The following is a 57,671-nucleotide window of genomic DNA, read 5'->3' on the forward strand; positions in this document are numbered from 1 at the left end:
GCGCAGATTCAACCATTCCCAGCGGCGTATCTCCATATCGACTCATGATGCGATCAGAAAGAGAACCGTGGTTGGTACCTATCCGCATGGCGGTGCCATTCGCTTTGCAAATCTTAACCAACGGTAGAAAGCGCTCCCTGATGCGCTCCAATTCTGCCTGGTAAGAAGCATCCGTATATTCCAACACTTCAAATTTCTTCTTATCGGCATAGTTTCCAGGATTAACCCGTACTTTTTCTACAATTCTGGCTGCGACCTCTGCTGCGTTGGGCGTGAAATGAATATCTGCAACCAGGGGTGTATCATAACCCCTTTTTCTGAGGCCTTCTTTTATTTTCCTTAGATTTTCTGCTTCCTTGATACTTGGCGCAGTGATCCTGACCAACTGGCAACCACTTTCAATCATCCGTATCGACTGCTCTATGGAGCCTTCGGTATCCATGGTGTCTACTGTAGTCATGGATTGTACGACTATGGGGTTATCACCTCCTATGAGCAGGTCCCCCACCCTTACAGGGATGGTCTTTCTCCTCGAATAGTTGGTCAGGCTATTGCAATAGCGGTAGTTTTCTGAGACAGTTTTTAGCTCCATAATTTATAAATCACCAAGTTGTGGTCGGATCACTATTTCTTCAACAACAGAAGAGGGAGAAAGGTTGTAGGCAGACCACACTGATTCGGCTACATCAGTAGCTTTCATGAATCTGGATTCCGGCATATCCACCCCTTCCCAGCTAGCTGTATAGGTGGCTCCCGGTAGTACGGAAGTAACCTTCACCCCGTAGGGCATCATTTCCTGCCGCAGGCATTTGGTAAACCCAAGCATGGCCCATTTGGACACCGCATAACTCCCCCCATTGGCATAAGCGGTCAGGCCTGCAATGCTTCCCATAGAAAAAATATGTCCACTTCTGCGTTTCATAAATTCAGAAGTAAATGCCCTTGTCAGATAGTATGCACTGAATAAATTGGTTTGCATGATCAATTCAAAATTCTCCTCGGGTTCTTCATGCAGGCTTCCTGGAATAAAAATACCCGTATTATTTATCAATACATCCGGAATACTGGTTTTTTTTACGAAAGCAGCAAAAGCCTTTGTATCCTCCTTTTTTGATAAATCTGCTGCCATCGCATGCATGCGGACAGTAGGATGGAGCGCAGCAATTTCCTCTTTTAAGGCACTTAAATCTGCCTCAGTCCTGCTGCAGGTAAAGATATCAAATCCGGCGGCGGCAAATTTTTGAATGATGGCCTTACCTATACCTTTGGTACCCCCTGTTACCAAAATACTCTTTGACATTAGTTTGTGTTTTAATTATTAGTATGACAACCAAATATCCGGAACAAAGTTACATTTTTTACCCGGTTATGCCTAATCAGAACAATGCCGAGACCTGCATGCGACCGGTATGGACCAAACGATCCAGTCCCTGGGAATTTCTGCCCTCGTACACCATGTTCAACTGAAGTCCCTCCCCGATTTTCTGTAGCCAGTTCATACTCCAGATGGTATTGTTGCCCGGTGTGAGTGCCTGTAGCATTTCATATCCGGTGGGGCTGTTTACCTGCCCGTTATAGTCTATGTACGTATATTTTATCTGAGCATTGATGGTGGTCTGTAAGGCTTTGGAGATTCGCAGACTCAGCAAGGCTTCGTGAAGCCTTGCCTTTTCGTCAAATTCCAGATTGGCCAGGTTTTTCTTTTGAGTGATCCGGTACTGAAAAGTACCTCTGAGAGAGGGAGAAGGCTGCAGGTTTATCTCGGGTCCCAGAGTATTTTGCTGTATGGTATAGCTGCGGTTGTCGAGAAAGTCCGAATCTGAATACCTCGACCCACTGTTCCAGAAAAGCAACATGTTCCACTTACTATCAATTGAATAACGGGCATTTAGACGCCAATCGTCCTGGTATAGTTCTTCAAAGCCAGCGGTAAGCAACTGCTTCTGGTGACTATTGAAAAAGGACAGGTCCAGACCATATTCGGAGGAGGAACGGTTAAAAAAGAAAGAGGACCGGAAGGTCTGCCTCAGGGAAAGCAGGGATTCGTCTCCTGTTCCGGCGAGCAACGGACTAATGCGCTGGAAAAAATCTCTGGCGGTGATTTTCTTTTCTACATTCCAGTTCGTATTGTTAGAGAATTTGGACAGCCAGCGTTTCAGTCCGCCCTCATCCCGCCAGGAGGAGGGAAATTTCCCATTCAAGCGATAATTGAAAAGCGTGGTATAGGCTTGTACATACGTGTCTGTTGGCACAAAAACCTTGATAAAGGATTTTTCCTCCGGGTTTATTGCCAGGTAAAACTCATTGAGCTGCTGAACCCCGTCTTCATTGTCATCCCTCCAGGTATGCGTGCCTTCCCCGGTAGGTACCGGCAGAAATACAAATTCCCTGCGCAGCTCCCTGCCGTTTCCCAGGGCATAGCTGAGTTCGCTATTCAGATTGTTGTCAAACAAGGCACTCCGGTAATCCAGTTTTCCCATCACAGTTGTCTCTTCCTGCAGGTCCCTGTTCAGAAAGGTCAATTCCCGGTAGGTGAAGGACCCATTTAGAATATGCGGGCCGAATTCCCCTTTAAGCCGGTAATTGATCGAAAAGGCCTCGGTATCCGGCACCAACTGCCCATTGTCTACCGCCCGATCCTCCCTTAAGCTGACAGAAGCAAACAATTGGTATTTCAGGCTATCGCTGCTCTGAAGGGAGAAAAGGTGTTCATCAAAATTCATGGCTGTGCTGACTGCATTTTCGGTGTTTGGCAGACTCACGACATTCCTGTCCAGTTGATAGCTGTATCCCGGAATCAGGAATCGGTTCAGGTAACTGAGCTCGCCATTGTACCGTATCCACGAAGAGCGCAGCGGATACAAATTGCTTTCCAGGTGAAAAAAATCATTTCTGACCAGCAGCCGCTTTCCGAATTTTTGGTTGATCTTTCCTTTTTGTTGTATGCCGGAGACCACCCCAGACCGGTCTCTCAGATCCAGGCTGTAGGAAATGATGTTGTTCTGATCTTTTTGCAGTTGCGCTCCGGCATGAAAAATTTTTTCTGTCGCATTCTCCGGTTCAGCCGAAGGGTTCAGTCCCCAATCCCTGTCAAACTCAATAAAGCGAAGCCGGTCAATAAAAGAAAAATTGGCTGCATTGTATTCCATTGTGGAAAGTGCATTGAAGCGATATCCACTAATCGCTTTGAAAGTCCTCCCTGAAGACCTGATCCCGGCTTTTATGGCCTGCCCCTTATTGTCTTCATTATCCAGAGGAGAAAATAAGTTATCATCTGTATCGGAAACGGCCCACTCACTGAATACCTTTTCGTAAGCCCCAAGCTCGATCTCGGTACCTGCAGTGATCATTTGCTTCTTATTGGGGGCAGGCAATGGCGACCGTATCGAAAAATCCCCCTGGGGAAGACCCTGTATCGGGGGTACATACTCATAGACCGAACCATTGGCCAATTGCCGCTGCCTGCGGTAATTCCCCATTCCTGGACCTACTTCCGTAAAACCAATGACAAAATGGGCCAGGTCGGGATCGGTACTGTATGTATAATAGGTTTCAGCCTCTCCCTTTTCATTTGTTTCAGTCACCCTACGGTACATGATCCTATTGGCATCGAAGGGGATGCTGTCTATCCGGGGCACTGCTGCGGCACCAAGGTTGTCTCCCGCACCAGCGAGCAGACGCTTGTCCTTCTCTGAAAGCTCTGTAAATAAAGGCCGGTTTCTGTCATCCTTTTCCTGGTAAAAGTTCACATAAAATTTCACCTTACCATTTTGCTGAATATGGTTTGCGGTGAGTACGGACCTGGAGAAGTTTCTCTCTGCATATTCAAAATCTACCCTTACCCTGGAGTATTGGGTGATCAGCACCGTGGGTGTGAAGGTGATTTCCCCCTGGTTGTAATCGATGATATAATCCTGATTAAAGCCTCGCTTGAGTTGTTTTCCATCCAGAAAAACCCTTTCTGAATTGGCCATGATAATCACAAACCGCTCATTTCCTGGACCTCTGATCCGGTAAGGCCCGGAGACCCCTTCGAGCACATCCAGCATCACAGACGCAAATTTGCCCTTGGCTATTGCAGCGCCGGCCTGGGAGGAGGCAGTCCAGTTTTCGTTGACCTCATACTCAGAGGTAAACTGCAAACCCTGTACATTTTTATAATAGCGCAGAAATTCGGATTGTCGCTGCTGCAGTACCACATCTCCGGCAGCCAGGTTGAACTTTTCATTATACAGTTCTATCAGTACATTGTCGAAATCCTGAATTTGCTGGGTATTGCCCTCTGGCTGAAAGGGCACCTGCTGGTCGGTAATGCTGGCGCGGATATTCAGGTTTTCAGCCAGCTCCCCATCCATTTGGAGATTCAGTGCAGAATTGACAAATACATTCTGGGTATTGCCGAAAGAAATGCCCCTTGTCAGGTTTCCGGACTGATTGAGTTTGTCTGAGGTGAAAAGCTCCTCTCTGAAATCGATGGCGGGAATTTTTTCCGGTGGACTGTCTTTAAAAAATGCCAGGGAATCATAGTCGCCTGCCAGCGATCGCCTGCGATACACTTTGTGGAGAGAAAAGGAAAGTGCGTCGTAACAAATCAATAAAGAATCGGGTAGGGGATTCTCATCGATAATGGAAATTTCTCCGGTATTGATTTCATACTGATGCGCAAAGGATCGTCCGTCTGCTGCAGCGATCTTTATGGTGGATTCCACGACGGTCATGGAATCCAAAATGAAAACTCTTCCATCCTCACTGACCTGTGTCCACCGACAATTGTCTTCCTGAGAAAAGGCCATAAAAACTACCCCCAAAGACACCAACAGAAAAGTAAAAAAATACTTCACCAGCCACATAACGCATACAATTACAGGCCACTAAAGTAAGCATTTCTCCGGTAAAAAATTACTGGTTAGCCTACCAGGGGGAAAAGCAGGTAAAATACTGTGCCTGTATCCGCAGAGGTATGAAACCAGATCTTTCCTCCGGCAGTTTCCACTCCCCTTTTGGCAATGGCCAGTCCCAGTCCCGAACCATCTGATTTGGTACTGAAATTTGGAAGAAATACTTTATCTTTCAGCTTGTCGTCTATGCCCTTACCATTATCCCGGATGGCAAGCTTCACGTGCGTTTCATTTTCTATGGCAAGCTGGATCTGAATATGGGGTTTTCTCTCTTCAGGTACTGCCTGAATGCCATTGATGATCAGATTTGAGATCACCCGACCATAGAGTTTCCTGTCTCCCATGATAATGATAGCCTGCTCATGGGAAACAAGATCATCAAAATCTATGGTGGTATCCTCCCTGTTACAATACAGGGAGACTGTCTCCACGACCACCTCCCGGAAGTCCAGCTCCTTGTTTTGCGGCAAGGGCATTTTGGCAAAAGTGGAAAAAGAGCTGGCAATATCGCTTAGGGTATCCACCTGATGGATGATCGACATGATCGGCTTTTGCAGGGCCTCTGCATCATTCAGTTTATTTTCCCCCTGTAGTCTCAACAGGTGCTGTAGCGTAAGCTTCATGGGGGTCAGGGGATTTTTGATCTCATGGGCTACCTGCTTGGCCATCTCCCGCCAGGCAGATTCCTTCTCGTTGGAGGCCAAAACTTTTTTGCTGTTTTCCAATTTGAACAACATGTTGTTGTACTCGTTTACGAGCAAGCCAATTTCGTCTTTTGAAGGCCATACCATATATTCGTTGTTTTCCAGATTTGTTTCCTTTAGCTTCTGGGTGAGCAACCTGAAGGGCTGGGTGAGGTGCTTGGAGACAAAATAGGATATCACCAGGAATATGAGAAACATGACCACAAAAATGATCAGAATATTGCTAAACACTTCGGTAATCATTAGGTTCAGTTCCTCCTCGGCTTCAAAAAAAGGAATGGCAATAATGGCCTGAAGATTCTGGCTTTCGGCGTGCTTCAGTGCCAGGTAAACCGTCTTGAACAGCATGCTGCCTACCTGCTCGGTTTGCAGCAACCTGTTTTCTCTGGATTCAATGATGGCTGCATAGGCACTGGGGTGAAGAAATTGAGAAAGGATATTCTTGTCGAAAATGGCAGGTTGATTGGTAGCCAGCAAGCGACCTTCCGGCAGGTATAGATTAATGTCTGTATCGGTTGCACTGGCCAGCGCATAGAGCTCGTCGTTTAGCTCCTCCCTGTTTAGTCTGTTGAATTGATTTCCGGCCACCGTCCTTCCCAGATTGTCTCGGATGATACCTGCTTTTTGAAAATACTGCCGGTTGAGATCTTCCGTGTATGAATGACTTAAAAACCCGACCGAAATAACACTGATGATCAGCATGGGAAAGAAGAAGGCGAAATTCAGGTACAATTGGAGTTTCGTGGCATAGTTGTACCGCAGTTGGTTGATGCCCGACAAAAGGAGAAAAATACTGATGGAAAGTAAGGTAAAGATCAGGTAACAGACAAAAAAGAATGCGATATCGGCAAGGATATAATTGTTGGGGTATTGGGAGGAGGTGATGACAACGACCTTATCGTTAAACCTGACACCAAAATGGTGGTATCCTTCGTCGTGCAGTCCATATTTGTACAGGGCCTGATCGTCGAGGGTCTCGGCCATGTATTCGCCCCGATAGCTATATATCCCTGCACTGTATTCCAAAATACCCTCATCAAAAATGGCAAAATCGAAATCATTTTCTATGTAATTGGAAGCATATTTGTTATCCATCAGCAATTTTGGGAATGCCTTTCCTGATTCCATTTGCTGCTGATTAAGTTCGATGACAATGGTACCCAAAAAAGCATCGCCCCTTTGAAGTTTAATGAAAGCAACAAACCTGTTCCCCATGTTTGTCTCTGTGGATCGGACGTAATATAAATTATGCACCTGCGTGGCATAATCGCTGTTCATGTACGTGATTTTGTACTCTTCCAGGTCAGGTTCTTCACCTTTGTTAGAGATGTTTTGGCCGGAGGCATTGTACAATACGATTTCCTGGCTGTACTGGTCAAAGTAACCGCTGAGATATATTTTCTTAATCTTTCTCTCGATAGGGCCCTTCGATAGCAGGGGATCGCTGATTCTGTTTTTTATAAAAAGGTCAGATGCAATCCTGTCCATAATTTCCTCCAGCAGAAACTCCCCCATCACATCCCGGTCAAGCATGATATTATTTGCAAACTTGAGTTTGGATCTCACCACCTCATTCCTTTGGTGGTGGAAAGATGCAGCACCCGTGATTACTGCTCCTACAAGGCATGCAAAAAAGAATGTCAGGAAGGTATTGAACTCCAGCTTGAAGAGATTGTCATACAATCGAAAGCTGATAATTGCTACCAGGAGTATCAAATGAGCAATAAAAGAAATAAGCAGTATCAGGTTCCAGAAAACCAAAATCGCTATGATCGGCAAGGAAAAGAGAAGCAGAACTTTCAGGGGGTACAAAATGTCTTCTTCCTTCTTGTAAAGGACCATATTCAGCGTGATGATCGTGAACAACAGATAGCCTGCTCCGCCCAGGAAAACGACAAACAGACTTATTGCCCGAAGGTAATTGAAACCTGGAATGGATTCAATATTCAGGTTCCATTGCGCGTTTTCCACGATATTCATATAGAGGAAAAAGAATAGGAACATCAGCAGCGTAGAGATCAGAAATGCAGCAGTAAGGTGTACCCATTCGGCGTACTTCTTGCGAAACTGTATAAAACTAAACAACAGCCGCTTTTGTCCAAGAATAGCAATCACCATACTCAAAACGATCAGGTAACAGATCACATTAAGCAACAAATCTCCAAGGCTGGGGTTGATTCTGGAAGAGGCATATAGCGCCGGATCAAATATACCGGCCTTAAAAAAATCATTGGGAAAGTTAAAAGCGAGCATCAATGAACGGATACAGCCCAGGATCAGAAAGGTATAAAAAGTAGCCAGCGTCTTCTTTCCTCTTGTCCATAATGTAAATACAAAATCACTCCCGATAATCAGGGCGAGCCCCAGCAGGGAAAAGAAAAATACCAGCACGGTAGAATTGATAGAATAACCCGGAGAACTATACCCTACACGGAAAAGTATCGAAAACAAATATTCCTGCTCGAAATAAACATCCCGGTAGCCCTCCTTTTTCTCCGCTGACAGGACAAAACGATCATTTCCAAAGGTGTCCTTGTTGATACCGTTGATCAGGTATTCGTTTTCTATATCCAGCTTGCTGATAAAGGGGTGTACCTGAAACAACCAAAAATGTCCTGAATTACGGGTGATTTTTTTGAGTTTGGCAAAATATACCCCCCGGCTATTTTCTACCAGCTGGTATTTTTTACTGACCGAAAAACTTTCAAATTCCGGTACCATCTCGATATCTGACCAGTATACCAGGTCACCCTCTTCGGAATAAAGGAAAAATGGAAACTGATGGCTGACATTTAAATCCGAAAACGCCACCTCGCTGTTTGATCCGCTCTGCATCACGATGCGGATATAATCAGCATCGAAGCCCTTGATAACTTCTGTCAGCCTTTCCTCTAAATTAGACAAATGGACTTCCGGCTCGTACGCATCGCCGCTATCCAGAAAAAAATTCAATGACAATACCAATCCCAAAAGGAAAATGGATATCATCAAAAACAACCTTCGTTTCTTAAGCATATAGGACTAGCGACACTCTACACAGCAGCTTTCAAGCAAAATCCGTTCTAATCTGCCCCGAGAATATGAAATCATTTCGAAAATTTTAATCGAAAGCCAATACGGATTGCCGGTACCAGGGAAACTATTTAAAGGAAAGTTTTCTTTTCTTTCTGGCGTGCCTGTACCAAAGGTATCCCAGAATGGAAAGCAGAATGTACGGGGCTACAAACAAGTACAATATGCCCAGGTTCAGTCCGGCGCCCACTGTGGTATCGCCATTGCTGACATTGTTTTCAATGGTAGCCCGACACATGGCACATTGGGCCAGAGCGGCCTGCAGCGTAAAAATAGAAATCAGAATCAATCCGAAAAGAAATCGTAACAGCTTTTTCATTGTTTGATTATTCGTTCTTTGGGCCCATACACCGGCTCTGATTTTTTTTGGGATCACCCGGACAGGGTAAATATATCCCGGCCGCATTATTCCCTGAATTACCTTTTTTATAACGTGGTGAGACCCATTTAAGTTCTTTTGCCTAAGGTGATTAATGGTTGTAATAGGGGCTGATCATCAGGTACACGACTACCCCTGTAACAGTCACGTATAACCATACCGGAAAAGCAAATCTGACCACTGCCCGGTGCTTGCTGTACTTTCCTGTGTAGCCATAATAATAGGCCCACAATATAGGAAACAGGGCAACAGCAGCAAGGATGATATGGGTAATCAGGAGAAAGTAGTACACCCCTCTTACCCAGCCCTCCCCTCCAAACGAAGTACTTTCCGCTGAAGCGTGATAAATCACATAGCTGACAAGAAACACAGCGCCAAGGCCAAAAGCCGTGGTCATGGAGGCCTTGTGCCAGATGATTTTACCTTGCTTGATAAAATAAACCCCTGACAATAGCGCAATGGTGGCAGCCGAATTGATCACTGCATTGAGGTGCGGTAGAAAATAAACCCATTCTTTGCCTATATCTACCTTCGAAGGCATGAACAAGAGTAGGGCTACCAGGATAGGTACCAATACAGAAATGAAGGTAATCCATCCGGAAATGGTCTTATCCTGTGACTCAGTTTCATTTATCATAAAGCAATATTTTTGTTTCCAGTATCAATTGATCGACCCCTTCGCGCTGGGTGCCACTGTAGTATCCCCGGATCCGGCCCAATTCATCTATCAGGACGAATTTATCACTATGAATAAAGTCTTCCGGAACCCCTTCACCGTCAATAGTCGGCAATACAAATCCACAGCGGGCCAGATCATATATCCTGTCTTTATTGCCGGTGAGAAAATACCACTTGTCCTTTTCCGCCAGATGGCGTTCGGCATATGCTGCAAGGACCTCAGGGGAATCATACTCAGGGTCAATACTGATCGAAAAAATCTGCACTTCCTGCTCGTCTCTGAAAGCATCCTGTACCCGCTCCATTTCCGAAGACATTACCGGACAGATGCTCGGGCAACTTGTAAAGAAAAAGTCCACGATGGTAATTTTTCCCTGCATGTCTTCCCTGCCTACAGGTCTGTTATATTGATCTGTAAAGGTAAAATCCGGGATGAAATGTTGCCCGGTATTTTCGCCATAGTCACACTCCTGGTAGGGATCTTCCACACCTTGTTCGTAAAGCACGGGAATATCGTATTCATTAGATGTAAACCCCCTCAAAAACAGGATGATCAACACAGGGATCATCAGCACACAGACCAAAACCAGGATCTGAATAAACCGCAGCATTTTCATATTAATGATAACAAAAAAAATGGTTGAAGATTCCACTCCAACCATTCATATATTGACAAATATTCACTGCTATTACCAACGCATCAAAAAGATTTCAGCACCTTCTTTGAAAAGGGCAATGATCAACCAAATCAAAAAGATCAGCGGAACGATAATGGAATAAAACAATGGCTTCACCTCATCTCCCAGGTGCATAAATTCCATCATGATGTACTTGGCTTTAACGATGGTAAGTACGATAAAAATGATGTAAAGTAACATCCCCCGCTCCATGGTGAAAGCCAGTAGGAATTCCACCGCCGTAACCACCAGCAGGATCAGGGCTGTCATCCAGATCTTTTTAATTTTAGCGGAATCTCTTGGAATGACTTCCAGTCCGTTTTTATTTTCTTGTGCCATAGGTCAAATATATTTTTTTATTGCTAGATCAGATAGAAGAAGGTAAACACAAATACCCAAACCAGGTCTACAAAGTGCCAGTATAATCCAATCTTCTCGATCATCTCATAATGTCCCCGCTTCTCATACACCCCGACCGCTGCCTGATAAAAGGCAAGAAACAATAGGAATACACCGATGGTCACGTGGAAACCGTGAAAACCAGTAATAAAGAAAAACAACTGCGCAAAAGGAGCAGGTCCGTATTCATTCACAATCAGGTTGGCCCCATAGACGGTTTCAGTGACTACGTTGCCCAGAGAATTGACATAGGTAAGCATGGACCCTTCATCGGTACCATGGATAAAGTGTGTCCATTCCCATGCCTGGCAGCTCAGAAAGGTCATGCCTCCCAAAAGGGTCCACAGCATCCATTTGACGACGTCCTTCTTGTCATTCCTGTGACCAGCCTCCACCGCCAAAACCATGGTAACCGAGCTCAGAATAAGTATAAAGGTCATCAAACCGACAAAAACCAAGGGAAAGTGTCCTCCATGCACCAAAGGAATGGCATCAAAAATCATTTCCGGAATAGGCCAATATTCATTGGAGCTCACAAAATCAGCCGCTTCACCCCCGTAGGCCGGATAGCTGACGCGAATGGCACCGTAGGTGATCAGGAAGGCCGTAAAAGTAAAAATATCTGAGAGCAGAAAAAACCACATCATCAGCTTCCCGTAACTGGCCTTTAGCGGTTCATTTCCGCCGCCCCAGACACCTCTTTTAGATTGGATTTCAATAGCAGTCGAAGACATAGGATATAAATTAACTTATATTTTAATGATTTAACAGCAAAAACATGAACAAATAAAGCCAGAGTCCTCCCAGAAAATGCCAATAGGTAACACACATTTCCATCTGAGGCAAATTTTGAGAATGAATCTTATTTCTCAGGGACGAAATTAATACAATAATTAGAAAAATCACACCGCTGATAAGATGTATTGCGTGCAGACCGGTAAATACGTACATAAATGAGCCTGCCGGATTGCCTACAAAATACACATCCTGAGCCACGAGAGCAACCCAACTGTACCATTGCCCCACCAGAAAGCCAATACCAAGTACCGTAGTTATGATCAAACTTATTTTAAGCGTGTTAAAATCATCTTTCTTCGCAGCCAAATAGGCCCGATGCATACTGATACTGCTCAGAATGATGATGGCCGAAGTGTACCAAAAGATATCCGGCAGATCAAATTCAAGCCAATTGCCTTCAGACTGCCGGACGATATAAGCGCTGGTCATGCCGGCAAAAATCATTACCACACTAACGATGAAAAGCCAAAGCGCAAATTTTTTCGGATGCATGGACAGGGGCTGCTCCGCCCCTTCCACAAATGCCAATTTCTCTTCCATTCCTTCCTACATTTTATCTAATAAATATGCGATTTGTACGATTGGCAGATACAGGAAAGACCCAAACATGATCTTTAAGGCTGATTTTCGGGAACAATCCTTCATCAGCGAAAAAGTCTGCGCCAGGAACAAGACACCGCATATAGTGGCTACCACGCCAGAATTAAGACCAGTAAACCCAAAGTAGGTAGGCAATAATCCAAGGGGCAACAAGAATAAGGTATATATCATGATCTGGATTGCCGTATTCAGGTCCTTTTGTCCGCCAGAAGGCAATAGTTTGAAACCTGCCTTTTTATAATCTTCATCGCTTACCCAGGCAATGGCCCAGAAATGAGGAAACTGCCAGATAAACTGGATACCGAATATGATCAGTGCTTCATAGGAAATCCCACCGGTAGCCGCAGTCCAGCCCAATAGCGGAGGCATGGCACCGGGAATGGCGCCTACCAACACAGCAATTGGTCCCACTCTTTTCAGCGGCGTGTATACAAATACATACAGGACCATGCTCAGGATACCCAAGCCAGTCGTCAACCAATTGGTAAAAAATCCCAGTAGAAAAATTCCTATAGTGGCCGATATAATCGTAAACACATAGGCTTCTCTCACGGAAATAACCTGCATCGGCAGGGGCCTGTTGCGGGTTCTCTTCATCAGCTTGTCAAACTCCCTTTCCTTTATTTCATTGGCAGCGCCAGAAGCACCACTTATCAAAAAACCACCTACGATGAGGGCAACAAAGGTGGTCCAGGAAAAAACCTGTCCGGAATGACCCAGAATAAAACCAAAAACAGCGGAAAAGGTAACCAATGCCGACAGCCTAACTTTGAGCAAATCCATGTAGGCACGTACCCTCACCACCAGGGAATCCAAAACAAACTTCTCAGATAAATCAATTGTACTCATACCAAAGCAAAATTTTTATTGGTCCTAACCTGGGAACAACCCAGCTTGAGCCAGACATAATACTGGATACCTACTATTAATGACCCCAGCAGCAAGTGCAGCGGTTGAATAAATGCAGGTATCCCGAAATAAGCCATCAAAATTCCAGTCAATATAACAATAAGCAGCAATCCCAGAAGCAAGGCCAGTTGCCTGAAGACATCTGGCAGACGATCTCTTTCCTGGTACGCCCGGAAGACCAGGTACCCATGAAGGGCCAATAACACCAAAGAAAATGATCTGTGCACGTAAAATACGGTACCCAACTCTGCTATCCAGGCATACCGGTCACTGTAATCAAACCTGGAAGCGATCAGATCAATGTGCTCCCTCACTTGTGTACCGAGAATCACCTGCGCCAACATCAGCAAAATACCAACTCCAAGTAACCAACGATACCTGACCTGCCGACGAACCCTGGGTATACTACCTTGGCCTGACGCTTCGATCAATGTCCCGGACCTGAAATAGATATACAGCAACAAACAAACAAGCAGCAGGGCGACAATCATGTGAACGCTTATCATCCACTGCAACAGGTTGGTGGAAACTACTATTGATCCCAGCCATCCCTGAAATACCACTACAACCAGGGCCAGAAATGCCAGTAAGGTACTGTATGGATCAATCTTCCACAACCTCAGCGAATAGACGAAGGTAAGGATGATCAACAACCCGATGACTGCTCCGAGCAGCCGGTTGACGTATTCTATCCAGGTTTTGGTAGCATTGAATGGCTCATGGTCCAGGATACTTTCATCCTGTTCAATCTGCGCAGCGAGAACAGAAAACCCCAGATTATCCAATAGAGATGCAAAACGCTCGTTTTTCTCTACACGCTGGGCAACGTAGATTTCTGCATAATTTTTTGGGAGCTGATCCACCGATGTGGGTGGAACCCAGCTCCCAAAACATTTTGGCCAATCGGGGCAGCCCATGCCAGCACCAGTGCTGCGGACAATACCTCCGACCAGTATAAGAAAGAAGACAGCTACCGTAGTGATGAGACTCACCCTGCGAAAACTGAATATAAGTTTACGACTCTTTTGATTCATTCGCTACCAATACATCCCCTTCCTCAGCCATGATCTCTTTTTCAAGCTGGACAAGTTTGTTCTCATGAGGAAGATTGGACTCAGGCGTTGCAGATAAAGGCACCGTTTGAGGTATAAAATCTTCCTTAGCTCCGGGCTTACTGTAATCGTAAGGCCACCTGTATACAGCAGGTATTTCACCGGGCCAGTTGCCATGCCCTGGATTGATAGGTGTAGTCCATTCCAGCGTATTGGACCTCCATGGGTTGGGCGAGGCCTTTCTTCCCTTGTACATGCTGTAGAAGAAGTTGAATACGAAGATAAACTGAGCAACAAAGGTTACAATGGCAGCCACTGATACAAACATATTCAAATCGGTGTACATGTCCGAAAAGGAAAAGTTGGTCCAACTGTAATACCTTCTGGGGAAGCCGGCAATACCGATGTAATGCATGGGGAAGAAAACCATGTACACACCAACGAAGGTAAGCCAGAAATGTACATGCCCGAGCTTCTCGTCCATCATCCTGCCAAACATTTTTGGGAACCAGTGATACACACCTGCCATCATTCCAAAGAAGGAAGCAGAACCCATTACCAGGTGAAAATGCGCCACCACGAAATAGGTGTCGTGCAATTGGATGTCAATGGCTGAATTACCGAGGAAAATACCCGTCAATCCACCTGAAATAAAGAACGATACCAGGCCGATGGAAAACAACATCCCCGGGGTAAATCTCAGGTTACCTCTCCAAAGTGTAGTAAGGTAGTTAAATACCTTGACCGCAGAGGGCACTGCGATGATCAGTGTAAGGAACATGAAAATGGAACCCAGGAAAGGATTCAATCCGGACACAAACATATGGTGTGCCCACACCACAAAAGACAGTATGGTAATACCCAGCATGGATATGATCATGGCCTTATATCCAAAAATCGGTTTCCTGGAATTGGTGGCAATGATCTCTGAAGTAATCCCCAATGCCGGCAAAAGTACGATATACACCTCCGGATGTCCCAGGAACCAGAACAAGTGCTGGTACAATACGGCACTACCTCCGGTGTTTGGTAGGGCTTCACCACCTATATAGATGTCAGAGAGGTAAAAACTGGTACCAAAGCTCCTGTCAAATACCAATAGTAAAGCTGCTGAAAATAAAACGGGAAAGGACAATAAACCAATTACCGCCGTTAAGAAAAAGGCCCAGATGGTCAATGGTAGTCGGGAAAACGACATGCCTTTGGTACGCAGGTTAATGACTGTAGTGATGTAATTTATCCCCCCAAGCAAAGACGATGCAATGAAGAAAGTCATGGCAATCAGCCATAGCGTCATCCCCATTCCCGATCCTGGAATGGCTTGCTCCAAGGCTGAAAGAGGCGGATACACTACCCATCCACCGGCTGCAGGACCCTTTTCAAGAAAAAGAGAAGCAAACATGATCACACCGGATACAAAGAAAAACCAGTAAGAAAGCATGTTCATGAAACCGGATGCCATATCCCTTGCGCCAATCTGTAGCGGAATCAGGAAATTGGAAAAGGTACCACTCAAGCCTGCCGTCAAAACAAAGAACACCATAATGGTGCCGTGCATGGTAACCAACGCCAGGTAAAAGTTAGGGTCAAGTTTTCCCGAAGCATCTATCCATCCACCCAGGAGAGGTCTCAGGAAAGAAAGATCCATATCTGGAAAACCCAATTGTAGCCTGAATAGCACAGAAAGCAAACCACCAATGAATGCCCAGAACATACCCGATACCAGGTACTGCTTGGCTATCATCTTATGGTCAGTGGAGAATATATACTTCGTGATGAAGTTATCTTTGTGTTCATGGTCATGATGGTCATGATTGGAAACATCGTGAGCCGATACGTTTGCTACTGCCATGTTATTTTATTTTTAATCAATGATATTATTCCTCGTTAATATAAATATCCGCCAATTCCTTCAAATCAGCTGGTAAATCAGCTACCAGATCGGGATTACTTTTGATAAAAGGCGTTTGCTCTGCCACCCATGCCCTGTATTCATCAGGCTCCACAACCCGGATCACTCTACGCATAGAGAAATGTCCATTGCCACAAACCTCCGTACAGGCGATTTCGTATTCAAATTCCTCATCGGCCAGCTCAGCCCTCATTTCTTCAGTAGTTTTATTGGCCACAAACCAGAACCTTGTAGGCATCCCGGGCACTGCATCCATTTTCAGGCGCATGTGGGGCGCAAATACAGAATGCAATACATCCCTGGCCCGAATTTTAAACAAAACAGGCTCTCCTTTGGGTATTACCACATTCTGAGATGGAAAGTCATCGAAGGAATTTTTATCTGTAAAATCAATTCCACGGGAGTTAGTTGCACTGGTGAGGCGGTAATCGTAATCTCCCAGGGTGTTGTCCATACCACCATAGCGAATATCCCAGGCAAACTGGTACCCCATGATTTCTACCACATGGGCATCTTCAGGTGCGGGGGCGGTGATATCAGACCAGGCTTTCCAGCCTGAAACTACCAGAATGGTCAATACTACTGCCGGAACCAGGGTCCAGATGATCTCCAGTTTGTTATTGTCAGGATAGTAGGAAGCTTTTCGTTTCTCGCTGTACTGATAATGGTAGCTAAACCAAAACAGTAAAATATGGGTAAGGATAAAGATAAATCCGGTAACAGCCATGGTGATCCAAAACAGCCGATCGGTGATGATACCGTGTTCGGAGGCAATGGGCAACTGGTAGTTATCAAACTCTTTGATCGAATACCAAAACATCAGCACGCCACAACCGATCAGGAAGGCCATGAACAAAAAGGCATTTACTTTATTACTGGTAGTAGCAATTTTTTTATCAGAACCCTTGGCTACCGAAATCAAGGTTTGAATCCTATATACCATCCAGATCACCAGGATCAGGAGTATTACGCCTATAGAAATAAGAAGTCCGTACATAATTTATTACTGTTTCGGTATTGTTTAAATGTGATGATGATAACTTTCCTCCAACATAGGGTGGTTTTTAGGTATCAAAGGTTTTTTGGCCAGATTGCTCAGCGCGACAAATGCGAAGGCAGCCCCGTACACCAGCAACATACCCAATTCCATCAGTCCAAGGCCTCCGTTGTGACCGAGTGTTCCGGGCTGTACCATCAGGAAGAAATCTACCCAGTGGCCGAAAATAATCAGGGTACAAACCAATTTCAGGAATATATTGTGCCTTTTTGCATCTCTTGTCATAAGAACAAGGAAGGGTAAAACAAAGTTTAGTACAATATTTACAAATATATACGGTCCATACACGTCACTGGAAAGCCTTTCCAGAAAGTATACTGACTCCTCCGGAATATTGGCGTAATAGATCAAAAGGAACTGAGAAAACCAGATATAGGTCCAGAAAATTGAGAAAGCAAAGACAAATTTTCCCAGATCGTGGATGTGATTCTGATTGACCATTTCCAGGTATCCCTGATCCTTCAGGAAAATGGTCACCAGGGTAATGGCGGAAAGGCCTGCTACAAACCAGGATGCAAATACATACCAGCCGAATAGGGTGGAAAACCAGTGAGTGTCGATTGACAACACCCAATCCCAGGCACTTACTGAAGAGGAAACAGCAAAGAAAACCAGAAAAATGGCAGACCATTTTCTGGTCGTGTACCAGTAGGAGGTGCCTCCTTTGATATCCTCTTCAAAAGAGAGGTTCTTCAATTTATTGAAGAAGAAAATCCAGAATCCAAAAAACAAGACCATCCTCAGGATGTAGAATATGGGGAAACTACCTTTCTCCATGGGCCAGTAAAAAAAGTTGCCTTTACCGTCAATGATCCGGTCATATTGAGGATCTGTAATATCAAAAATATAGCTGTGTGTCCAGTGGAAAAGATCATGACTGGCGATAAAGAAAGTTGCCAGCATCAATACTGCAGCTATCGGCAGCCAATTACCAAAGGAGATCATGATCCTCAGCAAAGCTGTGGACCAGCCTGCCTGGGCCGCATACTGAATGGCAAAGAAAAACACCCCGATAATGGCGATACCCGTGAAATACACATTGTTGATCCACAGATTAGCAAATAACCGCTTGCTCCAGTGAAACGCATGGCCTGCTTCCTCACCGGCTTCGTGATGTCCTCCCATAGCAGCGGCAATAATACCAATCAGCAAAAGTAGGGCACCCAGACCACCCAGGAAAAAGATAACTTTTTTTACCGCTGCGGTAAAATCAAATTTTTGATCCAAATTATAGTTGCTTGCCTGTGCCATTATTGTGCTTGAATTTCTTGTTTAACATAGTGAACAATTTTCCAACGCCTGTCTGCCGGAATCTGAGATCCATGAGCACCCATCCTGCCTTTACCATGGGTGATGACGTGGAAAATATGCCCATCAGGCAAACCCAAATAGGCTCCACCTTTCAGGTTGGCAACCCCGCCAATAACTTCACCGACTTTACCATCGCCTTCTCCACCGGCCCCGTGGCAGGCAGAACAATACTGGATGTACAATTGCTGTCCTTCTGCAAGCACCTGATCATTGAGCTCTATGGGGTTTTCCACAAGCGCAGCACCTTCCAGATCCGCTACCCGTAACCTGTAGGGAAGCATACCATCCTCGTTTCTGGGTACCGTGTTGGCCACGGGCTCGCGCATGTTCATTCCATTTGGATTGTGCGGATTACTGTTGTAAAACTCTCCCTTTTCATCTTCCCGGTTAGAAAGCCACATGCCTTCTTCCTCATCTCTGATTTGGGTCAATGGCTCGTAAGGGACAGAATGGTACATCTGCGGGGCATATTCCGTGCCCGGATAGTCTCCATCAGCTTTACAGGAAACCAATCCCAGCATGATGCTGCCAACAGCTACTGAATATATAGATACTACTCTTTTCATTTGCTCCTGATTACTTATTCAAAACTTTTACTGTTTACTTCGGTAGCACCAGAGGCTTTCAGGGCACTCTTGATCTGCTCCAGGTCAACTGAACCATTGCTGGCAATATCTATGGCCATGACATGCTTGTCATCCGTACTTCTCAAATCAAAAATTCGGGGCTGCCCCCATGGCTTGAGATTACTACTGATCATGAACACTCCCACCATACCAAAGGCTGCCAGTAAGACGGTGAGTTCGAAAGTTACCGGTATAAAATCGGGAAATGCGGCATGGTCTTTACCACCGATGATCATTGGCCAGTCAAACTTCATCATGTAAAACTGCATGGTAAGCGCCAGGGTGGTTCCCAGCAGGCCAAACAAAAACGCAGCAATGGGAAGCCGGCTTCTTGTATATCCTAATTCTTCATCCAGGCCATGGACCGGATAAGGAGAAAATACTTCATGAATTTTTACGCCTGCAGCCCGTACTTCCCTGACAGCGGACAATAGGATATCCTCATCGTCAAAAATGCCCAGGATAAAATGCTTGTCTCTTTCCATGATTATTTGATTGTTTTTTCAGATGAAGATTTCAAAACAGACTTTACTTCCGCCATGTTGATCACCGGGAAAAACTTGGCAAACAGCAGGAAGGCAGTAAAGAAAAAGCCAAAGGTAAACAGGTACACGCCCACATCCGTAATGGTAGGATAAAACATCACCCAGGAAGAAGGCAGGAAATCACGGTGCAATGAAGTAACGATGATCACAAACCTTTCAAACCACATACCGATGTTTACCACAAGGGAGAGGATGAAAGTAGCCGCAATAGATGTCCTTATCTTTTTGAACCAGAAAAGCTGCGGGGAGATCACATTGCAGGTCATCATGGACCAGTATGCCCACCAATAAGGGCCAAACATTCTGTTGACAAAGGCATATTGCTCCGCAGCAACGCCCGAGTACCAGGCCATGAAAAATTCTGTGATATACGCTATACCAACGATCGACCCGGTAATGATGATCACGATATTCATCAACTCAATGTGCCCTATCGTGATATAATCCTCCAACTTAAATACTTTCCGGGTTACGATCATCAGGGTCAATACCATGGCGAAACCGGAGAAAATCGCCCCGGCAACAAAGTAGGGAGGGAAAATCGTGGTGTGCCATCCGGGGATCACGGAAGTAGCAAAGTCAAAGGATACAATAGTGTGTACAGAAAGTACAAGAGGAGTAGCCAGACCAGCGAGGATCAGGGAAACACTTTCGTACCGCATCCAGGTCCTGGCTGCTCCGTCCCAGCCAAAGCTCAAGGCCCCGTAAATGACTTTTCTTAAGCCCGTAGCCCTGTCCCTGATGGTGGCAAAATCAGGAATCAATCCTATATACCAAAAAACCAGTGAAACTGAGAAATAAGTAGATATGGCAAAAACGTCCCAGAGCAGGGGAGAATTGAAGTTTACCCATAGGGACCCGTAGGTATTGGGTAAGGGAAGTGCCCAGATGGCTCCGATCCAGGGTCTTCCCATGTGGATCAGCGGAAACAGGGCCGCGCATATTACCGCAAAAATGGTCATAGCTTCAGCAGCACGGTTGATGGAAGTTCTCCATTTTTGCCTGAAAAGCAGCAATACAGCGGAGATCAGGGTACCGGCATGGCCGATACCTACCCACCACACAAAGTTGGTAATGTCCCAGGCCCAGCCAACGGTCTTATTAAGACCCCACATGCCTATACCCTCCCAGAGAGTGGCTACCAGGGCAAGACTGCCTATCAAAAGTGTTCCAAGTGCTACCGCCAGTCCAAGCAGCCATCCTACAGTCGGCTTGCCCTCTACCTGCCTGGCAATATCATTGGTAACGTCCTTGTATGTCTTACCGCCGGTAACCAGCGGCTCGCGTACGGGTGAAGTAACCTGCATATCTATCTGATTTATTATTAAGCTTCGTTTTTATCCTTATTTCTGATTTTGGTAAAGTACCAAACATTGGGGCTTACATTGATCTCCTCCAGCACGTGATAGGCCCGCTCTTCATTCACCTCCTTGATGGCCTCAGTAGAATTCTCCTCAATCTTCAGCATTTTGGAAACTCTTGATTCCGGATCGTTCATATCTCCGAATACCAACGCCTCAGTAGGACAAGCCACGGCACAGGCTACGTTGATATCTCCGTCTTTGACCTTCCTTTTCTCTCGCTTGGCAGCCAGTTTACCGGCCTGAATACGTTGCACACACATGGAGCATTTTTCCATCACTCCTCTGGCCCGTACTGTCACATCCGGATTTAATACCATCTTACCCAGGTCATCGTTCTGAGCGGTGTTCACGCCGGCAAAGTCCTTATTGTCGTGGTACTTGAACCAGTTAAAACGTCTTACTTTATATGGGCAGTTATTGGCACAATAACGGGTACCAATACACCTGTTGTAGGTCATCTGGTTCAGACCCTCAGAACTGTGGGTAGTGGCTACTACCGGACACACCGTCTCGCAGGGAGCGTTGTTACAGTGCTGACACATCATAGGTTGGAAGGTAACCTCCGGATTATCGGCTGCCTGTTCCAATTCCTTGTTGGAAGTAGCTTCCTCAGGAGAACTGTAATACCGGTCTATCCTGATCCAGGCCATTTCCCTTCTGTTGAGCACTTCCTGTTTGCCTACTACTGCCACGTTATTTTCTACCTGGCAAGCTACGGTACAGGCGGCACAGCCTATACAAGAGTTCATGTCTATGGCCAAACCCCAGTGGTGCTGACTGTACTTATGTCCGGACCAGAGGGATATTTTGCTGGGTTTATAAAATTCTCCGTCTTTATATATTTCCGGATGATACCTGCCAGCGCTGGCATCCTCTTTATATTCACCCAAAGTAGCTTCCTGTATCACAAAATCCCTACCCATGTAGGTCTGATGGGTCTGGGTCTGAGCGATACGGTAGGCTTCGCCAGTGAGGCTGATCTCTACTCCTTCTGTAATATCATAGCTGACATATCCTTTACCCGCATTCAATAGTGCATAAGCATTGACACCAAGGCCATCGGCTACCCTGCCAGCCGAAGTACGACCATATCCGAGGGCAAGCCCAAAGGTGCCTTCTGCCTGACCAGGCTGTATCAGCACCGGTACAGCAAAAGATACCCCATTTGCGGTAACAGTGGCCATCTGTGTGGCCCCCTCCTTCATGCTTAAACCATTGTCATTGGCCCACTTCTGAGACACCGTCAGGTAGTTGTCCCAGGTGGCTTTGGAGATCGGGTCTGGCATTTCATGCAGCCAGGGGTTATTGGCATAAGTACCGGAGCCGATACCCACCTTGGTATATACTACCAATTCGGGACCTGAGGCCTGGGCTTTATAGCTACTGCCAATCGCTGACGCTGCAGCGCTGATATCGCCGGCCGGGCTTAGCGCCTCCGTGGCTTCTTCCTCCATAGCTGTAGTCTGGTAGACTCCGTCATGCAGACAGGAATCCCAGAAGGACTGGAAGTCGGCCATTTCCTGTTGACCTGCAAACATGGGTTGCCACCCTTCGCGGATGAAATCGTAGTAGCTGCTGCTGTTGCCTGCCCATTTTAAAAAGCTTTCCTGCGCCTGTCTGGTATTGAAAAGCGGAGAAATTGTAGGCTGGGACAAACTGTACATCCCTTTTTTGGGATTGAAATCATTCCAGGATTCCAGGTAATGGTGATCCGGAGCCAGGTATTGCACCAAAGCTGCCGTTTCATTTTTTACTTCTGAAGTGGACACGGAGACCTTTGCTTTGGAGATGGCCTCTGCCAATGCCTGCCCGCCTCCAAAATCATATACCGGATTGCAGTTGTAAAAGATCACTGCACCCACGCGACCTGCATTGAGCTCGCTCACGAACTGACTCATCCGGCTATCATCCCCTTTCCGGTAATGAACAGGGTTTTCAAAATCAACTGTATTGCCTACATTGCCTAACAGCTCATTGATGGCATGTACCACCACCTGCACGTTGGGATCATTAGAGCCGGATACCACCAAAGTATTTCCCCTGTTGGCCCAAAGCTCATCTGCGGCCTTTTTCAGGTGGGCCAGATCCAGGTTGTTGGCACCTGCAGTACTGGCACCGGCCTTCTGGGCGATCAGGTTGTATAAGGTCAGGACCGCAAGACCATTTTGTGAGGCTGTAATGGGCGTACGGTAATCTGCATTTGCACCAGTAAGCGACAGGTTGGATTCAAACTGGAAATGCCGGGACATGTTGGGATTCTCTTTAGAGATCTTTCTGCCTTTACTGTACTGTCTCGCAAAGACAATAGGTGAAATCCAACTGCCCAAAAAGTCTGCACCAAAGCTGACAATCACTTTGGCATTTTCAAATTGATAGGAAGGCAAAACCTTTGTACCATAATACATTTCGCTGGCCCTGGTGATCCCGTAATTGGATACCGGGTCATAGGTAATCTGCTCCACATCGCCGAAACGCTCTGCCATCTGATTGATGGCCCGCTCGGTAGAGGGTGATAAAACCGTATTGGTGACTACCTTGATAGACCCGGCGGCCGCCAGCTTGCTGCTCAACTCTGCATCCAGACTGGCCCAGTCTGCCGCCTGACCATTGATCTGAGGTCCGGTAAGCCTGGCCTTATCGTACAGGGAAAGTACCGAAGCTTCTACAATAGCATTGGTGCCTCCCTGGGTGATGGGGGAAAGCTTGTTACCATCTATTTTGATGGGGCGACCTTCCCGGGTTTTGACCACCACTGAGGCATAGTCTCCGCCATTTGAAAAAGTAGATGCATAATAATTAGGTATGGAAGGGTTGACGTCGACCGGCTTGTTCACATAGGGAATAGCCTTTCTGACAGGAGCTTCACAAGCTGCCAGAGAAGCGGCTGCCACGCTGAAGCCCATCATTTTAAGAAAGTCTCTTCGGGAGGAAGCCCCGTCTTCTGATTGATTTTTCTTAGCGGTAAAGCCCGGAAATTCCTGATCGGCATTTTTTACAAACTCGGGATCGTTTGTCAACTGCTCTAACCCTTTCCAATATGTCTTTTTATTTTCTTTCATTGTATATTAAAGAAAAGAATGTTCGTAAAGATTTAATAGTGACACTTCGCACATTCCAGGCCGCCGATATCCTTGACCTTCAAGGCATCTTTGGATTCAGAATGCAATTGCACGAGTTTATCGTAGTATTCATTTCCCTGAGTCGTGATCTCAGTATTTCTGTGACAATCAATACACCATCCCATGGTCAGGGCGCTGTGCTGATACACCACTTCCATCTCCTCGATAGGACCATGACAGGTCTGGCACTCCACTCCACCCACAGCGACGTGCTGGGAATGGTTGAAGTAGGCCAGGTCGGGCAGATTGTGCACCCGCACCCATTCTATAGGTTGGTTGTTATCTACGGCATCATAAATTTTAGCAATCTCAGGGGAAATACCTTCTTTGCCACCCACGTTCTGAATGTGCATGTGGCAGTTCATACAGATATTTGCCGAGGGAATATTGGCAGACTTGCCGATTTCAACACCGGTATGGCAGTACTGACACTGGATTTCATATTCGCCGGCATGCAATTCATGTGAGTAAGCTATCGGCTGGGCCGGCGCATAGCCTTGTTGGATACCTACGGTGTATAACCCGTCAATGGCAGTTTTGACCACAAAGGCCAGAACGATAGTGGTGACGATGAGGATAAAACCATCACTTTTTAAAATACCCAGGTAATCCGTTTTCTGGTTGATAAACTCCTTGTCTTCCGCATCCAGCTTGTCGCTGTTGTTCATGTATTTGGTGAGGACAGAGACAATCAACCCCAAAACCACCAATACCAGGATCAGGACGACCACCAATACCACCAGGATGATGGTCAGGTATTCACTGGGGATGCCCCCGCCTGAACCTCCACTTTCACCGGCAGCTGCCCCACCTTCAGCAGCAGCAGCCTCTGCTTCCGCCTGGCCACCATATTCAATGTAAGCCAGCAGGTTCATCAGGTCACCATCGCTCAGGAAATCCATAGCAGGCATTACCGTATTGTTATACTCTTTAAAAAGAGCTACAGCAGTGGCATCACCACTCTGGATGACAGCCTGAGAATTCAGAATAAACTTCTTGGCCCAGTCCAATTCCCTGCGGTCGGTAACCCCACGCAGGGCAGGGCCGATTAGCTTTTGATCCAACCTGTGACAGGTTTTACAGTTGGCGTTAAAAATAGACTCCCCGGCAGAGATAGCATCTTCGCTATCCGGGACTTCAGGGTCTGCTGCGAAGCCTTGCGCTCCCAGAAACAGGAAAAACAAAACCAGCAAGTGATGTAAGCGAATTGAAACCCCTTTTAATGAGCGCTTGATCGACATAGTTATATATACTTTTTTCAGATTACCTCGGTGCAATTCAAATTCCCCACAAATGTACTACCCAAGTTCTATTTTTCAAACTTGCATATAGGCGCTCCTGACCATTGGATAAAATTTGTAGAATGATTGTATTAACCTCATTTACAATATTTTATGATAAAACTTCAAGATTATTAATTAATTTAGAACGGTTATAAATAACCGCAATATGTCAATATTTGCCAGATAAAATTTACGCCCAATAGCAGCTCTATTCGGTTTCCGAAATTAAAAGCCAAAAAACAGCGCAGTTTTGAAAATTATATTTTTAACAGCTGGTATTTGAATTCGGAAGTATTTATACCTAAATTTGCGCTTCGATTACAAAAAGGTCGAGTGGCCGAGTGGCTAGGCAGAGGTCTGCAAAACCTTGTACAGCGGTTCGAATCCGCTCTCGACCTCCGGAAAGCATCCTCAAAAGGGATGCTTTTATTTTTTGAGCTTTTGCCTCCCCGTAACCCTGCCATCGATTTCTCGTTTAGACGGGTACCAACATCAACCTTTCAAAACCGCATGCTATGAATGTTTTTTTTATCCATTTGGCATTCCTTTTTTTATGGGGCCCTGCTGCCAAAGAAAATATTGCTCCTGAGCCGGAATTTAAAATCATTTCGTTTGAAGAATTTGAGGTGCTCACCGCCGCTGACTCAGATAAGCTGCGGATCTACAACTTCTGGGCTACCTGGTGTGCTCCCTGTATCCGGGAAATGCCGCACTTTGAAGCAGCCAGTGCTCAGGATCCTGATCTGGAACTGGTATTCATCTCTATGGATGACGGGCGAAGACCGGAGCGGGTAACTTCCTTTATCAAACGCAAAGAGATTCAATCACCGGTATACCTGCTCGATGACGTAGACTTCAACTCCTGGATAGACAAGGTAGATCAGAGCTGGACCGGAGCCATCCCCGCTACCCTTTTCATTTTGCCCGATGGTGAGCGGATTTTTCACGAAGGAGAGCTGGAAGCAGACGAATTACAAAAGCTCATCGACCAATTCAAACCATAAAACCATGAACAAGAAAAGCACTTTTGCCCTGACCCTACTGGCGATGTTTTGCCTTTCCCTAACCGCCCATGCCCAGGATTCGGGATATCAGATAGGAGATGAAGCCATGGACTTCACACTGACCAACGTGGACGGCTCTCAGGTATCACTAAGCGGGATGGAAAACGCCCGGGGCGCCTTTGTGATATTTTCCTGCAACACCTGCCCTTACGTAAAAGCCTACGAGGATCGGATGATCCAGTTGCACGAAAAATACGCTCCGCAGGGATACCCCGTGATTGCGATCAATCCCAATGATGCGCAGCTCAGTCCGGGAGACAGTTTTGAGGCCATGAAAAAACGGGCTGAGGAAAAGGATTTCCCTTTTCCTTATCTGCATGACCAGACCCAGGAGGTCATCAAAGCTTATGGAGGCAGCAGAACTCCCCACGTATACCTGGTCAATAAGGAGAGCGGAAAATACATTGTGCGGTATATCGGTGCCATTGACAACAATTACCAGGACGCTTCGGCCGTGACCAAACATTATGCTGAAGATGCGGTGGAAGCGGTACTGAAAGGGCAAAACGTCCCTGAGACAACCACCAAAGCCATTGGCTGCAGCATCAAGTGGACCCGAAATTCGGAGTAATAGCCGTGAAACGCTGCGCATTTCTGGAATCGTTTTTATTTGTAACTGAAAGCTTTTGCCAATGGTCAGCAAACAGATTTTACTACTGAAATAATACCGAAATGACGCTGCAGGACTGTTCCTCCGAGTGTACCTATACTAAAGAATTCAGTAGTTAGATTTGAAATCATTTTCATTTTTTTCCATATTGTGGGCTAATTAGCAATCGTTCAGCAGAATGAACAGCCCAGAAGACAGGAATTTTAAATCGAATAACAGTCAGCCAGAGGACCGCATCCTCTGGCAAGCCTTCAAAAGTGGAAACCGGCTGGCATTTTCTACGCTTTACGATTTGCACGTTGATAGCCTATACAGATATGGCTGCAGCATAACGCAGGACAGCCAAATGGTCGAAGATGCCATTCAGGATTTATTTGTCTATTTGTGGGATAACAGGCAAAATACCACTGAAGTTGACAATATTAAATTCTATCTTTTCAAGGCACTGCGAAACAACCTGACGAGGATGATTATGAAAAACTCAGCTTCGTCTGGTCCGGTGATCCGGCAAGGTGAGTATGCAACCAAAGAGAGTTGTATTTTATCTCATATGGAGGAACTCGCCCATATTGAAGACACGGAAACGATTGAAATGAGAGTGCGGGAGCTGGTTAACCTATTGAGCGGCAGACAGCGAGAGGTACTCTACCTCCGATTTTTCCAGGACATGAACTATGAGCAAATTTCCTCGCTGCTGGAAATAGACCTGAAATACACCTATAATATTTATTCCAAAGCAATTTTACAGCTAAAAAGATACCTGGCTGAAGGGTTCAATCTTTTCGTAGATTAGCATTATCATTACATAATCTCATTTTTTTGACTATTTATTAACTTGTACAATCCTTTTTTAAAAAATAAATAATTTTTATCTCGAATTTCCGCTGATGTAGTGGAAAATCTCCTCGACGCTACTCTTAATACATATATAAGCTGGTGTTAATGAAATACAAGAATTACAAAGTTGAAGATTTTGTGCGGGACCCCTGGTTCAGGGCATGGGTCAATGAAACGAATGCGGAGGCAATTTCATTCTGGGAAAAGTGGATAATGAATAACCCGAGGGCACAGGACAAAGTCCGGCAAGCCCGCCATATAATACTGGCGTTTTCTGAAATGGAAACTCCCATGCCTGAAGAGCGAAAGGCAGTTATTTGGAAAGCAATCGAAGCCAGAACTGGCCAGGCTCAAAAACCTGCAAAAGTCAAGGCTCCTATTGAAAAAGGCGATCCTTGGAAAGCCTGGTTGAAGGTAGCGTTGAGATTAGCCGCCAGCCTACTGATCATCCTTGGATCCTTCTATGTGTTTACTCATGTAAGAAATTCGGTAAACGAAATTCGGTCATCAGAAAACATTGGTACGACTGTTTTTAACAAGGAAACCGGAGAGAGGGAACGAAAGAAGTTCAAACTTCCGGATGGAAGCCTGGTCTTTTTAAACGCGAGCAGCAAGTTGACGTACAGACCCGGACCCGATGATAGCACAAGGGAAGTATTTTTATACGGAGAAGCATATTTTGATGTAGAAACAGATGAAGCACGTCCTTTTAAAGTGTTTGCGAATGGTACAGAAATTACCGCACTAGGCACCGAATTCAATGTTAAAGTGGGTCAATCGGATAGTGCTACGATCGTTTCCCTGGTAGAGGGAAAAGTCGAAGTGGTCAATCTCGGCTCCGGGAGGACAGAATCGGTATACCTAAGCAGAGGAGAGCGGGCTTTCATTGACCCTGCAGGCCATTCCATGAAAAAATCCAACTTCGATATAGAAATGGAATCCATCTGGAAAAGCGGATTGATCAAGTTTCAGGATACGCCCATGCCCACGGTTAAAGCCGTCTTGGAAGAATGGTATGGCGTAGAAATCACTTTTCAAAACAAGCATAAACCAAACCTCAAAGTCACCGGCCAGTTTGACAATGAATCGCTGAATAATGTATTGCACAGCCTGGGTTATACGGCCAGATTCGATTACCAACTGAAAGACGACGAAGTTTACATAAAATTCAAACCCTAAACCGCCAGATGCCAATGAAATAGACCAAAAAAACCAATACCGGCAATGCTTGCACATTGCCGGGTTTTAAACTCTCCCCTGAAACGTAAATCGACCAAAATTCTGATTTCAGGGATCAATTAGCATTATGTTTTACCATAACTTATCAAAAGTATGAAAAATAAACTTTTACACCAATTGTGGATGTTTACGAAAAATTTTCTGTTTGGATTTCTTATCCAATGCATTGCCTTTACGACTTTAATGGCGAACGATGGCAATGCTCAATTGAAAGGTATCAACGAGGTTTACGTTGAAGTAGGATTTGAAAAAGCGGCTCTGCGCCAGGTTTTCCGGGTATTGGAAAGTGAAACAGGTTTTAATTTTGTTTACAGCAACCAGGAATTTGATCAGCAATTGAAGGTAACTGTACCCCCGCAGACACGCAGCCTTTCGGATTTGCTCACTGCGATAGCCAGACAGACAGGACTTAGCTTCAGGCAGGTAAACAACAATATAAATGTAAAGAAATCTGGCCTTCTCGGGACCCACCCAAAACAGTCCGGTCCAGAAAAAGACAGATTCGATGTAGTAATTTCCGGAACGGTAAGTTCAGCAGATGACGGCACTACACTACCTGGAGTCAACGTAACGATTAAGGGTACCACCACTGGTACCGTCACTGACGTAGATGGAAATTTTATGATACAGGTACCGGAGGGGGATGTGGTGTTGGTATTTAGCTTTGTGGGCTTCGAAAAGCAGGAAGTGATTGTCGGCAGCCAATCCACTATCAACGTGACCCTGGAGCCAGATGTAACGGCACTAAATGAAGTGATTGTGGTGGGATTTGGAGAGCGTAGGGTAAAAGACCTGACCGGATCTATCAGCACCGTAGGTGCCTCTACCATAGAAAAAACGAATATGGTTTCGCCCCAATTTGCTTTGCAGGGTAATGCGACGGGCGTACGGGTCGTTAATGCCAGTGGAGATCCCAATGAAGCCCCAAGAATTTTTGTCAGGGGCATAGGCACCTGGAATGGAGATGCCCAGCCGCTTTACGTGGTAGATGGTCAGATTTGGGAACCTGCACGGGCCGGAAATGAGGACCTCATAGGAGGGGCCGGCAGAAGTACTCCTCCAAACATTTTTAACCTGATCAATCCCAACGATATAGAAAACATCTCCGTATTAAAAGATGCCTCTGCCGCCGCAATTTACGGAAGCAGAGGAGCTAACGGTGTGGTGCTGATTACAACGAAAAAAGGGCAAAAAGGAGAGCCGGTGATAGCATTCAATACCAATTTTGGAATTCAAAATTCCCCGAGATTTGACATGTTAAACACGGGTCAGTACATTGATATAACCCGTGAGATGTATGCCAATAACCTCAATCCGGATGTCTCCATAGAGCAAAACCTTTACGGTAGAAACGACCCAAGTCAGGCGGTCAGACTTACCAGCTTTAGTCCCCAATTCGATCCGGAGAGTCCTTATTACATCAATGACCTGACCACCTATAACTGGCAAGATGAACTTGTTAGAACAAATGCTCTCAATCAATCTTATGACTTCAAAATATCTGGCGCCAATGACCGGATAGATTATTACGTGTCTGCCGGATATCTCGACCAGGAGGGTATTCTCTGGGGAAATGACTACAAAAGATACACTACTGCCATTAACCTTAATGTCCGGGTAAAGGATTGGTGGAAAGTAGGGGTGAATTTCAAATACACACGGCAAGAGGCCGATTTGAATGATAAAGGCAAACTGCCGGATTACGCTGCGGCACCACCCTGGCAGCCACTTCGGGATCCTGGCAACCCCTACGGCTTCGCTCCGGTGATTGACCCGTTTTTGTTTGGAGATACCTGGCAGCCAAATAAGCTCTATGGCCAGGGGTCCAGACCCAATTATCTGGCAGTAGGAACAATCAATTATGCCGGTTTCGACCTGGATAGGAAAATGGGACAATTTTATACTGAGTTTACACCGATTCAGGGCCTCAGTCTGCGCGGCAGTATCAACCTGGATTACACCAAACAGGTTCGGTATGGTCTGGATGCTTTTTCCCGGGTCAATATATTTTTACCCACAGGGATCAATCCCCGGAATGAAGCGCCGAACGCTCCAAACAGCCTGGGAAGTTTTGAAAGCAGGGGAAACAATATATTTAACTACCAGACAGACTTTACGGCTTCATATGACCGGCTGTTTGGTTCAAAACACAGGTTGACCCTAACTGCAGCCGTTCAGGACCAAAGGCATTACCTGCATAACCTCAACCTCTCTACCCAGAATCTAAACAATCTGGTAGATAACCCTAAAAAGAACGGGTATGGAAATGACATCAATAACAATAGCAGCTTTACCGGATGGGGCCAGCGCTTCTGGTTTGGATTGGTGGGCAGGATGAATTACATCTTCGATTCCAAATATTATCTTGACTTTTCCTACCGTCGAGACGCGAGCAACGGTTTCGCCAGAGACTACCGATGGGGTAATTTCTATTCCGTCTCCGGAGCGTGGAGACTCAGTGAAGAAGCCTTTATGAGCGACGTATCATTTATCAACGACCTGAAAATCAGAGGAGGATGGGGAGAAGCAGGTAACGACCAGGCAGCAGTAGGACAATACGCATTCCTGTCTGGGGCCAACCTGGGGCTATCTTCGTATCGTTGGGGTTCCGGCAGTGGTGACCCGCTGGGCATCTTAAACTTAGGGGGACTGGTGGCAGACTTTCCAAATGCATCGCTCTCCTGGGAGGTGGTTACCACGTCTACCATTGCAGTAGACGCCCTCCTTTTCAACAACAAAATTAACCTTACTGCTGAATTGTTTAACCGCGCCACGAGTAATATCCTGCAAAGGGTAAACCTGCCATTGAGCGTCGGTACCAATAATCCGCTTTTTAATATTGGTAAGCTTGAAAACCGGGGATTGGACCTGTTGGTTGGCTTTAATGATCAAACCAACGGTTTTAACTACGGTATCTCAGGAAACATTAGTTTCCTGAACAATGAGGTAACCCGGCTGTATCAGGACCAACCTCTTTCGACCGGATTTGGGCGTGTAGAAGTCGGTAGATCCGTAGGCCATATCTGGGGCTACAAACTAGGTGGAATCTTCCAAAATCAGGAAGAAGTCGACAGCTATTTTGCAAATTTCGAAGACGAGATTATTGGAAATGCGGATTTTGTCGCCCCTGGCGACATGTACTTCCTGGATGTGCAGGGCAATCCTACGGATGAGGAAAGGTTTTACAGCACTACTCCGGATGGAAGAATCAATGCATTCGATCAAACTGAAATCGGAAACACCATTCCCGGCGTTACCTATGGTATCAATTTGAATGCAGGCTGGAAAGGCTTTGATGTTTCCATGAATTTTTATGGGGAAGGAAAAGTCGATAAAATCAATACTGCAAGGAGAAGATTTGAAAGCATGAGCGGCGCTGGTGCAACCTATTTTACCACCACACTTGACCGCTGGACAAGCTCCAATACAGATACAGACATGCCCAGAGCAGTTGTAAATGATCCTGCGGGAAATAATCGCCTCTCTGACCGTTGGGTGGAAAGTGCAGCATTTTTCAGGTTAAACAACTGGCAGGTCGGTTATACTCTTCCTGAATCCTTCCTGGCACTAACAAAAAACAACATCAGATCATTGAGATTTTACCTGGGAGGACAAAACAACCTCTACCTTTTCAGATGGCGGGGAATTGATCCGGTGAACGATGACTTTCCACTCCCCCGATCTTTCAACATGGGGCTGAATGCCAGTTTTTAATGGAAACCACTCAAATTCGAAAATCATGAAAAATCTCACAATACAATCGATAAAAGTCAAAAGCTTTTTCTCCCTATGTCTGGTCGCTGCATGGTTTGTACCTGCAGGATGTAACCCTGACCTTGTTGGAGAGCCGCCCATGGGGAGAACGGAAGAGACCTTTTTTGGATCGGCAACAGAGTTCAGAACCAAACTGGTAAGTGTTTATGCCTCATTATACGATCACTACCATTTTGCGGCCAATGGATGGAATGGATGGATTACCGGAATCTATTTGCTTCCGGGGGACGATTTGACAGAAAACCTTGCTGCCAGAACCTCCCTGGAATTGTTTGATGGCAGCTTGAATCCCAACAACAACCAAATGAGCTTCTCCTATCAATCCTGTTATAAGACTGTAGCACGGGCAAATGTTATTCTGGACAAGGTAAGAACGGTAGATATTTCGGCTATGGATAATCCGGAAGAAATTGCCATGATGGAAGGGGAGGCATTATTTTTAAGAGCGTATGCTTACTTTACACTCTTCAATGTATTCGGCGGAGTGCCCATAATAACGCAGCGTATACAATTGGAATCCGAAACGAACACGCCACGTAGCACTCCCAATGAAGTCCTCTCTCAGGTTATTGAAGACGCCCGTGCAGCTATCCCTTTTCTTCCGGAAAGCTGGCCCGAAAACTATGCCGGCAGGGTTACTAAAAATTCAGCCAGAGGATTATTGGCAAAAGCACTGGTTTTCCGCGCAGATTACAACAGCAATGATCCTGCTGATTTACAGGATGCGCTTACAGTTTTTGACGGAATCACGGCCGCTCTGACGACTGATTTCATTGACAACTTCAGCGCGTACACAGAAAATAACCGGGAATCACTGTTTGAAATTCAGGCCGCACAGGCCAGTGCACTAAATAACCTTAACCTGCACAATGATGGTGCCTGGAGGGGGGTTGAAAACCTAAGTGTCTACAGGGGATATATGATGGAGTCCGGAGGCAGAGGAGACTTTAATGACGCCTCCTCTACCAAATTTCTTGTCACAGAGAAACTGAGAAATGCCTTTGGAAGTGATCCGCGTCTCAGCGTTTTTTCAGATCCTGATGATGGTTTCGACGGACGGATTTTTCAAAAATATAATAAGCCGGATGGGGTCAATCACCTCACGCCACCACATGGGGGTTCGGCAAACAACGAACGGGTGTTGCGGTATGCAGACCTTAAACTAATTGCTGCAGAGGCGGCATTAAAAAGTGGAGATGTTCCGGCTGCCATCAACCATATCAATGACATAAGATCAAGGGCTAGAAATTGGGCAGCTGAATCGGGATATGGGGATGGTACTGTGCCGGCCGACTATCCGACTGGCGAAAGCAGTGTACCTACGGTCATGCAATGGATCATGAATGAGAGATTTGTAGAGCTTGCCGGAGAAGGACAAAGGTGGTGGGACCTCAAAAGATGGCATGCCTCTGGAGACATGAACCTCACCGGCTGGGATGGCAGTGATGCCAACTTCAGCACCGCCCTCGCCTCCCCAGTACAATTCGATGTCAACAAACACCTGGTATTTCCATTACCACAAGCTGAAATTGAGCGAAATTCCGCCATTTCAGAAAATAATCCCGGGTATTAGTGATTGAATTATCTGCGAACTGCGCATTTAAGCTGCACGGTTCGCAGATATTTAATTTATTTTTGCTTTAAATCACTGAACATGCCGCTTCGGGTTATTGCACGGCGGCTGGCAGCACCAAAAAAACCTAAGCCTGATGAATCGACCTGTAACTCTATTTTTTATCCTTTACTTCTTTTGCCTGGTCTGCGCCCCGGCTCAGAACGACAAATGGTTTCCTTTTCAACCACATGACTATTACAAAACGGACAACCTGAACCTCAGCGATTGGCTGGATGCGCCGGCAGGAAGGCATGGGTTTGTAAAAATGATGGGCAAAGACCTGGAGTTTGAAAACGGGCAGACTGTTAAATTCTGGGGAACCAACATCAATGGCAACAAACCTTTTTCTGCCCCCGAAGAGGCGGACAGGTGGAGCAGGTTTTTGGCAAAATATGGTCTCAACGCAGTGAGGTTTCACAAATTCACCTGGGAAGCTACTGACGGACAACAATCTACGGAGATTGACCCCGAACAATGGAAAAATTTCGATTACTTCAGTTATGCGCTACGTCAGAAAGGCATATACTACGGCTGGTCTCCCATATATGGGCACCGGGTAAAACCTGCTGACAGTGCCCGCCTTCTGGCTTATCAGGAGATCGTAGAAACGGATTTCCCCTGGTCGCACCTCAATGGATCTACTGCATCATTGGTGAATTTTGCGGAGGATTTACAAGAACTGAATATCGAGCTGGTCGTCAACATGTTGAATCATAAAAATCCCCATACCGGTCTGCGCTATGCCGATGATCCCGCCCTTGCTTTCGTGGAGTTCCAGAATGAAGACAATATTTTCTGGGGAGCTATGGAGAAGACGCTGGAACAAACCCCCACCTACAGGGCCTTGCTTTGCCGGAAATTTACTGCCTGGCTAAAGAACAAATATGGTACGCAGGCAAATTTGAACATGGCCTGGAACGGTGAAGGTCTTTCTGAAGGAGAAAACCTGACCAGGGAAAATATCTATCCCAATCCTAACCACGGTTTTTTTAGTACGGAATATGAACAGGCAATCACAGAAAAAAGACCAATAAAACAACATGTTCAAGATAAATTGAGCTTCCTTTTCGAAGAGCAGGCCAGGTTTTACCGGAAATTTCTGGATGCTGTAAGGGCCACCGGTTACAAGGGTACTGTTGTGGCCAGTTGCTGGCAGGCAGGTACCGGACTTTCACATCTATACAACCTGTATGCCGATTATCAGGTAGGGATGATCGACAGACACAATTACTTTGGAGGGGGCAGTGGGCACAACCTCCGGGCCGGCAAGATGAGTAATGCCTCCATGCTGTCGCAGATAGGTTCGGGATTATTTGGAACCGGGCTGCAGCAAGTCAGTGACCGTCCTTTTTCGCTGTCTGAATGGATGAGTCTGATTCCGACCGAATGGACTGCAGAAAGTTCGCCGATTATTGCTGCCTATGGTCTGGGACTTCAGGGTTGGGATGCTTCCTTTAGCTTCGCCGTAGACCAGCCTTCCTATACCCCTACGATTCAGACAGCCCCCTGGGGAGGAGTTTACAATGTAACCTCACCCACCCAATTGGCATTATACCCAGCTCTTGCAATGATGATTTACCGCGGGGATATTATTGAGGGGGAAACGATCGTAGACCGTAAAGTAAATTTTGACGCTCTTGAGGCAGGACTCAGCTTTTTTGATGAAAGGGTAATTCAGGATCAGGACCGGAAGGTATTTAAGACTAACTTTCCAACCGAAGCGATGGCGGCGGGAAGGGTCACGTTGACCTTTACGGATGAAGATCTCACAGACGAAATAGGAAATATTGCCGCCTTTAAACAAGATGGCGGAATTGTTTCAAATACCGGGCAACTGTACTGGACAGAAGAAAATAGGGGCCATTTTACCATCAATAGCGCAGGAACAAAAGGGCTGGTAGGCTTTGCAAAAAACAAAAAAGTCGATCTGGGCCCATTCAGCATACAAACCGGTAACGAATTTGCGGTAATATTACTGAGCAGCATGGACCCCGATAAGGGCCTTGAAGAAACGGATAGGATACTTGTCACCACCATGGCCCGGGCAAAAAACACGGGTATGGAATACAACAAAAACAAGACAGAATTGCTTGACCCGGGCGAGGCGCCAGTGCTCATTGAGCCTGTAAGTGTGGAGCTCAGCCTTCCAGATAATCGGACCTTCAGCGTGCATGTGCTTGACCATACCGGCAACAGAACGGGCAAAACACTAACTACCGGTGGTAATCGTATCCGGATCAATGGAGGGGAGACCAGGGCAATATATTACGAAATTGAGTTTTGACCGGACCGATTCAGCAATTGCCTACCGAAAAAGATCAGTATATGGTAAAAAGATCTGCAATTTTTCTTCCATACATGATCCGGTGCCTAAAGTCCGGATTAAACATCATTTGATAAAAAAACCGGTATTGTGGGATAGTACTGCGCAACTGCCGGACCACATCGGTTGCTGATTTGGGTTTTGGCTGTACCTTCCATCATCCCATTCCTACGGATTGTGCGGAAAAGGTATTTTCTGGTGAATTCATACTTCAGCAGATCCTGTCGGGGAGCAGATAGAAAAATAAAGCCATTTGCCGAATAGCGGCTCATTTTATTTTTTTGACCTTTCCAGCGTTTTTCTTCTGTATTCCTCGTCCGTATGGTAGCGGTTTCTGGCTCTTTCAAGGGTCTTGGCCCGATACTCCGGGTCTTCCTGGTAACGCTGCCGGTAGGTAGCCCTGGCCTTTTCCCTGAAGGCAGTATCCTGCCGGTAACGTTCCTTGTGCTTTTTCAGAATTTTCTCCCTGTTTTTTTCATAATAACTCTTTTCCATAGATTTTTAATGTAGCAGATAATGATTCGACATGAAACCAGGTTTTGAAAACTATTCTTTTCTAATTTCCGAAAATAAAAATATAAAATCAAGTTAAACTAAAATATTTTTCGTTGAACTGAACTGCATTGAAAATCAGAGATAGCCGACCGTAATGCTTGCATACGGCAGGCAATACGCCTGTTCGCTGATCATTGCCTGACGATTTCCATCCACCCCTGTTCCTATGCGTCCTTTTCGAGAGAAAAGGAAATATTGCAGGTAAATTACGGCTTAAAAATGTTTTCCCTGTGCCATTGCAAATTGGCTTGCAATGGCCAATGTTCTCGTTTCGCCGGTAGATTAATGGTTTTGTGTTCGAAGTCTCTGATGCTGTATGCCGATTGCTGTTCCTCAAAGCACTTCGAAACGAGCACACAAAAATTCTCATCAATGGATATTAAGCCCCTGTCAAATGCTCTATGTAGATTTGGACATAAGGCAATTCCATTCTTAATTGTATCATCAAAGCTTTGGCTAAATGGCTTTATGTGACAAGCATCAATCATAGAAATATCAAGTGTAGCGTCAATCCTCATTCCGGAAATGCCACAGGTATGACTATAAATTTTCGGTATTTCTCTTTTGAATAGGTCACCTCTGATAAATATCTCTTCCTCATTTTGTTGTAAGATCAGATTTTGAATTTCTGTTCGATATTCTTCGGGTGACTCGTATAAGATCTTACTTTCAATATTATCGAATAGCTTTTTCTTGTTTTCCAGGGAGAAAATAAAATTACTACTCGTTCCAGGAAAATATTCCTCCAACAAAAACTGTTGCAACAAAATGTTACTTTTCGGATCTTTCATTAACAAAAACAAGTCTTCATCCAATACAACATGATCGACCGCCTGGTTTAAATTGGTAAAGCTTCGCATTGAAGCTGAAAAACGAATGATTTTTTCAAAACCCATTTTGGGAACAAGCGTCCAAAACCTCTCGGTTTTCATGTGATAAAAAGGAAAGGTAAATCTGCAATGGTGATTTGTATTTACCAATAATGTCCAGTTAGTGTTGAAGAAAGCAACCAGTTCGGGAGTTATCCGGACTTTATCAGAAATATTGTTTCCGGTCTGAAAGGTTTGTAACAAAGAAATTAACAAGACAGGCTTTTGTGGAGCGATACCATGTGCCCTGTCAATTCTCAATTTCCGAAACGCATGAAGATATTTCTGAAGCTGTTTTTCCAATTTCCTTAATTTGCTACCCTGAAAAAAGTTGTGACCTGTCCCTGAGTAAAATACGAATTACAATGGTCACACGCAACCAGTTTTTCATTCGAACCGACCGGCCCGCCGGTTCATTTTCTTGCTTCTTTCGATCTCTTACATTTCAATAAATGCACAGGAAACCATCTTAACAGGAAGGTAAAAGGTACATTGTGGAGGCTTCAGCTATTTCACTTAACCGGTGGCTGTCCATCAAAATGCACTGAAGCGACAATTTTCAACCATCCTATCACCCTACTCCTTTGGCGGATTGATCATGATATGGGCACGGTGGGTACCGGGATCCATGATCCAGGGCATACCCGGAGCCTCGGGCTTAAGGGCAAGACCGGTGCTTTCCTGGGTGGCCCAGGGGATGTATACCACATAGCGCAGGTAGCTGTTTTTAACTTCCCCGGCCATGGCATCGTAATCTTCCGCTGCTGCAGTCAGGGAATACAGGGTGGCCCCATCTTTGGGCATTTTCAGGCTACCCGCCCTGACCTCATTCTCCCGTGTATCAAAGATTTCCTGAAAATTTTTGCCTTCCTTTTTCAATTCCCTGCCCCGTTCCATAAAGGGCTCCAACTGCTTGTGGTAACAGGCTACGTTAAACCCCTCTGCTTTGGGATCATCTGCTATGCAGACCATCTCATTGCTGCCTGCCCTCAATACGGTCCAGTTGCCACCGGAATCGTAACCGTACACCATAGCACCTTCCCTCAGATCCTCCGGCGCCGCCAGGACGGCTGTTTTGATCTGCATGGCTTTGGATGGAATTTGTTGGGCTTCGGTCTGTGAAAACAGCAGCAGGGCAAAAAGGCTTAAGAAAAGGCTTTTCATGATTCAGTGGGATTTGTTTTAAGGTCCGTTGAAATACGGTTTAATATAGCTGCAATTTTTAGGAAAAGCAAAATTCCCCGCGACCACATCCCAGTCACCAAAATGAAAAAAAACCGCCGGAAAGGCTGGTCTCCGGCGGTAAACTTTTATTTTGTGCAGAACTGCTTTACCTGTCCAGACGGGTATTGGTGCCATCTACAGGTGTCCTATGCTCCCGGTTGGCCAGGTCCCAGGCAGTATGAAAAATCAGCCTGGCCCGCTTTTCCATGAGGTCAAACTCAATCTTGTCTACCGTGTCTGTAGGTTGATGGTAATCGTCATGTACCCCATTGAAAAAAAAGATTACCGGAATGTTGTGCCTGGCAAAATTATAATGGTCCGAACGGTAATAAAACCGATTGGGATCGTCCTCTGCATCATAGCGGTAATCCAAAATCAGATTGGTGTACGTGATATTGTTGTACTCATTGATGATCTTGAGTTGTGACGAAAGCATTTCAGATCCAATCACGTAAATATAATCCTGGTTCTCGGCATCCTGGTACTCGTAGTCGATGCGACCTACCATGTCTATATTTAGGTTGTTTACCGTATTTTCCAAAGGAAACACCGGATTATCGGCGTAGTATTCAGATCCCAGCAATCCTTTTTCCTCGCCTGTGACATTCAGAAACAACACACTTCTCCTTGGCCGGTTGCCATCCTCAGCCGCCTTTGCAAAGGCCTCGGCAATTTCCATAACGGAAACAGTTCCTGAACCGTCATCATCTGCACCATTATTGATCTCTCCCTGGCTGTTGATGCCCACATGGTCATAGTGGGAGGAGATTACAAGTACCTCTTCACTTTTGTCGGTACCTTCCAGGTAAGCCAGCACATTTTCTGTACCGACTATTTCTTTGTCCTTTTGTACCCGATACTTCACCTTTTGTGCGGGAATGGAGCCGGGATTGTTTTTCGCGGCCTCCTTCAATTCCTCTACGGGAGTTTCAAACAATTGCCCCATTTGTTCCGAACTAACCATAAAAACCGGCCTGTGCTCGGTAGGTTCGTCAAATCCAAGACGTCCCCTTCCCGAAAGGTTTTTATAGCGATTGGCCATGCGGTCAAAATTGGCCTGCCCTTCCATGGTCACGATGATCACTCCTTCAGCGCCTGCGTCCATCACTTGCCTGACGGCGTCTGCTGCCCGGGAACCAATGGCCCAGAGGCCTACCAGCTTGCCCTCCACGTCCACTCTGGCGAGGTTTTCTTCGGAAGACAAACCCAGAAAGACCAGATCGGTGCGAACTCTTTTTTTCATGTCTGCATCGCCGATAAAGACAAAATCTTCGTTCAGGGCAAGGTCTCTATTACCGACCTTGAGTTCGACTTCCTCCCAACGCACGCTGGAGAGCTCAAAAGGCTGCAGGTAGCTGCCATCGACCGGGCCGGCAAGTCCTTTTTTCTGATAAAAATCAACCAGATATTCGGCCGCCAGCTTCTGGCCCTTCTCTCCTGTATCCCTGCCTTCGAGTTCGTCGGAAGCCAGGTAATTGAGGTGTTTTTCCAGATCCTCAGCCTGGATGGTAGCGGCATATTTTAAGGAAAGGTCTTCCTGCCCGAAAAGGGTAAAAGAAATCCCTGCATACAGCAGTAAAGCTGCAATCATTGGTTTGTTTTTCATTATGACTGTTTAATCGATTATAAATATGGTAAACTGTAAACCTATTTTTTATCCAAACGGTTAACAAGAAGATAATTAAGGTTAAAATCAACACCTAAATTAGCGATTATTTCTACCTTTGCGGTTCGATTCAGGATAAATTGGTTCGGCCAAAAATACTCATATTTTATCTTTATATGAAAATCAACCTTGCTTCTTCGGAAAAATTTAAAAACAGGCACATTGCTCCGTCAGATACGGATATACAAGCCATGTTGGAAACCATCGGTATAAGCTCACTGGACACCTTGATCGATGAAACCATACCGGCCAGCATCCGCCTGAAAAAACCACTTCGACTGCCAAAAGCCCTTTCAGAAACAGCTTTCCTCAAAAAGTTTAAACAGACTGCCGGTAAAAACACATTGTACAAATCCTACATTGGCCAGGGCTACTACGATACCCTGGTACCCGGAGTGATCCAGCGCAATATATTGGAGAATCCCGGCTGGTATACAGCATATACACCCTATCAGGCCGAAATCGCACAGGGCAGGCTGGAGGCCCTCATAAACTTTCAGACCATGGTCAGCGAACTGACGGGAATGGAACTGGCCAATGCCTCCCTGCTGGACGAGGGCACGGCTGCAGCGGAAGCCATGACCATGCTGCATGCCAGTAAACCACGGACGAAAAAAGAGGCCAACCGTTTTTTTGTGGACCATAAAGTTTTTGGCCAGACACAGGAGATCCTGAAAACCCGCGCCATCCCTGTAGGCATAGATCTCGTTTTTGGTTCTCTGAAGGAGCTGGACCTTACTGATCCGCAACTATTCGGTGTGCTGCTTCAATACCCCAATGCGGATGGTGAGGTGCATGATTATAGCCGGTTGGTGGCAACGGCAACAGAAAATCAGGTATCTACGGCTTTCTGTACCGATTTACTTAGCCTGACCCTGCTAAAACCTCCCGGGGAAATGGGAGCAGATGTGGTGGTCGGTAGCAGCCAGCGATTTGGCGTACCCATGGGCTTTGGTGGCCCTCATGCCGCCTTCTTTGCCACCAAAGAATCATTCAAAAGACAAATACCCGGCAGGATCATCGGAGTATCGGTAGACAAAGAGGGAAAAAATGCCTACCGCATGGCGCTGCAGACCCGGGAGCAACATATCAAAAGAGAGAAAGCAACCTCCAATATCTGCACTGCTCAGGTGCTTCTGGCCGTTATGGCCGGCATGTATGCCGTGTACCATGGCCCAAAAGGCTTGAAAGCTATCGCCTCCCGTACTCATGGACTGGCCGTCATGACTGCAGATTGGCTGGCGCGCCTGGGATACGAGCAGGTCAACAAATCCTTTTTTGATACCATTCGCATCAGAGTGGATGAAGTTCAGAAGGAAAAAATTCGTGCGTTTGCCTTGTCCAGGAAACTGAACTTCCGATACGAGAGAGAAAGTATATTGCTAAGCTTTGATCAGGCCAAAACCAGGTCCGACGTGATAGAAATCTTCGAGGTTTTTGCCAAATCTACCCACCTGCTGCAGGTAGAAATACCTCCGGTTCCGGATCAGATAGATGCCATTATCCCTGAGGCACTGCAAAGAAATTCCCCTTATTTACAGCATGAGGTTTTCCAGCGCTATCATTCCGAACATGAAATGTTACGCTACCTGAAAAGGCTGGAAAACAAAGACCTTTCTCTGGTGCACTCGATGATCTCCCTGGGTTCCTGCACGATGAAGCTCAATGCAACTGCAGAAATGATTCCCGTCACCTGGCCTGAAATCGGTCAGTTGCATCCCTTTGCACCGCAGGATCAGGCGGCAGGATACTACGAGATGTTTCAGGAATTAAGAAACTGGCTCAGTGAGATCACTGGTTTTGCAGATACCTCCCTGCAGCCCAATTCCGGTGCGCAAGGGGAGTATGCAGGCCTGATGGTGATCAGGGCCTACCACCAGAGTCGTGGCGACGAGGCCAGGAATATCGTTCTGATTCCCTCTTCGGCACACGGTACCAATCCCGCTTCTGCGGTGATGGCAGGCATGAAAGTGGTCATCATTCCCTGCGATGACAAAGGCAATATTGATGTGGAGGCATTCAAATCCAAAGCTGCGGCATACAAGGATCAGCTTGCTGCATTGATGGTGACCTATCCATCCACCCATGGTGTTTTTGAAGAAGCGATACAGGAGATCTGTGCGCTGGTACACGAATATGGAGGACAGGTTTACATGGACGGGGCCAATATGAATGCACAGGTAGGGCTTACCAGTCCCGGAATGATTGGTGCAGATGTTTGTCACCTGAACCTGCACAAAACCTTTTGCATTCCCCATGGAGGGGGAGGCCCGGGCATGGGTCCGATCTGCGTGGCCAAACACCTGGCACCATTCCTTCCCGGCAACACCTACGTGCGGACAGGCGGAACAGATGCCATCAGTGCCATATCGGCGGCGCCCTTTGGAAGTGCCAGCATCCTGCCCATTTCTTATGCCTACATCGCCATGATGGGAGAAGAAGGACTGTCCAAGGCCACCAAAGTGGCCATCTTGAATACCAATTACATCAAAAAACGGCTGGAAGCAGATTATCCCATTCTGTATACAGGGAGTAAAGGACGTGCAGCGCACGAAATGATACTGGACTGCCGGGAATTCAAATCCTGCGGCATAGAGGTGGAAGATATCGCCAAGCGCCTGATGGATTATGGCTTTCATGCGCCTACTGTATCCTTTCCGGTAGCAGGTACGCTCATGGTAGAGCCAACTGAGTCAGAATCAAAAGCTGAACTGGACCGCTTCTGCGATGCCATGATTGCCATCCGTCAGGAAATCAGAGAGATAGAGGAAGGAGCCGCCGACCCATCTTCAAACCTCCTGAAAAATGCACCCCACACTTCCGGCACCATTATCAGTGACAAGTGGGATTATCCCTATTCCAGAGAGAGGGCGGCCTACCCCCTTCCCTTTGTGAAGGACAACAAATTCTGGCCTTCGGTAGGAAGGATCGATGCCGCGTATGGGGACAGAAACCTGATGTGTAGTTGTATTCCTACAGCGGTGTATGAAGAGGAGGAGAAAGAGGCAGTAGAATAGTCTAAAGATAAAGCCCCTTCGCAGGATTTGCTGAAGAGGCTTTTTTTATCATTCACCAGGCAATTATTTCAGACTGCCTGTCATATCTTCCGGCCTTACCCATTGGTCAAACTGCTCGCTGGTGAGCAGGTCCAGAGCGATGGCCGCCTCACGCAGACTGATGCCTTCCTTATGTGCTTTTTTAGCGATCTTGGCTGCATTTTCATAGCCAATGTGTGTATTCAGGGCTGTTACCAACATGAGACTGTTTTCCAGGTGACGCTGGATAAAGGGCTTGTTGGGCTCAATTCCCACTGCACAGTTGTCATTAAACGAAACACAGGCATCGCCAAGAAGCCGGGCAGAGATCAGCAGGTTATTGACCATCATTGGTTTGAATACATTCAGCTCAAAATGACCGTTGGAGCCTCCGATGGATACCGCGGTATCATTTCCAATCACCTGGGCACAAACCATGGTCATGGCCTCTGCCTGAGTAGGATTGACCTTTCCTGGCATGATAGAAGAACCCGGCTCATTCTCGGGGATCAATATTTCGCCTATGCCTGATCTGGGGCCAGAGGAAAGCATGCGGATATCATTGGCTATTTTCATCAGACTGACAGCCAGTTGCTTCAATGCACCGTGAGTCTCTACAATCGCATCATGTGCTGCCAGAGATTCAAATTTATTGGGTGCCGTTACAAAAGGCTGTCCTGAAAAATGGGCTATTTTCTCAGCCACCTTTTCTGCATAACCCTCTGGAGTGTTGAGGCCTGTACCTACAGCAGTACCGCCAAGCGCAAGCTCCGAAAGGTGTGCCAGGGTATTATTGATTGCCCTCATGGCATGGTCCAGCTGGGCTACATAGCCAGAAAATTCCTGCCCAAGTGTGAGTGGGGTAGCATCCATGAAATGGGTACGACCGATTTTCACTACTTTCATAAAGGCCTCAGATTTGGTCTTTAGGGTGTCTCTCAGTTTTTTCACGCCGGGCAGGGTCGTTTCTACCACCATTTTGTAGGCTGCAATGTGCATGGCAGTAGGGAAAGTATCGTTTGAGGATTGAGATTTGTTCACATCATCATTCGGATGAATTTTTTTCTTTTCATCCTGAAGGCTGCCTCCCAATAGGACATGAGAGCGGTAGGCCACAACTTCGTTTACATTCATGTTGGACTGGGTTCCCGAACCGGTCTGCCAGACCACCAAAGGAAACTGATCATCCCACTGGCCTGTCAATATTTCATCACAGGCCCTGGCAATGACCTCGGCTTTGTCCCTATCCATTACCCCAAGATCTGCATTGGTAAGCGCAGCTGATTTTTTCAAAATAGCAAAAGCATGTACAATTTCAAGCGGCATTCGCTGCCTATGCCCTCCGATCTTAAAATTATTCACGGAGCGCTGGGTTTGGGCACCCCAGTATTTGTCTGCGGGCACTTCTACCGGACCCATGGTATCTTTTTCTATTCTGTAATCCATATCTGTTTTGTTTGAATTTTATTCGATTGGAGAGCTAAATTACTACAGGCAGCGCATAATCCATAAGTCCGGCCGGAATACTTCTCATTTTACTTTCTCCGTTTTCTCAGGGTGCTCCCCTACCTGCTTTCATGTCCATCATGTCATAAAACAATAGCTGACTCTCCTTTACCTTTCTGCGGAAATGCCAGATCGCAAAGCCATAATTGCCTATACCGGCAAGGGTACTCAGAGCCGCCAGTTTCCAATCCTGAAATACCGCCAAAAACAATACAGTAAGCAGAAAGCTAACCACCCCCCAAAAGCTGAGAAAGAATACGGTGGCTGGAAAAAAGGAGTAATCGAGAGAAATGAGGCACCCTTTGGCCAGGGGAGACACCTTCCCTTTAATCAGGGGCAAAAAACTATCGGCTTTATCTATTTTCTTCGATATGGTAAACTGATTGGACTTCAGATCTCCGTTAAAAAGTATGGACTCCTCGGGAGGGACCATAACGGTTTCCAGGAAGTTAACTCTCCTGGTTACACCATCCAATCGTTCCATCACCTGCTGTTGATCCATTACGGAAACGAATGTTTCACTGTATGTAGGTGCCAGTCTCACCATATCAAAACAAGAAGAAAAGGAGAAAGTTTAAGCTACTGCGATACAGGAAATTTCCACATTGACATCTTTTGGCAGCCGGCTTACTTCAACCGTTTCCCGTGCCGGCGGAGCAGTTTTGAAATATCTGCCATATGCCTCGTTGACGGTGCCAAAATCATCCATGTTTTTTACGAAAATGCTGCATTTCACCACATGCGCAAAGGAAAGCCCCCCAGCACGCAGTATGGCCTCCAGGTTTTTCATTACTGCATGGGTTTCTTCGGTAATATTTTCGTTGATCAGTTGCCCCGATTCTGCATCCAGCGCAATCTGACCTGAAACATAAAGGGTCCCGTTAATTTTTACTGCCTGGCTGTAGGGGCCAATAGGCTCAGGTGCTTCTGAAGTATGTATGATATCTTTACCCATGGTGATAGTGCATTAGAACGAACCACAAAGTAAAACTTTATCTCCGAATTTGTCAATTCTACCAGAAACTTACTCGTTGGCCACCAACTTGAAGCCCTCACCATGGAGGGTGATGATTTGTACATTTTCATCCGATTTCAGCAATTTTCGTATTTTGCTGAGGTAAACGTCCATACTTCGTGCATTGAAGTAGCTATCGTCACCCCAGATTTGCTTCAGGGCATAAGATCTGCTGACATTTTCGTTCCGGGAGGCCGCCAGTAGCCGCAGAAGTTCATTTTCCTTCGAGGTCAGTTTGTGCAATCCGTCGGGTCCTTCGAGCTGCTGCTTGTCGTAATGAAGCGTAAAATCACCAAAACTATAGGTCTTCAGGGCAGCTTTTCCCACCTGCTGATGTGTCCTCCTTAAAATGGCTTCAATTCGCATCAGCAATTCTTCCATGCTAAACGGCTTGGTAATATAATCGTCGGCACCAATGCGAAAACCCTGAATCACATCTTCTTTCAGGTTTTTGGCGGTAAGGTATATGATGGGAATGTTTTCTTCCACCTTCCGGATTTCCTTTCCGAGGGTAAATCCATCCTTTTTGGGCATCATCACGTCAAGGATACACAATTGATAATAGTCCTTCCTGTATTTGCTCCAACCCTGTTCCCCATCCCTGCACAGACTGACTTCATATCCTTTTACTCCCAGGTATTCCTGCAAAATATCTCCCAGGTTGGGATCGTCTTCTACCAGTAAAATTTTTGTTTTGCTCATTGTTCTGACGGTAAGTTGATGGTAAAAATACTTCCATGCCCGGGTTCACTTTCGACCTCAATACTTCCCCGGTGTGCCTCCACCATGGTTTTTACGTAGGATAGCCCGAGCCCAAACCCTTTGACATCATGAATATTTCCTGTGGGGACACGGTAAAATTTTTCAAAGATCTTTTTCTGAACTTCCCTGCTCATGCCTATTCCTTCATCCTGCACAGCCAGCTTGAAATAGCCTTTGCTTTCCCTGATGGTGATGGATATCCTGGGAGATTCCCTGGAATATTTGTTTGCATTGTCCAGTAGGTTATTGATAATATTGTTTAAATGGAACGGATCTGCTGCTACTTCTTCCCGGCTCACCTGGTAATCGGTAGCAATCGTTCCTCCTCTTTTTTCCACAACCAACTCAAAATGCCTTTTGGCCTCTTCGACCGCCTCAATCAGGTTGATTTTCTCTATCTTCAGTTTAAAATCCTTTTTATCCAGCGAAGCGGCCTGCAGTACCTGCTCTACCTGCTTGCCCAGTCTGGTATTTTCCTCCCTGATGATCCCAAGGTACCGGTGCCTGATAGATTGTTGGTCAAAAAGGTCCGGATCCTGCAATGCTTCGATGGCCAGGCTAACCGTAGAGATGGGTGTCTTAAATTCATGGGTCATGTTGTTGATAAAGTCATTTTTGACCTCAGATATCTTTTTTTGTCGGATTATAACCCTGATGGCATATATAAAACAAATGATAATGATGCCCATAAAAAGCAAGGAGCTGGAAAGCGGCAGGAATACCTGCCGCATCAGGTAATTTCCCTTATTCGGAAAATGGATCACCAGGAAATTCTCCAGACCCAGCAGGTCACTGGGAAACAGCTCTGCCTTGATGCCCCTCGTTTTGAGGTAATCCAGGTCCGTCACTTCTCCTATTCCAACAATTTTGTTCTGACCGTTGATAATGCCCAGCTCGAAAGGCTGATCAATATTTCTGTTGACCAACTGATCGCGTACTTCCCGGCGTACGCGCGCAGTATCTATCCGATTGAGGATGTGCTGATTGCCCTGCGAGAGCAGCTGATGGATCACCACCTCCACCAACTCAATTTTCATGTTGGCCTGAACTATACTTTCGGCCACATTTCTGGAAACATTGAACTCTTCTATGATGAAGTTTTGCCGGTTATTGGCATATTGTCGTTTGCTGATATAGTTGTCCTGCTTGTTTAGAAAATCCAGGTATCGTTCTTTTTCCTGAACCAAAATAGCGAGTTCATCCGGCGTGAAAAGCGTAGACGCAACAGAAGGAGACATGTAAAAATATTTTTCTATCTGGCTGAAACTTTTAGGCTCTCCTTCCTTTGAGGCGATCAGTTTCCTGAAAGTGGGTGAAATCTGAGGTAGATTCTGGTCAAACAAAGAATCCACCACAGAGGGCCTGTTTACCGCCACCTGCCGGTGCCTCACCTGTACCTGAATGGGTTCAATGGGCTCAAGCAAGGCTTTTTGGAAAAGGGTATCTCTGGCCAGTGAACTCAGAAGAATGTCACTGGTCTCGCTTTTCTCCAGGCGCTCCGAGGTCGAAGCCAGGGCTTGAAACACGTTTTGCTCAAATCGCTCCTCATTTATTTTTAGCACATTACCCACCCAATAAAATTGAAAGGCTATCAATCCCAGGCTGGCCAATGACATCAGAAAGACAATTATTTTTATGCTTGCTTTTGACATGGTACAAATCTAAATGATATCCCGCCTTATATCACCTACTTAACTTTTTTTAACACAATGCATTAGGGAAAATGCTATCCTCTTTTGGATTAATAACCCAATTTGTCAAACCAAAATTCCCCTTATGGAGGAGCCTTCAAATTTGATTTTAAGTTTGACCTGCTTTATCTATCTTTGCCAGCTAAATCTTGAGCCATGGAAATCAAAAACCAGCAGTACAGCATTCAGGGAATACCTCTCCTGGAAATCGCCAGAAAATACCAAACGCCTGTGTATGTGTACGATGGGCAAAAAATCCTGCAGCAGGTAGCGGCCTTGAAAAATGCCTTCTCCACGGTAAATATGAAAATCAAATATGCTACCAAAGCCCTGTCTAATATCAGTATTCTGCAATTGATGCGAAAAGCCGGTACGGGGGTGGATGCAGTTTCTATAGAAGAGGTCAAACTTTGTCTGCATGCCGGTTTTGTCCCCGGGGACATCATGTACACTCCAAACTGCGTGGATTTTGAGGAGATCCGGGAGGCGGTCGACCTGGGTGTAATGGTAAATGTAGACAACATCCCCATGCTCGAACATTTTGGAACCGAATATGGCAATAGCGTCCCACTCTGCATCCGGCTGAACCCACATATTCTGGCAGGAGGCAATTCTAAAATCTCAGTTGGTCATATCGACAGTAAATTTGGCATTTCCATTTTGCAATTGAAGCACGTGCTGAAAATCGTGGAGGCCTATGAGCTGAATGTTGCAGGCCTGCATGTGCATACCGGTTCGGATATTCTCGATGCTGAAGTATTTCTGAAAGGTGCCGAGATCCTTTTCGATGCCGCCCGTGAATTTGCCGATTTGGAATTCCTGGATTTTGGCGGTGGCTTTAAGGTTGGCTACAAAGATGGAGACATCACCACCGACATCGCCGATGTGGGACAGAAGGTTTCCAAAGCCTTTCAGGAATTTTGTAAAGAATATGGAAAAGAGCTTGAAATCTGGTTTGAACCCGGAAAATTTCTCGTAAGTGAATGCGGCTATTTGCTGGTAAAAGCAAACGTGGTGAAACCCACTCCCGCCACTACCTTTGTAGGTGTGGATTCCGGACTCAACCACCTGCTCCGTCCCATGATGTACGACGCCTACCATGGCGTGGTCAATATCTCCAAGCTTGATGGCCCCGAACGAGTGTACACCATTGTAGGCTACATCTGTGAGACGGACACCATCGCTGCCGACCGAAAACTCAAAGAAGTAAAGGAAGGAGATATCCTTGCCATTAAGAACGCAGGCGCCTATGGCTACAGCATGGCGTCCAATTACAATTCCAGGTTCAGGCCGGCGGAAGTACTCCTGATGGAGGGAAGGGACCACCTGATCCGCAGAAGAGAAACCTTCGAAGACCTGCTCCGGAATCAGGAATCCATCGAACTGTAAAAAAAACCATGAAGGGCGAAAAAATTTTCGCCCTTTTTTATTGTCCACTTCCCGGTATTTCTTCCAAAATTCCGGATAGAAAATTCATTTTTTACTCCACCAAATAAAGGATGGTTTTATACCATTAAATCCCAAGAAAATTATTTTTTTGAAGAATTTGCAAATTCTAATTTTATTCTATTATTTATCAAAATAAAACATGTTTTAATCATTTCATTTATATGTATTCTAATCACATAAAATAATATTTCAAAAAATAAGGTGCAAAAAAAGCCTTACGTAGAACAAAATTTATAGTTTAAAAACAGACAGGCAGTCAATTTTTTTGATTGGGCAATTGGGTTTGGGCAATCAACGCCCAAGAGGTGATACAAAACAAAAATTTAACTTTCAACATAGCATAGAAATGATGGCGTCCAAAACAAAGGCAATCATGCAGATCCATCTTGACCAAAAAGATGTGAGTATCATAGGAAAAGATCTGCTGGAATATGCCGAGACATTAAGTGAAGCGTTGGGAATGGATACCTTAAACATCCTGAAAGAAATGAAAGCGGGTGATTTGAATCACCTGATCCTAACTTTCAATCACTATTTCAGTGATTATATTGAACTGCTTGACTCCGACCACAGGATGAGTTCCTGATTTTTTAGTCAATTTATACAAGCGTAAAAAGCTATTTTATGTAAACATTTGGAACGAAACAGTGCTTTATTGGATATACCAACAAAGCAAACATGGAAAAAACCCTGAGGCTTATTTTAGGTGATCAGTTGAACCGGCAGCATTCCTGGTTTAAAAAAAAACAAGATGCTGCGGTTTATCTGATGATGGAATTGAGACAGGAAACGGATTATGTGCAGCACCACATTCAGAAAGTGCTGGCCTTTTTTCAATCCATGCGGCTGTTTGCCCAATGGCTGGAAAAGGAAGGGCATAAGGTGATCTATCTGAGTATTGAACAAAAAGAAAACCGGCAGGAGCTGGAGCAAAACATTCGCTACCTGATCAAAAGGGAAGATTTTAAACAATTTAACTATATCCTGCCTGATGAATACAGGCTGGATAGACAAATAAGGAATATCTGTAAACAGCTGGAAATTGAAACAAAGAGTTTCGATGCAGAACATTTTTTAAGCGACAGGCTGGCGGTAAAATCTTTCTTTTCGGGTAAAAAAACATTCCTGATGGAATTATTTTACCACTCTATGCGGGAAAAATACGACATCCTGATGGATGGCAACAAGCCGGCCGGCGGAAAATGGAACTTTGACCAGGAAAACAGGAACAAATTTGATGAAAAAATAATGGTCCCGTCTGCACCGGTTTTTAATCGGGACCTCAGTGACTTGCTTCACACCATCCGCAAAGCTGGTATCAAAACCATTGGAGAAGTAGATCCTAAAAATTTTCAATGGCCTTGTTGCAGGGAAGAAGCACTGGAATTGCTGGCGCATTTCTGTGACAATTTGCTGCCCCATTTTGGCCGGTACCAGGATGCCATGCATTCCCAACACCCATTCCTGTTCCACAGCAAGCTCAGTTTTGCCTTAAACTCCAAAATGCTGCATCCGTTGGAAGTGATCCGGAAGGCGGCTGCCTGCCGGGAAAAGAATCCAGACAAATACGGTATTGCCCAGGTAGAAGGTTTTATTCGTCAAATTCTGGGATGGAGGGAGTTTATGCGGGGAGTATACTGGGCAAAGATGCCCGATTTCGCGACCATGAATTTCTTTGGACATAAGCGGCCTTTGCCCGCATTTTTCTGGGATGGAAAGACCAAAATGAATTGCCTGCACCATGCCATCAAACAATCTCTGGATCATGCCTATGCCCACCACATTCAGCGCCTGATGGTAACCGGCAATTTTGCCCTGCTGGCCGGACTGGATCCGGATGAGGTGGATCAGTGGTACCTGGGAATTTATGTAGATGCAATTGAATGGGTGGAAATCACCAATACCCGTGGCATGAGCCAGTTTGCAGATGGAGGCATAGTGGGCACCAAGCCCTATGTATCTTCGGCCAACTATATCGACAAAATGAGTAATTACTGCGGTGATTGTCATTATGCAAAAACAAAAAAAACCGGGGATAAGGCATGCCCCTTCAACAGTCTGTATTGGTCCTTTTACGAGCGAAACAGGGATAAACTGGAAAACAACCCCCGCATAGGCTTTGTGTACAACACGCTCTCGAAGATGAAGCAAAAGGATGAAATACTGGAGCAGGCAGAAAGGTATTTGAAAGATCTGGATGAGCTTTGAGAATTATCCAACTCATTTGTCCCTAAAAATTTGAAACCATATAAGTATAATAACCTGAGTCCGATTTTAAGGCTTAATGAATTGTTGTACCTTTTCCTTTGTAGAAATGGTAATAATAAAATGACCCAAACCTTATATTACCTTACATGCCTTATATGGTTTAAAAAAGAGGGAACCATATAAGGGATATAAGGACATATAATAGGGGAAGAGTGGGTTTTATCTGGGTAAATTTGCGTAATCTGTGGTGCAAATATTTTTTGAGTTTTTAAACAAATTCTTCGGAAAATAGTTTATATTAGGTGTTGATTAAACATTTAAAAAGATGTATTGGAGTTTAGATGCGTTTTTTCAGCAGAATCTAAGGCTGAATGAAAACGAAAAGTTGAAATTGATAAAAACATATATCAAAAACTTAAAAAGTGAGAAAAAAAAGAGGGGCTGAAAGCCCCCTTTTTTGTTTAATCTTTTTTGATCAATCCTTCTGTCAACTTATTGAGCGCCTCCACCTTGTATTCAAAGTCTCCCTTCAGCGTATCCCTGTACCTGTTGATGTTTTCCACCATTTCGTTGATGTCCTCCGGAATGGTTTCTTCCAGCAATTGCCTCAGGCGCTTGGCCGTTGTAGGGCTTTTGCCATTGGTGCTGATGGCAATTTTTACATTTCCTTTGGTCACGATTCCTCCCAGATAGAAGTCGCAATATTCAGGTGTATCCGCCACATTGACCAGCAGATACCGGCTCTTGGCATCATGGTAGATGGTCTTGTTTACCGCTTTGTCGTCAGTGGCCGCTATCACCATGTGCTTGTTTTCCAGATAACTGGGATGATAGGCTGCCTGCACAAGCTGTATATTGTCATTATTTGCAGCGATATCCCTGATTTCATCGGATATCTCTATGGATACCACCGTAACCCTGGCCTGAGGGCTGGATTTGAGCAGGAAGGTTAACTTTTCCAGTCCCACAAAACCGGCACCTACGAGCAAGGTTTCCAGCTGATGTACTTTCAGAAAGATCGGATACAATTCATTCATAGGTTCAGGAAATCAATTTATGGTCGCACACAACTTCTTCAAATATTGCCCTCAACTGGGGGCTTTCCTTTACCACTTCACCAATAATGATAATCGCCGGAGCACCAATTTTGTTTTCCCTGGCTTTTTTCTGAATGTCCGTAATGGTACCTGCCACCACCTTTTCCTCACGGGTAGTACCCCTTTCGATAATGGCAATGGCTTTGTCCGACAATCCCTCATCCTCATAAATGCCTACAATTTCATCCAGCTTTCTGGTACCCATCAGTAACACCACAGTGGCCTTGGACCTGCTGGCCAATTTCAAATCATCCGATAAGGCTCCGCTTGAAGTAGTGCCGGTAATCACCCAGTAGCTTTCCGAAACACCTCTTTTGGTCACAGGTATGCCGACAGATGCAGGCACCGCAACCGTAGATGATATGCCCGGTACCACATCTGTGGTGATGCCAAACTGATGGATAAAGTCCAGTTCTTCAGCACCTCTACCAAAGACAAAAGGATCGCCTCCCTTCAGCCGCACTACATGTCCATATTTTTGGGCATAATACACGCAAAGTCTGTTGGTATCCTCCTGCGGATGCTGCCGGCTTCCATGCCTTTTTCCTACAAAAACCTTTATGGCTTTACCAGGAGCATGGTTGAGCAGGGCCCTGTCAATCAGTGCATCGTACAGTACCACATCGGCCTTATTTAAAGCCAGAACACCTTTCAATGTTATCAATTCCGGGTCGCCGGGACCCGCACCTACCAATGTCACCCTTGGTCTGATCTCATTCATCACGCATGTACTTCTTTAGACCTGAATTCACTGATCGCTTCAAATACCCGCTCAGCAGTTTTATAGTACTCACCCGCAAATGAAGCTGTAGGTGGATTTTGTTTAATTTGATATACCAGCTCTGAAAAGGTAGCCCCAAGGTTGATTTTTCCGCTCTCGATAAAATGATTTTCGAATTCGGTTACGATGTTGGCGTAGCTGTTGGTATTTACTCCCTCAGCAGTTAAGATGGCTTTGGCGGCATTAATCATCCCTGTGTATGACTGGTAGATTCCGTCTGCCCACTTCTCTGCCTTCAGGCTATCCTCCGCATCAGCCAGCTTTTCCCGGGCTTCCAGTAACAAGGTGGACACCAGATCGATCACCACACCGGCACACTCTCCCACGCCGATGGCTTTCACATAGGGTTCATCATTGCCCCAATCTATGAAATCCGTTTCCGTGATGTTGTCGGTTCCGGCCAGCGGCTTGAGCATCTCGTAGAAATACATCTGCCCTTTTCTTTCGTAATAGAAGGCGTAATTCTCCCCTTTTTCTGCCTGGGACTTATAGTCGTCCAGTAGCAGCCTGAGAGCCTGAGGTCCTCTTTTGCTCGGTATTTTGATCACCTTATCGGCAAATTTACCCTGTCCGTCGCCCAGTGTGGCCCCACCTAGCAGTACCTGAAGGGCCGGAAGAACGGACTTGCCCGCCTTCATCGACATTCCCTGAAAGCCTATAGATGCCATATTGTGCTGCCCGCAGGCATTCATACATCCCGAGATCTTAATGGTAAGGTCCTTATCCAGCAAAAATTCCGGGTACTCATCGATGATCAACTTGCCCATCACATCTGCCGCTCCGGTACTGCTGGCAATGCCCAGGTTACAGGTATCGGTACCCGGGCAAGCGGTAATGTCTCCTATAGAGTTGTATCCGTAATCGGCCAGTCCGAGCTTTTTAAGTTCCTGATAGAAGTATGGGATCAATTCTTCCTTCACATCACGAATCAGAAAGTTTTGCCTGAGCGTAAACCGCAATTCATCATTCGCGAAGTCTTTGATCAATTTTGCCAATTGCCTTGCTTCTTTGGTATAGAAGTCACCCAGGTGAATTTTTACCCCTAAGGCAAAATAACCAGGCTGCTTTTGGGGCAATACATTGGTCAATCTCCAACGCCTGTAATTTTCATCTGTGGGAACAGTAAAATCAGGCTGTGCCGGATTGGGCAATGATTTAGATGCCTCAAAATCCGTTACATCTATCGGGTAAGACTGGTGCTGCAGGGCAGCCTGCTCTTCTTTAACCAACTGCAGGAATTCTTCCACTCCCAATTTGGTGATCAGAAATTTCATCCGGGCTTTCATCCTTTTGGCCCTTTCACCATGCCGGTCAAAAACACGAACCACTCCTTCAATAAAAGGGATCAACTGGTCGGTGGGCAGAAACTCATGCACCACATCTCCATGTCGGGGTTGAGAACCGAGGCCTCCACCCAGAAGCACTTTAAAGCCTCTTTCTGCTGCCGCCCCTTCTCCTTTTACCTTGGCGATAAAACCCAGATCATGCAGGTAAGAAAGTGCAGTGTCTTCCTCACTGGAAGAGAAGCTGATCTTAAACTTCCTGCCCATCTCCTGGCAAATGGGATTGCGCAGCATGTATTTAAAAGTCGCGTCCGCGTAGGGGGTCACATCAAAGGGCTCATTGGGATCTATGCCGGCCGTTTCAGAGGCAGTGACATTCCTGACCGTATTTCCACAAGCCTCCCGTATCGTCACATCGTCTTTGTCCAGTTCAGCCCATAATTCAGGGGTCCTGTCCAGACTCACATAGTGGATTTGAATGTCCTGACGGGTCGTTATGTGTAACCTTCCGGTAGAGTACTTTTCAGAAACATCACAGATTCGATTGAGCTGGGAAGATGTCACGCGGCCAAAGGGAAGCTTGATCCGGATCATTTGTACGCCTTCCTGGCGCTGACCATATATGCCCCTTGCCAATCGCAGGCTTCTGAATTTTTCCTCGTCTATCTTCCCGTTTCTAAAAAGGGATATTTTCTTCTCCAGTTCAAGGATATCTTTTTCTACAACCGGATTTTCTATTTCTGTTCTGAAACTTTGCATGGTAATATTTTTTCGGTTTTTAACCTTTTTTGTTGAATTAGGATTTGTTGGCTACCTGTGGCTCGCGTTCATGGAGGCCACATTCCTTATGGGAAGTTTCCCACCACCATCTTCCTGCCCGGGGGTCTTCACCGGGTTCTATCGCCCGGGTACACGGTGCACATCCGATGCTGACGAATCCCTTGTCGTGCAGCGGATTATAGGGGATCTTATTCGTATTGATATAGGATAGCATTTCATCCATGGTCCAGTGCAGCAAGGGATTGTACTTCAGGATTTGGTTACCCTCATCCCATTCCAGCAGCTGCATGTTTTCCCGGTTTGGGCTTTGTTCCGCCCGCAATCCGGTAATCCAGACACTATTTCCCTTCAAGGCACGCTTGAGTGGCTCTACTTTTCTAACGTAGCAACAGGATTTCCTGTTCTCCACCGACTGATAAAAACCATTGATACCGTTTTTGGAGACCAGATCCTCTACCGCTTTTGTTTCCGGGTAGTAAGGTTTGATATCCACACCATATTTGACAATGGTCCTGGCCAGCAGATCATAGGTCTCGTAGAATAATCTACCGGTATCTAAGGTAAATATATTTATCGGCAGACTGTTTTTTGCAATGATTTCTGTAATCACCTGATCTTCCTGCCCCAGAGAAGTGGAAAAGACCACCTTCCCGGTAAAAAGATCAGTCAACAAACCCATACCTTCATTTATGGAAATGCTATCCAATTTATGGGTCAATTCTTTAATTTTTTTTGCTTCCATTGCACATTTCGGTTTTCGTGAATTGCAGGGACCGCTCCCCCAACCTCAGTAAGCCCCATAGTATACAGGGCTGCAAATACAAAAGTACATAAAACCTACAAATTATATAGAGTAAATGGAAAAAAATTTACTCGTTGGACAAAATATCCTGCAGGGTCTTCAT

Annotated in this window: 45 protein-coding genes and 1 tRNA gene (2 of these 46 only partly in view); 12 read left to right on the top strand and 34 right to left on the bottom strand. The window is 45.7% G+C overall.

Features of this window, described 5'->3' with window-relative positions; genetic code table 11:
* The 20 genes from ispG to BUB19_RS03745 all read right to left on the bottom strand — a co-directional run.
* A protein-coding gene (ispG, locus tag BUB19_RS03650; RefSeq protein ID WP_073092186.1) for a (E)-4-hydroxy-3-methylbut-2-enyl-diphosphate synthase crosses the window boundary here: on the bottom strand, positions 1-592 show its beginning. Its footprint begins 1,400 nt before the window's first position; 592 of the gene's 1,992 nt are visible here — the first part of the coding sequence; its start codon is at positions 590-592; its stop codon lies beyond the left edge, outside the window.
* A gap of 3 nt (positions 593-595) precedes the next feature.
* Positions 596-1,300, bottom strand: a complete 705-nt coding sequence (locus tag BUB19_RS03655; RefSeq protein WP_073092189.1) for an SDR family oxidoreductase — start codon at positions 1,298-1,300, stop codon at positions 596-598.
* A 76-nt stretch (positions 1,301-1,376) separates the two neighbouring features.
* Positions 1,377-4,850, bottom strand: a complete 3,474-nt coding sequence (locus BUB19_RS03660; protein WP_073092192.1) for a hypothetical protein — start codon at positions 4,848-4,850, stop codon at positions 1,377-1,379.
* Positions 4,851-4,906: 56 nt separating this feature from the next.
* Positions 4,907-8,590: a sensor histidine kinase gene (locus BUB19_RS03665; RefSeq protein ID WP_245802765.1), complete on the bottom strand. Its 3,684-nt coding sequence runs from the start codon at positions 8,588-8,590 to the stop codon at positions 4,907-4,909.
* Positions 8,591-8,741: 151 nt separating this feature from the next.
* Complete coding sequence (locus BUB19_RS03670; protein ID WP_073093151.1) at positions 8,742-8,993, bottom strand: hypothetical protein; 252 nt, start codon at positions 8,991-8,993, stop codon at positions 8,742-8,744.
* Between the two features lie 151 nt (positions 8,994-9,144).
* Positions 9,145-9,690 carry a DUF420 domain-containing protein gene (locus tag BUB19_RS03675; RefSeq protein WP_073092198.1) on the bottom strand — a complete coding sequence of 182 codons (546 nt, stop codon included), beginning with the start codon at positions 9,688-9,690 and terminating at the stop codon, positions 9,145-9,147.
* Positions 9,680-10,348, bottom strand: coding sequence for an SCO family protein (locus BUB19_RS03680; protein WP_073093153.1), 669 nt, complete (start codon positions 10,346-10,348; stop codon positions 9,680-9,682). The genes BUB19_RS03675 and BUB19_RS03680 overlap by 11 nt, the downstream gene beginning before the upstream one ends.
* Positions 10,349-10,420: 72 nt before the next feature.
* A complete protein-coding gene (locus BUB19_RS03685; RefSeq protein WP_073092201.1) occupies positions 10,421-10,747 on the bottom strand; it encodes a cytochrome C oxidase subunit IV family protein in 327 nt (108 codons plus the stop codon).
* Positions 10,748-10,770: 23 nt separating this feature from the next.
* Positions 10,771-11,541 carry a cytochrome c oxidase subunit 3 gene (locus tag BUB19_RS03690; protein WP_073092204.1) on the bottom strand — a complete coding sequence of 257 codons (771 nt, stop codon included), beginning with the start codon at positions 11,539-11,541 and terminating at the stop codon, positions 10,771-10,773.
* A gap of 22 nt (positions 11,542-11,563) precedes the next feature.
* A complete protein-coding gene (locus tag BUB19_RS03695) occupies positions 11,564-12,145 on the bottom strand; it encodes a cytochrome c oxidase subunit 3 (RefSeq protein ID WP_073092207.1) in 582 nt (193 codons plus the stop codon).
* 6 nt (positions 12,146-12,151) lie between these two features.
* On the bottom strand, positions 12,152-13,054 hold the full coding sequence (gene cyoE / locus BUB19_RS03700) for a heme o synthase (RefSeq protein ID WP_073092210.1): 903 nt from the start codon (positions 13,052-13,054) through the stop codon (positions 12,152-12,154).
* On the bottom strand, positions 13,051-14,148 hold the full coding sequence (locus tag BUB19_RS03705; RefSeq protein ID WP_073092213.1) for a COX15/CtaA family protein: 1,098 nt from the start codon (positions 14,146-14,148) through the stop codon (positions 13,051-13,053). Before BUB19_RS03705 ends, cyoE begins: the two co-directional genes overlap by 4 nt.
* The gene (locus BUB19_RS03710) at positions 14,129-16,018 is read right to left on the bottom strand and encodes a cytochrome c oxidase subunit I (protein ID WP_073092216.1); all 1,890 of its coding nucleotides are present in this window, start codon (positions 16,016-16,018) and stop codon (positions 14,129-14,131) included. The genes BUB19_RS03705 and BUB19_RS03710 overlap by 20 nt, the downstream gene beginning before the upstream one ends.
* 25 nt (positions 16,019-16,043) lie before the next feature.
* Complete coding sequence (locus BUB19_RS03715; protein WP_073092219.1) at positions 16,044-17,075, bottom strand: cytochrome c oxidase subunit II; 1,032 nt, start codon at positions 17,073-17,075, stop codon at positions 16,044-16,046.
* A 24-nt stretch (positions 17,076-17,099) separates the two neighbouring features.
* Positions 17,100-18,386: a quinol:cytochrome C oxidoreductase gene (locus BUB19_RS03720; protein WP_073092226.1), complete on the bottom strand. Its 1,287-nt coding sequence runs from the start codon at positions 18,384-18,386 to the stop codon at positions 17,100-17,102.
* Entirely contained in the window at positions 18,386-19,012 is a 627-nt protein-coding gene (locus BUB19_RS03725) for a c-type cytochrome (protein ID WP_073092233.1), read from the bottom strand. Before BUB19_RS03725 ends, BUB19_RS03720 begins: the two co-directional genes overlap by 1 nt.
* Positions 19,013-19,026: 14 nt before the next feature.
* Positions 19,027-19,557: a DUF3341 domain-containing protein gene (locus BUB19_RS03730; RefSeq protein ID WP_073092238.1), complete on the bottom strand. Its 531-nt coding sequence runs from the start codon at positions 19,555-19,557 to the stop codon at positions 19,027-19,029.
* Between the two features lie 2 nt (positions 19,558-19,559).
* Entirely contained in the window at positions 19,560-20,924 is a 1,365-nt protein-coding gene (gene nrfD, locus BUB19_RS03735) for an NrfD/PsrC family molybdoenzyme membrane anchor subunit (protein WP_073092243.1), read from the bottom strand.
* 17 nt (positions 20,925-20,941) lie between these two features.
* Positions 20,942-24,040: a TAT-variant-translocated molybdopterin oxidoreductase gene (locus BUB19_RS03740; protein ID WP_073092250.1), complete on the bottom strand. Its 3,099-nt coding sequence runs from the start codon at positions 24,038-24,040 to the stop codon at positions 20,942-20,944.
* A gap of 32 nt (positions 24,041-24,072) precedes the next feature.
* Complete coding sequence (locus BUB19_RS03745) at positions 24,073-25,341, bottom strand: c-type cytochrome (protein ID WP_073092258.1); 1,269 nt, start codon at positions 25,339-25,341, stop codon at positions 24,073-24,075.
* 369 nt (positions 25,342-25,710) lie between these two features.
* Here BUB19_RS03745 and BUB19_RS03750 point away from each other — a divergent pair.
* The 8 genes from BUB19_RS03750 to BUB19_RS03785 all read left to right on the top strand — a co-directional run bounded on the left by BUB19_RS03750 (position 25,711) and on the right by BUB19_RS03785 (position 36,806).
* Positions 25,711-25,781, top strand: a tRNA-Cys gene (locus BUB19_RS03750).
* 117 nt (positions 25,782-25,898) lie between these two features.
* Positions 25,899-26,387 (top strand): TlpA family protein disulfide reductase, encoded by a 489-nt coding sequence (locus BUB19_RS03755; RefSeq protein WP_073092263.1) that lies wholly within the window; start codon positions 25,899-25,901, stop codon positions 26,385-26,387.
* Between the two features lie 4 nt (positions 26,388-26,391).
* Positions 26,392-27,018 carry a thioredoxin family protein gene (locus tag BUB19_RS03760; RefSeq protein WP_073092269.1) on the top strand — a complete coding sequence of 209 codons (627 nt, stop codon included), beginning with the start codon at positions 26,392-26,394 and terminating at the stop codon, positions 27,016-27,018.
* 217 nt (positions 27,019-27,235) lie between these two features.
* Complete coding sequence (locus BUB19_RS03765; protein ID WP_073092274.1) at positions 27,236-27,850, top strand: RNA polymerase sigma factor; 615 nt, start codon at positions 27,236-27,238, stop codon at positions 27,848-27,850.
* Between the two features lie 149 nt (positions 27,851-27,999).
* Entirely contained in the window at positions 28,000-29,073 is a 1,074-nt protein-coding gene (locus BUB19_RS03770) for a FecR family protein (protein ID WP_073092279.1), read from the top strand.
* Positions 29,074-29,226: 153 nt separating this feature from the next.
* Positions 29,227-32,847, top strand: coding sequence for a SusC/RagA family TonB-linked outer membrane protein (locus BUB19_RS03775; protein WP_084096941.1), 3,621 nt, complete (start codon positions 29,227-29,229; stop codon positions 32,845-32,847).
* Between the two features lie 25 nt (positions 32,848-32,872).
* Positions 32,873-34,480 carry a RagB/SusD family nutrient uptake outer membrane protein gene (locus BUB19_RS03780; protein WP_178371430.1) on the top strand — a complete coding sequence of 536 codons (1,608 nt, stop codon included), beginning with the start codon at positions 32,873-32,875 and terminating at the stop codon, positions 34,478-34,480.
* A gap of 136 nt (positions 34,481-34,616) precedes the next feature.
* The gene (locus BUB19_RS03785) at positions 34,617-36,806 is read left to right on the top strand and encodes a hypothetical protein (RefSeq protein ID WP_143155900.1); all 2,190 of its coding nucleotides are present in this window, start codon (positions 34,617-34,619) and stop codon (positions 36,804-36,806) included.
* Positions 36,807-37,118: 312 nt separating this feature from the next.
* On the opposite strand, the gene BUB19_RS03795 is transcribed toward BUB19_RS03785, so the two are convergent.
* The 4 genes from BUB19_RS03795 to BUB19_RS03810 all read right to left on the bottom strand — a co-directional run bounded on the left by BUB19_RS03795 (position 37,119) and on the right by BUB19_RS03810 (position 41,099).
* Entirely contained in the window at positions 37,119-37,340 is a 222-nt protein-coding gene (locus tag BUB19_RS03795) for a hypothetical protein (protein ID WP_073092299.1), read from the bottom strand.
* Between the two features lie 266 nt (positions 37,341-37,606).
* The gene (locus BUB19_RS03800; protein WP_073092301.1) at positions 37,607-38,572 is read right to left on the bottom strand and encodes an HNH endonuclease; all 966 of its coding nucleotides are present in this window, start codon (positions 38,570-38,572) and stop codon (positions 37,607-37,609) included.
* A 273-nt stretch (positions 38,573-38,845) separates the two neighbouring features.
* The gene (locus BUB19_RS03805; RefSeq protein ID WP_073092304.1) at positions 38,846-39,433 is read right to left on the bottom strand and encodes a hypothetical protein; all 588 of its coding nucleotides are present in this window, start codon (positions 39,431-39,433) and stop codon (positions 38,846-38,848) included.
* 166 nt (positions 39,434-39,599) lie between these two features.
* Positions 39,600-41,099: a M28 family peptidase gene (locus BUB19_RS03810; protein ID WP_084096943.1), complete on the bottom strand. Its 1,500-nt coding sequence runs from the start codon at positions 41,097-41,099 to the stop codon at positions 39,600-39,602.
* Between the two features lie 176 nt (positions 41,100-41,275).
* Here BUB19_RS03810 and gcvP point away from each other — a divergent pair, with 176 nt between their 5' ends.
* Positions 41,276-44,176, top strand: coding sequence for an aminomethyl-transferring glycine dehydrogenase (gene gcvP, locus BUB19_RS03815; protein ID WP_073092306.1), 2,901 nt, complete (start codon positions 41,276-41,278; stop codon positions 44,174-44,176).
* A 63-nt stretch (positions 44,177-44,239) separates the two neighbouring features.
* On the opposite strand, the gene fumC is transcribed toward gcvP, so the two are convergent.
* The 5 genes from fumC to BUB19_RS03840 all read right to left on the bottom strand — a co-directional run bounded on the left by fumC (position 44,240) and on the right by BUB19_RS03840 (position 49,129).
* Positions 44,240-45,640 carry a class II fumarate hydratase gene (fumC, locus tag BUB19_RS03820; RefSeq protein ID WP_073092309.1) on the bottom strand — a complete coding sequence of 467 codons (1,401 nt, stop codon included), beginning with the start codon at positions 45,638-45,640 and terminating at the stop codon, positions 44,240-44,242.
* 106 nt (positions 45,641-45,746) lie between these two features.
* The gene (locus BUB19_RS03825) at positions 45,747-46,202 is read right to left on the bottom strand and encodes a hypothetical protein (protein WP_143155901.1); all 456 of its coding nucleotides are present in this window, start codon (positions 46,200-46,202) and stop codon (positions 45,747-45,749) included.
* Positions 46,203-46,274: 72 nt separating this feature from the next.
* Complete coding sequence (locus BUB19_RS03830; protein ID WP_073092315.1) at positions 46,275-46,655, bottom strand: RidA family protein; 381 nt, start codon at positions 46,653-46,655, stop codon at positions 46,275-46,277.
* Positions 46,656-46,724: 69 nt separating this feature from the next.
* Positions 46,725-47,417, bottom strand: a complete 693-nt coding sequence (locus BUB19_RS03835; RefSeq protein WP_073092318.1) for a response regulator transcription factor — start codon at positions 47,415-47,417, stop codon at positions 46,725-46,727.
* Positions 47,414-49,129 carry a sensor histidine kinase gene (locus BUB19_RS03840; protein ID WP_073092321.1) on the bottom strand — a complete coding sequence of 572 codons (1,716 nt, stop codon included), beginning with the start codon at positions 49,127-49,129 and terminating at the stop codon, positions 47,414-47,416. Before BUB19_RS03840 ends, BUB19_RS03835 begins: the two co-directional genes overlap by 4 nt.
* Before the next feature lie 195 nt (positions 49,130-49,324).
* Here BUB19_RS03840 and lysA point away from each other — a divergent pair, with 195 nt between their 5' ends.
* The 3 genes from lysA to BUB19_RS03855 all read left to right on the top strand — a co-directional run bounded on the left by lysA (position 49,325) and on the right by BUB19_RS03855 (position 52,825).
* Positions 49,325-50,557 carry a diaminopimelate decarboxylase gene (lysA, locus tag BUB19_RS03845; protein WP_073092325.1) on the top strand — a complete coding sequence of 411 codons (1,233 nt, stop codon included), beginning with the start codon at positions 49,325-49,327 and terminating at the stop codon, positions 50,555-50,557.
* A 433-nt stretch (positions 50,558-50,990) separates the two neighbouring features.
* Positions 50,991-51,203: a hypothetical protein gene (locus tag BUB19_RS03850; RefSeq protein ID WP_245802766.1), complete on the top strand. Its 213-nt coding sequence runs from the start codon at positions 50,991-50,993 to the stop codon at positions 51,201-51,203.
* Positions 51,204-51,295: 92 nt separating this feature from the next.
* Complete coding sequence (locus BUB19_RS03855) at positions 51,296-52,825, top strand: cryptochrome/photolyase family protein (protein WP_073092328.1); 1,530 nt, start codon at positions 51,296-51,298, stop codon at positions 52,823-52,825.
* 461 nt (positions 52,826-53,286) lie between these two features.
* Here the strand turns inward: BUB19_RS03855 and BUB19_RS03860 are convergent, their stop codons facing one another.
* The 5 genes from BUB19_RS03860 to BUB19_RS03880 all read right to left on the bottom strand — a co-directional run.
* Positions 53,287-53,862: a precorrin-2 dehydrogenase/sirohydrochlorin ferrochelatase family protein gene (locus tag BUB19_RS03860; protein WP_073092331.1), complete on the bottom strand. Its 576-nt coding sequence runs from the start codon at positions 53,860-53,862 to the stop codon at positions 53,287-53,289.
* Between the two features lie 4 nt (positions 53,863-53,866).
* Positions 53,867-54,646 carry a uroporphyrinogen-III C-methyltransferase gene (gene cobA / locus BUB19_RS03865; protein ID WP_143155902.1) on the bottom strand — a complete coding sequence of 260 codons (780 nt, stop codon included), beginning with the start codon at positions 54,644-54,646 and terminating at the stop codon, positions 53,867-53,869.
* Positions 54,643-56,745 (bottom strand): HEPN domain-containing protein, encoded by a 2,103-nt coding sequence (locus tag BUB19_RS03870; RefSeq protein WP_073092337.1) that lies wholly within the window; start codon positions 56,743-56,745, stop codon positions 54,643-54,645. The genes cobA and BUB19_RS03870 overlap by 4 nt, the downstream gene beginning before the upstream one ends.
* 37 nt (positions 56,746-56,782) lie before the next feature.
* On the bottom strand, positions 56,783-57,508 hold the full coding sequence (locus BUB19_RS03875) for a phosphoadenylyl-sulfate reductase (RefSeq protein ID WP_073092340.1): 726 nt from the start codon (positions 57,506-57,508) through the stop codon (positions 56,783-56,785).
* Positions 57,509-57,635: 127 nt separating this feature from the next.
* On the bottom strand, positions 57,636-57,671 hold the end of the coding sequence (locus BUB19_RS03880; protein WP_073092343.1) for an RrF2 family transcriptional regulator. It continues 381 nt past the right edge of the window; the window shows 36 of its 417 coding nt (coding positions 382-417); its start codon lies beyond the right edge, outside the window; the stop codon is at positions 57,636-57,638.

It is taken from the genome of Cyclobacterium lianum, assembly GCF_900143075.1.
GTDB lineage: Bacteria > Bacteroidota > Bacteroidia > Cytophagales > Cyclobacteriaceae > Cyclobacterium > Cyclobacterium lianum.

What these genes read in the sequence shown, in the direction of transcription:
- BUB19_RS03655 (WP_073092189.1), bottom strand. Translation starts at nt 1,300, where the DNA reads ATGTCAAAGAGTATTTTGGTAACAGGGGGTACCAAAGGTATAGGTAAG.
- BUB19_RS03660 (WP_073092192.1), bottom strand. Translation starts at nt 4,850, where the DNA reads ATGTGGCTGGTGAAGTATTTTTTTACTTTTCTGTTGGTGTCTTTGGGG.
- BUB19_RS03665 (WP_245802765.1), bottom strand. Translation starts at nt 8,590, where the DNA reads ATGATATCCATTTTCCTTTTGGGATTGGTATTGTCATTGAATTTTTTT.
- BUB19_RS03670 (WP_073093151.1), bottom strand. Translation starts at nt 8,993, where the DNA reads ATGAAAAAGCTGTTACGATTTCTTTTCGGATTGATTCTGATTTCTATT.
- BUB19_RS03675 (WP_073092198.1), bottom strand. Translation starts at nt 9,690, where the DNA reads ATGATAAATGAAACTGAGTCACAGGATAAGACCATTTCCGGATGGATT.
- BUB19_RS03680 (WP_073093153.1), bottom strand. Translation starts at nt 10,348, where the DNA reads ATGAAAATGCTGCGGTTTATTCAGATCCTGGTTTTGGTCTGTGTGCTG.
- BUB19_RS03685 (WP_073092201.1), bottom strand. Translation starts at nt 10,747, where the DNA reads ATGGCACAAGAAAATAAAAACGGACTGGAAGTCATTCCAAGAGATTCC.
- BUB19_RS03690 (WP_073092204.1), bottom strand. Translation starts at nt 11,541, where the DNA reads ATGTCTTCGACTGCTATTGAAATCCAATCTAAAAGAGGTGTCTGGGGC.
- BUB19_RS03695 (WP_073092207.1), bottom strand. Translation starts at nt 12,145, where the DNA reads ATGGAAGAGAAATTGGCATTTGTGGAAGGGGCGGAGCAGCCCCTGTCC.
- cyoE (WP_073092210.1), bottom strand. Translation starts at nt 13,054, where the DNA reads ATGAGTACAATTGATTTATCTGAGAAGTTTGTTTTGGATTCCCTGGTG.
- BUB19_RS03705 (WP_073092213.1), bottom strand. Translation starts at nt 14,148, where the DNA reads ATGAATCAAAAGAGTCGTAAACTTATATTCAGTTTTCGCAGGGTGAGT.
- BUB19_RS03710 (WP_073092216.1), bottom strand. Translation starts at nt 16,018, where the DNA reads ATGGCAGTAGCAAACGTATCGGCTCACGATGTTTCCAATCATGACCAT.
- BUB19_RS03715 (WP_073092219.1), bottom strand. Translation starts at nt 17,075, where the DNA reads ATGTACGGACTTCTTATTTCTATAGGCGTAATACTCCTGATCCTGGTG.
- BUB19_RS03720 (WP_073092226.1), bottom strand. Translation starts at nt 18,386, where the DNA reads ATGGCACAGGCAAGCAACTATAATTTGGATCAAAAATTTGATTTTACC.
- BUB19_RS03725 (WP_073092233.1), bottom strand. Translation starts at nt 19,012, where the DNA reads ATGAAAAGAGTAGTATCTATATATTCAGTAGCTGTTGGCAGCATCATG.
- BUB19_RS03730 (WP_073092238.1), bottom strand. Translation starts at nt 19,557, where the DNA reads ATGGAAAGAGACAAGCATTTTATCCTGGGCATTTTTGACGATGAGGAT.
- nrfD (WP_073092243.1), bottom strand. Translation starts at nt 20,924, where the DNA reads ATGCAGGTTACTTCACCCGTACGCGAGCCGCTGGTTACCGGCGGTAAG.
- BUB19_RS03740 (WP_073092250.1), bottom strand. Translation starts at nt 24,040, where the DNA reads ATGAAAGAAAATAAAAAGACATATTGGAAAGGGTTAGAGCAGTTGACA.
- BUB19_RS03745 (WP_073092258.1), bottom strand. Translation starts at nt 25,341, where the DNA reads ATGTCGATCAAGCGCTCATTAAAAGGGGTTTCAATTCGCTTACATCAC.
- BUB19_RS03755 (WP_073092263.1), top strand. Translation starts at nt 25,899, where the DNA reads ATGAATGTTTTTTTTATCCATTTGGCATTCCTTTTTTTATGGGGCCCT.
- BUB19_RS03760 (WP_073092269.1), top strand. Translation starts at nt 26,392, where the DNA reads ATGAACAAGAAAAGCACTTTTGCCCTGACCCTACTGGCGATGTTTTGC.
- BUB19_RS03765 (WP_073092274.1), top strand. Translation starts at nt 27,236, where the DNA reads ATGAACAGCCCAGAAGACAGGAATTTTAAATCGAATAACAGTCAGCCA.
- BUB19_RS03770 (WP_073092279.1), top strand. Translation starts at nt 28,000, where the DNA reads ATGAAATACAAGAATTACAAAGTTGAAGATTTTGTGCGGGACCCCTGG.
- BUB19_RS03775 (WP_084096941.1), top strand. Translation starts at nt 29,227, where the DNA reads ATGAAAAATAAACTTTTACACCAATTGTGGATGTTTACGAAAAATTTT.
- BUB19_RS03780 (WP_178371430.1), top strand. Translation starts at nt 32,873, where the DNA reads ATGAAAAATCTCACAATACAATCGATAAAAGTCAAAAGCTTTTTCTCC.
- BUB19_RS03785 (WP_143155900.1), top strand. Translation starts at nt 34,617, where the DNA reads ATGAATCGACCTGTAACTCTATTTTTTATCCTTTACTTCTTTTGCCTG.
- BUB19_RS03795 (WP_073092299.1), bottom strand. Translation starts at nt 37,340, where the DNA reads ATGGAAAAGAGTTATTATGAAAAAAACAGGGAGAAAATTCTGAAAAAG.
- BUB19_RS03805 (WP_073092304.1), bottom strand. Translation starts at nt 39,433, where the DNA reads ATGAAAAGCCTTTTCTTAAGCCTTTTTGCCCTGCTGCTGTTTTCACAG.
- BUB19_RS03810 (WP_084096943.1), bottom strand. Translation starts at nt 41,099, where the DNA reads ATGAAAAACAAACCAATGATTGCAGCTTTACTGCTGTATGCAGGGATT.
- gcvP (WP_073092306.1), top strand. Translation starts at nt 41,276, where the DNA reads ATGAAAATCAACCTTGCTTCTTCGGAAAAATTTAAAAACAGGCACATT.
- fumC (WP_073092309.1), bottom strand. Translation starts at nt 45,640, where the DNA reads ATGGATTACAGAATAGAAAAAGATACCATGGGTCCGGTAGAAGTGCCC.
- BUB19_RS03825 (WP_143155901.1), bottom strand. Translation starts at nt 46,202, where the DNA reads ATGGATCAACAGCAGGTGATGGAACGATTGGATGGTGTAACCAGGAGA.
- BUB19_RS03830 (WP_073092315.1), bottom strand. Translation starts at nt 46,655, where the DNA reads ATGGGTAAAGATATCATACATACTTCAGAAGCACCTGAGCCTATTGGC.
- BUB19_RS03835 (WP_073092318.1), bottom strand. Translation starts at nt 47,417, where the DNA reads ATGAGCAAAACAAAAATTTTACTGGTAGAAGACGATCCCAACCTGGGA.
- BUB19_RS03840 (WP_073092321.1), bottom strand. Translation starts at nt 49,129, where the DNA reads ATGTCAAAAGCAAGCATAAAAATAATTGTCTTTCTGATGTCATTGGCC.
- lysA (WP_073092325.1), top strand. Translation starts at nt 49,325, where the DNA reads ATGGAAATCAAAAACCAGCAGTACAGCATTCAGGGAATACCTCTCCTG.
- BUB19_RS03850 (WP_245802766.1), top strand. Translation starts at nt 50,991, where the DNA reads ATGCAGATCCATCTTGACCAAAAAGATGTGAGTATCATAGGAAAAGAT.
- BUB19_RS03855 (WP_073092328.1), top strand. Translation starts at nt 51,296, where the DNA reads ATGGAAAAAACCCTGAGGCTTATTTTAGGTGATCAGTTGAACCGGCAG.
- BUB19_RS03860 (WP_073092331.1), bottom strand. Translation starts at nt 53,862, where the DNA reads ATGAATGAATTGTATCCGATCTTTCTGAAAGTACATCAGCTGGAAACC.
- BUB19_RS03870 (WP_073092337.1), bottom strand. Translation starts at nt 56,745, where the DNA reads ATGCAAAGTTTCAGAACAGAAATAGAAAATCCGGTTGTAGAAAAAGAT.
- BUB19_RS03875 (WP_073092340.1), bottom strand. Translation starts at nt 57,508, where the DNA reads ATGGAAGCAAAAAAAATTAAAGAATTGACCCATAAATTGGATAGCATT.